Genomic DNA, 53,779 nt, shown 5'->3' with positions numbered 1-53,779 from the left:
CGCATCGGCGCAAGGCGGCGTGCGCCCATGATGGCTGCAGGGCTCCAGTGTCACGTACGCCGTTGCGCCACGCGCCTTGTCACCGGCCTGGCGCAGTGCGTGCACCTCGGCGTGCGGCTCACCGGCACGGGCATGCCAGCCTTCGCCGACGATCTCGCCATCACGCACGATGACGCAGCCGACTCGTGGATTGGGATGGGTGGAGTACAGGCCTTTGCGCGCCAGCCGCAGGGCGCGCGCCATGAAGAATTGGTCGCGTTCGCTCATCGGCTTTTCGACGGCTCGCGGGCCAGGCGTTCGATTTCCTCGCGGAACTCGTTGAGGTCCTGAAAGCGCCGGTAGACCGAGGCGAAGCGGATATAGGCCACCTCGTCAAGCTTGCTCAGTTCGGTCATCACCAACTCACCCAGCACCAGCGACTTCACCTCGCGCTCGCCAGTGGCGCGCAGTTGCTGCTTGATACGGGCGATGGCTTCCTCCAGGCGCTCGACGCTCACCGGGCGTTTTTCCAGCGCGCGCTGCATGCCGGCGCGCAGCTTTTCTTCGTCGAAAGGCTGGCGGCTGCCGTCCTGCTTGATCAGGCGCGGCATCACCAGCTCGGCAGTTTCGAAGGTGGTGAAACGCTCGCCACAGGCCACGCATTCACGGCGGCGGCGGACCTGGTCGCCCTCGGCGACCAGACGGGAATCGATGACCTTGGTGTCGTTGGCAGCGCAGAACGGACAATGCATGGTGAGGGCTGACGAATGGCGGCAAAGTCGCCATGGTAGCGCATAGCACGCCATTGAAAAATGTAAGGAGCCTTGAGTTCGCCTGCTTACGGCGGCAAGACAAATTAAGCTATGCCCATGCCCCGTCAAAAGCAGAACCTGCCATGAATCGATATCTGCCCCTTCTACCCATTGCCCTGAGCGGCCTGCTTGCGGCCTGCGCCGGCGAGCCCACGAGCACCGCGCCGCCACCCACTCCAGCACCTGCACAGGCAGAACCCATCGCTGCACCGATCCAGGGCCCAGGCCTGCGCGGCGAATTGCTTGGCGTCGCCGCAGGCGCCGATGTCGACCTCGCATTATTGGGCGTAGACATGCGCGGTCGCCCGCGTGCCTTGCTTGGCCAGGTTCATCTGCGTGGCGACGGCGAAGCGCTGCCGTTCCATCTGCCCCTGAACACGCAGCAGGCGCCTCAGGACCTGCGCCTGGAACTGCGCGGCCGCGTCAGTCAATCCGGACGCCTGGTACAGCGCTTGCCGGCACGCACCATCGCTGAACTGAACGACCAGGACCTTGGCCCGCTGCATCTGGTGCCGGCGCCATGAAACCACCCGCACCGCTGCAGCATGCGCTCAGCGAATTACTCGGCGATGCCCGCCTGGTGGCCGAAACACTGCCCGGTACCGATATCGCCCTGTGGCTGATCGATGCCAGCAACATGGAGCGCGCCTTCAACCCTGAGGAAACCAGGCGCATCCTTGAAGAGCCGCCCTACTGGTGCTTCTGCTGGGCCAGCGGCCTGGTGCTGGCACGCTGGCTGGCCGAGCGCCCAGAGTGGGTACGCGACAAGCGCGTGCTGGATTTCGGCGCTGGCTCCGGCGTCGCCGCCATCGCAGCCGCCAAGGCGGGTGCGGCAGAAGTGGTGGCCTGCGACCTCGACCCACTGGCGCTGGCCGCCAGCCGCGCCAACGCCGCACTCAACGGTGTGACGCTGAACTACTCGGACGATTTCTTCGCCGAAGCGGATCGCTACGACCTGATCCTGGTCGCCGACGTGCTCTACGATCGCGCCAACCTGCCGCTGCTCGACCACTTTCTCAGCCGCGGGCGTCAGGCCCTGGTGGCCGATTCACGGGTGAAGGACTTCCAGCATCCGCTGTACCGGCGCCTGGCACTGCTGGACGGCTGCACCTGGCCAGACCTGGCCGAGCCCGCCGAATTCCGCGAAGTCAGCCTGTATCACGCCGTGCGCCCCTTGTAACCGCGCGGCAGTGCCCGCATTAATAGATCATTGCCCTGTTTTTCGAGACCGACCATGAGCGACTCCCCCTACATCTTCGACATCTCCGGCGCCGCCAACTTCGAGCAACTGGTGATCGAGAACTCCTTCCACAAACCGGTGCTGGTGGACTTCTGGGCCGAGTGGTGCGCGCCGTGCAAGGCGCTGATGCCAATGCTGGCGAAGATCACCGAGGAATATGCCGGTGAGCTGCTGCTGGCCAAGGTCAACTGCGATATCGAGCAGGACATCGTCATGCGTTTCGGCATTCGCAGCCTGCCCACCGTGGTGTTGTTCAAGGACGGCCAGCCGGTGGATGGCTTCGCCGGCGCCCAGCCGGAAGCGGCGATCCGCGAGATGCTCAAACCTCACGTCGCCGAACCGGCGCCTACCGCCGCCGACCCGATGGAGGCCGCTCAGGCGCTGTTCGCCGAAGGCCGTTTTGCCGACACCGAAACACTGCTCAAGCAGGTGCTGACCGAAGACAACGAAAATGCTGCCGCGCTGATCCTCTACGCGCGCTGCCTGGCCGAGCGCGGCGAGTTGGGCGAAGCGGAAACCGTGCTCAACGCAGTCAAGGGTGACGAGCACAAGCAGGCACTGGCCGGTGCCAAGGCGCAATTGACCTTTCTGCGTCAGGCCGCCGACCTGCCAGACGCCGCCACGCTGAAAAGCCGCCTGGCGCAGAACGCAGAGGACGACGAGGCGCTGTATCAACTGGCCGTGCAGCAACTGGCGCGCCAGCAATACGAAGCGGCGCTGGACGGCCTGCTCAAGCTGTTCGTGCGTAACCGCAGCTACAGCGAAGGCCTGCCGCACAAGACCCTGCTGCAGGTGTTCGACCTGCTCGGCGGCGACCACCCTCTGGTCACCACCTACCGCCGCAAGCTGTATCAGGCGATCTACTGATCCCAGCGTTGGATCGCGCTCGCCGCAGGGCGCCCTACGACACCCTGGCAGCCTGAACAATTACTCCTGCCAGTGATAGATCGGCGCGTCCGCGCCGGTTTCCATGCGGATCTGCTCGCAATGACGCAGACGCACCAGCAGGCGCTTGCCAGCGGCCTCGCCACCTGCCAACGCGGCCAGCTGCGTCATAAGCTTCGGTCCTTCCACTTGCCCTGCATCGCGCACCAGCTGCAGCGCGGTCTGCCACAGCGCATCACCCGCGTCAGCTGCGGCAGTCGCTGCCGCTACGCTGGGTGTCGGCGTAACAGCCACATGCTGCGCCAGTTGCGCCCAGTCCTCGTTATCCAGCTCCAGCGTTAGGTCCACCGGCCAGTCGCCAATGCGCCCACGTATTCGCATCATGTTCAGCCTCCAGTCAGGAAGCTGCATGCTCCCACGCCCCCTAAGCGCTGGCCAGTCCGCCACAAAAGTTGTTATAACGTAACAATTAAATCTAACCTACGCTGGAGATACCCATGCGCCACCTGCTGCTCGTCCTGCCCTTCGCCCTGCTGCCCCTGGCCGCCGCCCAGGCCCATGAAAACGGTCATGATCACGACCACGAACATTCCCACGACAGCCTGGGTGCCCACGAACACGGCGTCGCCAGCCTCAACGCAGCACTGGACGGCAACCTGCTGGAGCTGCAACTCGAAAGCCCGGCAATGAACCTGGTGGGCGTCGAGCATGCCGCCAAGAGCGATGCCGACAAGGCCAAGGTCGCCGCCGCCAAGCGGGAACTGGAGCAGCCCATCAGCCTGTTCGCCCTGAACAGCGGCGATTGCAAGGCCACCCAGGTCGAACTGGAAAGCCCACTGTTCGGCGACGCTGACCACGATCACGATCACGATCACGATCACGATCATGATCATGAAGGCGAGCACAGCGACATCCAGGCGCACTATCGCTTCGAATGCGCCAAGGCCAACGAATTGAAACAGTTGGATCTCGCCGAACTGTTCAAACGCTTCCCCGCCACCGAGAAGATTCAGGTACAACTGATCGGCCCGAATGGTCAGCAGGGCGTGGAACTGACGCCGGCACAGCCACGCTTGAGCTTCTGACCTGCCACGTCTTATTGCCGGAGTGAGCGCCCCTCGCTCCGGCAATAAATGCCTTCTCCCGACACGCTGCAGACAATGACCGAACCTCTGATCGAACTCGCCAATCTCGGCTTCGCCTGGCCCGGCCAGGCGCAGCTGCTGGATATCCCCGCCTTCACCCTGGCACGCGGTGAAACCCTGTTTCTCAAAGGCCCCAGTGGCAGCGGCAAAACCACCTTGCTCGGCCTGCTCGGCGGCGTACAACGGGCGCAAAGCGGCCATATCCGCCTGCTCGGCCAGGACCTGGGCCAGCTCTCCGCCGGTGCCCGCGACCGTTTTCGCGTCGACCACACTGGCTACATCTTCCAGCAGTTCAACCTGCTGCCATTTCTTTCCGTGCGCGAGAACGTCGAGCTGCCCTGCCGCTTCTCGCGCCTGCGTGCCGAACGCGCACGACAGCGCCACGGCAGCATCGATGCCGCCGCAGCAGCGCTGCTCGACCATCTCGGCCTGCGCGCCGACCTGCTCGGCCGTCGTGCCGACGAACTATCTATCGGCCAGCAACAGCGGGTCGCCGCCGCGCGCGCACTGATCGGTCAGCCGGAACTGGTGATCGCCGACGAACCGACTTCGGCACTGGACTTCGACGCCCGCGAGGCCTTCCTGCAATTGCTCTTCGCCGAATGCCGCGCTGCCGGCGCCAGCCTGCTGTTCGTCAGCCACGATCAGAGCCTGGCTTCGCTGTTCGACCGCAACCTGTCGCTGGCCGAACTCAACCGCGCCACGCGCCCACAGGAGGCCTGAGATGCACCTGATCCGCATCGCCCTGGCCAGCCTGGCCAACCGCCGTTTCACCGCCTTGCTCACGGTATTCGCCATCGCCCTTTCGGTGTGCTTGCTGCTGGCCGTGGAGCGTGTACGTACCGAAGCTCGCGCCAGCTTCGCCAACACCATCAGCGGCACCGACCTGATCGTCGGCGCCCGCTCCGGCAGCGTGAACCTGCTGCTGTACTCGGTGTTCCGCATCGGCAACGCCACCAACAACATCCGCTGGGACAGTTTCGAGCACTTCGCCAACCACCGTCAGGTGAAGTGGGCCATCCCCATTTCTCTCGGCGACTCACACCGCGGCTATCGGGTGATGGGCACCAGCACCGCCTACTTCGAGCACTATCGTTACGCCCGCAGCCAGGCCCTGAAGTTGGCCCAGGGCCGCGAGTTTGCCGACGATCCGTTCGAGGTAGTACTCGGCGCGGAAGTGGCACAGGCGCTGGGCTACGGCCTCGGCGAGAACATCGTTCTGGCACACGGCGTCGCCACCATCAGCCTGGTCAAGCATGACGACAAGCCGTTCACCGTGGTCGGCATCCTCGAACGCACCGGCACACCGGTCGACCGCACGTTGCACATTTCCCTGGCCGGGATGGAGGCGCTGCACATCGACTGGCAGAACGGCATGCCGGCACGTGGCGCCGCGCAGATCAGCGCGGATCAAGCACGCGCCATGGACCTGCAGCCGAAGCAGATCACCGCGTTCATGCTCGGTCTCAACAGCAAGATCGCCACCTTCAGCCTGCAGCGCGAGATCAACGAGTTCCGTGGCGAGCCACTGCTGGCGATCCTGCCAGGTGTCGCTCTGCAGGAGCTGTGGAGCCTGATGGGTACGGCCGAAAAAGCACTGTTCGTGGTCTCGCTGTTCGTCGTGCTGACCGGCCTGATCGGCATGCTCACGGCGATCCTCACCAGTCTCAACGAGCGCCGCCGGGAAATGGCCATTCTGCGCTCGGTAGGCGCCCGCCCCTGGCATATCGCCAGTCTGCTGGTGCTGGAGGCCTTCGCCCTGGCACTGGCAGGCGTGGCCTTCGGTGTCGCGCTGCTATATCTGGGTATCGCCGGCAGCCAGGGCTTCGTCCAGGCCAATTACGGCCTGTATCTGGCACTCAATGCGCCGTCGAGTTACGAATGGAAACTACTTGGTGGCATTCTCGCCGCAGCCGTGGCGATGGGCAGCGTGCCGGCCTGGCGGGCCTATCGGCAGTCGTTGGCCGATGGGCTGTCGATCAGGCTCTGAGGGAAAGTTGAGAGCGCCTGTCGTACACTGCGCAGGCGCTCTTATTACGAGGTTCCTCATGTCCCGCCCCCTGCTCGCCACTCTGCTGCTGACCCTGGCACTGCCGCTGGCCGCCGCTGATGTGCGCGAACTCACCTGGTCCGAGCTGATTCCATCGGACGCTCCGCCGCAGGTCATCAACCCAGCGCCGATCCACGACCTCTCGCAATTGGCCGACGCCCTGGCCGAATCTGGCCCGGCCGCCATGCAGCAATCGCCGGCCGCACCAGTGGTCAAGGAGCTCAATGGTCAGCAGGTGAAGCTGCCCGGTTATATCGTGCCGCTGGATGTGACTGACGAAGGCCGGGTGGTGGAGTTTTTGCTGGTGCCCTACTTCGGCGCCTGCATTCACGTACCACCACCGCCCTCGAACCAGATCGTCCACGTCACCAGCGAGCTCGGCGTATTGCTCGACGCGTTGTACCAACCGTTCTGGGTGGAAGGCCCGCTGAAAACCGAACATGTCAGCAGCGAGCTGGCCGAAGTTGGTTATCAGATGGAAGCGGACAAGATCTACGCCTACGAATTGCCGGATAGCTGACCCTGCCGGGCATTCGTAGGTGTAGCTGTAGGAGCGGCTTCAGCCGCGAAAAGATTCGCGGATAAATCGGAACACCGCCCGCCGCGCCTACAACAAAAAAAAGCCAGACCCTGGAGTCTGGCTTTTTACTTGGTGCGCGCGGCGCACCCTACAGGCGGCGGTCACCCAAGTAGGGTGCGCCGCGCGCACCGAAAACGACTCAACTGCGACTGGCGACCCGGTTCTCCCGCTCGAAGCGCAGCTCGCTTTCCGCCCATTGCCGCCAGGAGCGCACCTTGGCCCGCTCGGCACCGCCACGTTCGGCGCGCGCCAGCGCATCCAGGCCGGCCTGCCAGCGCGCTTGTTCCAGCTCCAGCTGCGCGACATAAAGCCAATGCTTGCCATTGCCGCTACGTTCGGCCAACGGGCGCAGCACGCGTACCGCAGCAGCACGATCACGCGCCTGCCACCAGAACAGCCCCAGGCGCTCCTGACGCGCGGCGTTGTTGGCCAACAGACCACTGTCGAGCATCCCGGCCAGCAGCTTGGCACCCTGCCAGGGCTGGTCGGCAGCGCCAGCCAGCAGCACCAGGTTGTCCAGCTCGGACTCGCTGAAGCGCAGGCCCTTGCTATGCGCCGCACGCAGGGTCGCCAACGCCTTGTCATTACTACCGGCCATCTGCTGCAGGCCAGCCAGCTGACGCCAGCCTTTGGCATCGTTCGGCTGGCGCGACAGCAACTGGCGCTGCCAGCGCTCGGCCTGGGCATAACGTTTCAGGTCGGCATTGGCACCCACCAGAAACTGCAGCCAGATATCGGCGGCGTTGGGATTGGCCTGCACGTATCGCTCGGCCAGCGGCAACGCCTTGGCCGGCTGGTTCATGCCCTGATAGGCCTGCACCAGCATCTGCAGTACCTCCTCGGAGGCACTGCCCTGATTCGGCGCCAGCAACTCGACGACCTTGGCGTAGCGGCGCTCACCCAGGTTGAGCTTGGCCAGATTGAGGCGCTCGCCAGCCAGCATTTCATCGTCAAGCTTGCCGCTACGCACAGCCTTGTCCAGCCACTCGATGGCCTGACCATTGTTGCCGGCCGACCAGGCCACGTAAGCCTTGCTGCGCCAGACCAGAGCCTCCTCAAGACTGCCGCTCTTGGCCTGGACCTCATCCAGCGCGCGCCGCGCAGCGCTGTAATCGCCCTTTTGCTGCGCGCCTTGCGCCGCATTCAAAGCCTTGAACACGGCCGGGTCGATGGTCTGCTGTGCCATGGCGGGCAGGGCTGCGGCACTGAGCATCACGAGCAACAACCAACGGTACATGGTCAGCTCCTTTCCAGACGGAAGTAGAGAGTTTTTACCGCTTCGCGGTCCACCGCCAGGCCACCTTCGGTACGCGGCGCGAAGCGCCAGCGTGCCGCGGCGCGGCGTGCTTCGCGCTCGAAGACGTTACGCGGGTTGGCTTCCAGCACGCGGATGTTCTCCACATTGCCGGAGCGATTGATGGTGAAAGCCAGTTTGACGAAACCTTCGATGCCACGCTGCAGCGCATAACGCGGGTATTCCGGGCGCACGTCGTTGAGCGGCATGACTTCGCTCTCCATCCCGCCCATCTGCCCACCGGACTCGGCGGCCTGGCTCGGCGGTGTCGGCGCTGGAGCCCCCGGTGCAAGACCGGACAAGCTCGGCGCAGGCGCGCTGTTGACGGCGATACCACTGGCCAGGCTTGGCAGTTGAATGTCCAGCGCCGGCAGGTTGGCATTTGGCGTAGCCGTTTGCGGTGTCGGCGGCGTGGGTGGCTGCGGCGTTTGCGGCTGAGGTGGCTGCGGTGCCTGCTGACGGGTGCGGCTGGAGGTTTCGCTGGAGTTACCGTCCATGCGCACGAAGTTGGCCACGCTGACCGGGTCCTGACTTACCTTGGCGCTCGGCGGCGCGACCATGTAAAGCATCAGGGCGAATAGCCCCAGGGCCATCAGGCAGGCACCGAGAAAAGACAGCGGCAGACGCATCAATTGACTCCGCTGCCGGCGGCCAGGGCGACATCCTGCACGCCAGCCAGGCGCGCCTGATCCATCACCTGGACGACAAGGCCGGTACGCGCATCCTGGTCGGCCTGCACCACCACCGCGCCATCGGGCTGGTCGACGCGCATGCGCTCGACATGTGCACGCACGCTGCGGATATCCACTGGCTGCTTGTCCATCCAGATCTGCCCGTCGGCGGTGACGGCGATGAGGATATTGCCCTTGTCCTGCGGGCTGGCGGTTTCCGCCTGCGGACGCTGCACCTCGACGCCGGACTCACGAATGAAGGAGCTGGTGACGATGAAGAAGATCAGCATGATGAAGACCACGTCGAGCATCGGTGTGAGGTCGATGCCGGTATCTTCGTCCTGCTGGTGGTGACGACGCATTCTCATGTTGGGCGATCTCAGTCGTGACGCAGCTGGTCGGCCAGCCGCTCGATGGCCTGGCTGGCTTCGCGTTCGAGGCGCGCCAGGCTGAACAATCCAGGAATGGCCAGAACCATGCCGGCCATGGTCGGCAGGGTCGCCTGCCACACGCCTGCGGCCATGCCGCGTGGGTTACCGGCACCGTTGAGGGCGAGCACATCGAACACGGCGATCATGCCAAGTACGGTACCCAGCAGGCCCAGCAACGGATACAGCGCCACCAGGGTCTTGCCCAGGCGCAACGGCGCCGCCAGTTGCTGACGCGCCTGCGCCAGCCAGGCCAGGCGAACGGCGCGCTGCCAGTTGCCGTTGTCATCGGCGAGCACCTGCTGCCAGGCCTCGCGGCGCTCCTGCACCCAGCGTGGAAAAATCCTGCGCATGTACCAGAAACGCTCGAACACCAAGGTCCAGAACACCACGCAGAGCACCGCCAGCGCCCACATCACCACGCCGCCAGCGCTCATGAAGTCGAGCAGCGCATGAGCACTGTCGACTGCACGCAGCCAGAAGGCGAATAGATCAGTCACGGCGCGGCGCTCCCGACAGGTGCAGGGCGATCAGACCAGCGCTCTGCTGCTCCAGAATCTGGATCAGGCCCTTGCTACGGCTGGCCAGCAGGCTGTGCAGGAACAACAGTGGGATGGCCACCACCAGACCGAGCACGGTAGTCACCAGCGCCTGGGAGATGCCGTCGGCCATCAGCCGCGAGTCGCCGCCACCGCTCTGGGTGATGGCCTGGAAGGTCACGATCATGCCGGTCACGGTGCCCAGCAGGCCGAGCAGCGGTGCCACGGCTGCCAACAGCTTGAGCAGGCCCTGGCCTTTCTCCAGCGGCGGCGTTTCCTGCAGGATCGCTTCGTCGAGCTTCAGCTCCAACGTCTCCAGGTCGGCCAGTTGTGGCTTGGCGCCCAGTACGCCAATCACGCGGCCCAGCGGGTTGTCATTACGCGGCGCACTGAGGTCGTGCATCTGCGCCTTGACGCCGCTACCAACGCGAGCCAGGTAGACCATGCGCCACACAGCGAGAAGCAGACCGAAAGCACCCAGCACGACGATCACCCAACCGACCAGACCACCCTGTTGCAGACGGTCCCACAGAGTCGGCTGCTGCTGCAGCTGCGCCAACAGGCTGCCACGGCTCGGATCGATGGGCAGCGTGGCGAGCGCATCGGTGCTGCTCAGGTAGTCCTTGACCTGGCCCAGGCCGGACGGCTGACGCGGCGGCGCCACCAGTTGCCCGGCATCGGCGTCGTAACGCAGGAAGGCATCCTCGCCATACACAGCGAAGGCGCCAACACGCAGTACCTGCTGCTCCTGGCGCGAGCCATCGGTATTCACTACCGGCAATTGCAGACGCTCGATACGACCGCTGGCAGCCAGGTCTTCGAGCAGCAGCATCCAGTAGCCGTCGAGGTCTTCGGCGGACGGCAGCGAGCGGCTTTCAGCCAACGCCTTGAGGCGTTTCAGGCGCTCCGGGTACTGAGCGTTGAGCAGGCTGTCCTGCCATTGCCCGGCGACATCACCGGCACTTTGACGCACCACGCCAAACAGCTCACCAAGGTGTCCGACGCGCTGCGCCAGCAATTTTTCCTGCTCGGCCAGCTCGGCTTCCTGGCGGTCGAACTCGGCTTTCAGACGTTCGCTTTCGGCTTTCTGGGTATTCAGCGCGGAACGTGCGGCAGCCAGCAACTGCGCCTGCTCACTACGCTTGGCGAGAAACGCCTGCTCGCGTTCCTGCATGGCGCTGACTTCGGCAGCGCGCTCGCTACGGATGCGCTGCAGCAGTTGATCGGGGTTGAGGGTTTCGGCCACGGCGGCCAGTGCCGGCAACAGGCTGAGCGCCAATACGGCTACAACACGACGACTCATTGTGCGGCCTCCTCGGCCAGGGTCTTGATCGGCAGGGACAGCACGGCAGGCGCCTGTTGCTGACGGGCGATGGCGATAGCCTGGGTCAGCGGACGACGTGCGCTGCCATCGAGCACTTCCCAAGCCTTGGTCTGCGGGTTCCACCAGCCGCTCTCGTGGGCATCGAGGGTCTGGTAATAGAGCATGCTGCGGCCCAGGCGCAGGAACTCGACGCTACGCGAGCCGCCATCGGCCTGGTTCAGTTCGCCACGCCAGGCTTCCAGGGTGCGACCGTAGTCGCTCTCGATCTGGTAAGCCTCGAGGATGCGGCGATATTTGTCGGCCAGGCTGACATCGGCACGCGGCAGCAGATCCTGCAGCTGAGCCAGGCGGTCTTCACGTTCCTCGGGCAGGAACGGCAGGTCCGCGGCGATGAACTCACCCAGCACCTCGACCATCTTGACCATCTGCGGGCTTACCGCTTCCTGGGTGCGTTCGATGCCATCGAGCTGCTTCTGATAACTGGCCAGCTCCTGACGCTGGGCTTCGACCAGGTCACGAAGTTGACTGTTATAACCTTTCAAAGCCTCAGCCTGCTGCAAGGCATTTCGGTACTCATTGAGCATCTCACGGCTGGCGTCATCCAGCTGTTCAACGCGGCCCTGGGAGGCTTTCGCCTCGGCGGCCAGGCGCTGGCTTTCGTCGAGCGCAGCATCCAGCGGCGCGGCGAGCAGCGAGCCGCTGCTCAACATCAGTGCCACGACCAGGGAACGGTGGGGGAAGCGATTCATGCGCAGAGGGTCCTCGACAGACGGGCTTGCTTCAAAAAGAGAAACATTATCATCTACAGACGCATTCGAAGCAATGGACAAAACACCGCAGCAGAGCCCATCGATCTATTGAGCCAGGTCAAAAAGTGAATTGTTGCTTGGCTTAGCATTGATTTCAGCCAAGACACACAACCGACTCGAACTGGAGCTCGCTATGTACAAGTCACTGTTCACTGCCTCACTGCTGGCCCTGGCCATCGCCTCCCCCATTGCTCAAGCCCACCAGGCTGGCGACATCCTCATCCGTGCCGGCGCCATCACCGTCAACCCGGAGGCCGACTCCTCCAGCGTCAAGGTCGATCGCGGCGGCCTCGCCGGTGCCGACCTGGGCGGCAAAGCAACCATGAGCAGTGACACCCAGCTGGGTCTGAACTTCGCCTACATGCTCACCGACAATCTGGGCATCGAGTTGCTGGCGGCAACCCCGTTCGAGCATGACGTGAAGATCAAGGGCACCGTCCTCGATGCAGCCAATGGCAAGCTGGGCAGCCTCAAGCACCTGCCGCCGACCCTGAGCCTGGTGTACTACCCGCTGGACGCCAAGTCGGCCTTCCAGCCCTATGTCGGCGCCGGTATCAACTACACCTGGATTTTCGACGAACACGTCGGTAGCGCTGCCAGCGCCAACGGCTTCGACAATTTCCGTGCGAAGAATTCCTGGGGCCTGGCCTGGCAGGTGGGTGCCGACTACATGCTGACCGATAGCCTGATGCTCAACGCCCAGGTGCGCTACATCGACATCGACACCACCGCCTATGTCGACAACAACGCCCTCGGCGTGCGCGCCAAGGTTGATGTGGACGTAGACCCCTTCATCTACATGGTCGGCCTGGGTTACAAGTTCTGACAGCTCAAGCAGAAATGAAAAAGCCGGCGTATGCCGGCTTTTTCATGGGCTCGATTCACAAACCGAGCAGTTGGCGCAACCCTTCACGCAGCGGCGTCTGCTCTGGCAGGCGGTAATGGGCCTGCAAGCGCGCATTGTCGGCACGCGAGTGGCGGATATCGCCAGCACGGGCCGACAAATGCGTCACCTGCGGCAAGCCGCCACAAAGCGCGCCGATCTCCGCCAGCAATTGATTGAGGCTTACCGCCTGACTCCACCCCACGTTGACCGGATCACTCACCACCTGATCGTTGAGCAGCGCCTGCATCAACAGCACAACCAGATCACCGACATAGAAGAAATCTCGGGTCTGTTCGCCGTCGCCGAACACGCTGATCGGCAGCCCCTGCTGCGCACGCTGAGTGAAGATGCTGATCACCCCGGAGTACGGCGAGGACGGGTCCTGGCGCGGGCCGAAGATATTGAAGAAACGAAACACCGCCGGCTCCAGGCCATGCTGACGGCGGTAGAAGTCCAGATAGTGTTCGCCGGACAGCTTGTCGGACGCGTAAGGCGTCAGCGGCGCCTTGGCAGTGGCTTCGTCGATTGCCACGCCCTCGCCGTTGTTGCCGTAAATAGCCGCGCTGGAGGCATAGACCACACGTCGCACACCATGCTGACGCATGGCCTCGCAAACATTCAGGGTACCGATGAAGTTGCTCTGGTGCGTGGACACGGGGTCATCCACCGAGGCCTGCACCGACGCCACCGCTGCCAGATGCGCTACCCCTGCACAACCGGCGACCGCCTGCGCGACCACTTCGGCATCAGCGACATCGCCCTCAATGAAGCGCAAGCGCGGATTGTCCAGCGGCAGGTTGCTGCGCTTGCCCATGGACAGATTGTCCAGCACGCGCACTTCGTGGCCAGCGGCCAGCAAGGCGTCGACCAGGTTGGAACCGATAAAACCCGCACCACCCGTTACGAGAAATTCAGCCATGGCGATAGTAACGATCCAGTAAGCTCGGCAGACCAGAGCGCCAGGCGCGCGGTTTGATGCCGAAGGTGTGAAGAATCTTCTTGCAAGCCAGCACGGCGTGTTGCGGTTCATCGGCTGCATCCGGGCGAGCAGCGTGCGCCTGCGGCGCGACGTCCTCGACCAGATTGCTGCGATAGTGACGCGCCTCGCTCAGCACCGCCTGCCCCAGACTCAGCGATGTGCTGGTCTCGTGACCACCGTAATGATAGGTGCCCCACAGCGGCGACTCGCAGTCGAGTTGCTTGAGCACGGCCAGAATCACTCGTGCGGCATCGTCCACTGGCGTCGGATTGCCGCGCCGGTCATCGGCGAGATAAAGGGCATCGTCGCGCTCGGCACGTACTAGAAAGCGCCCCAGCAGCCCTTCACGACTGTCATCAAGCAGCCAGCCAAAGCGCAGCAGCACATGACGCGGACAGATCGCCCGCACGCTCTGCTCCAGACGCCACAGCGCCTGGCCGCGCAGTCCGAGCGGGATCGGCTCTTCCTTCTCGCTGTAAGCCGTGATTCGCGAACCATCGAAAACCCGATAGCTGGACGGCTGCAGCAAGACGATGGAGTGGTGCTGACACAGCTCGGCCAGACGCTCCACAGCGCGCTCCTGCGTTTGCAGGCGCGACTCGGCCACCGACTCGGCCTGGAACCAGTCGAAATAGTAAGCCAGGTTGATCAGTGCATCCGGGCGGGTGTCGTCGAGCAGCTCAGTCAGGCTGGCCGCATCCCAACCGTCTTCCGGCGGACGAGGCGCGAGGAAGCCGATGTCTTCCTCGGCGCCAAGACGGATCAGCGCTTGCCCCAGGGCACTACCGCCGCCCAGCAGCATCAGGCGCATTCGCATAGGCTAGAGCCCGATCAGATCAGAACGGGATATCGTCATCGAAGCTGTCGTAGTCAGGCGCTGGCTGGGCCTGCTGCGGAGCAGGACGCTCCTGACGCGGAGCCTGCTGCGGCTCACGCTGCGGGGCCGGACGCGATTGACGCGGAGCGCCACCTTCGTCACCGCTCGGACGACCGCCCAGCAGCTGCATGGTGCCCTGCATGTCGACGATGATCTCGGTGGTGTAACGCTTGATGCCGTCCTTTTCCCACTCGCGGGTCTGCAGCTTGCCTTCGATGTACACCTGCGAACCCTTGCGCAGGTACTCGCCGGCGATCTCGGCGACCTTGCCGAACAGGGCGACGCGGTGCCACTCGGTCTTTTCTACCTTCTGCCCGGTCTGCTTGTCGGTCCACTGCTCGCTGGTCGCCAGGCTCAGGTTGGTGACGGCGTTGCCGCTGGGCAGGTAGCGTGTTTCCGGGTCCTGGCCGCAGGTACCGACCAGAATGACTTTGTTAACCCCACGGGCCATAACGTTCTCCTAGACTCGGCACGCCGCTGGCGCCGATGTGATCAGGCTTTCCAGCGTCGTGCGATCCACTTGTTGGGTATCGACTTTGATATAGATGGCCGCTTCGTCGACCACCACCACGGCGTCCGCCACTCCCGGCGTCGCCTTGAGGCGTTCGACCAGTCCGACATCGGCCAGTGCCGCGGCATCGAGCGGCAGGCGCAAACTGGTCACGTACGGCGGTTCGCGCATAGTAACAGCAATAGCCAGCCAAATTGCACAGAGCGCTGCGCAGCCGATGAAGACACCGCCCAGACCAACGTGCTGATACAGCCAGCCGCCCAGAATGCCGCCCAGCGCCGCGCCGAGGAACTGGCTGGTGGAGTACACCCCCATCGCCGTGCCCTTGCCGCCCGCTGGAGCCACCTTGCTGACCAGCGACGGCAGCGAGGCCTCGAGCAGGTTGAAGGCGGTGAAGAACACCACGATGCCCAGTACCAGCGCACGCAAACTGCTGCCGAAGAAGGCGAAGTAAAGCTCGCAGACCAGCAATACGCTGACGGCCCCCAGCAGCACGCGCTTCATCTGGCGTTTTTTCTCACCGTAAATGATGAACGGCACCATGCCGAAGAAACCAATCAACAGCGCGGTGAGATACACCCACCAATGCTCTTCCTTGACCAACTCCCCCTGCTCCACCAGCGCCAGCGGCAGGGCGACGAAACTGGCCATGAGCACTGCATGCAAGGCCAGGATGGCGAAGTCCAGACGCAACAGGTCGACGTGTTTGAGCGTCGGCCACAGCGCCTGCGCCGCCACGCCGGACTCGCGATGCTGCAGCGGGCCGGCGTCTTTCGGCACGATGCCGGCGACGATCAGGATGCCGAGCAACGCCATCGCCGCCGTCGCCCAGAACAGCCCGGACAGGCCGAAGGCGCGAGTCAGCAGCGGACCAATGACCATGGCCACGGCGAACGACAGGCCAATGCTCATGCCGATCATGGCCATGGCCTTGGTGCGATGTTGCTCGCGAGTCAGGTCCGACAACAGTGCCATCACCGCTGCGGAAATCGCGCCAGCACCCTGCAGCACACGTCCGGCGATAACGCCCCAGATCGAATCGGCATTGGCCGCCAGCACGCTGCCAGCGGCGAAGATCAGCAACCCGACGTAGATCACCGGGCGTCGGCCAATACGATCACTGAGCATGCCGAAGGGAATTTGCAGCACAGCCTGGGTCAAACCATAGGCACCGATGGCCAGGCCGATCAGCGCGGGTGTACTGCCCGCCAGATCCATGCCGTAGGTGGCCAGCACCGGCAGCACCATGAACATGCCCAGCATACGAAACGCGAACACCATAGCCAGGCCGCCGGCCGCGCGGGTCTCGCTACTACTCATGCGCTCGCTGTGCGAATCGTGCATCGAATAAACCCTGAGGAAATCAGCCGGCGATTCTAGCAGCCGCCATCGTTTCGGCACAGGCGCACACTTTGCCGCAGGGCAGCAGCAAGCCCTATACTCGACCGTTTTCCGCCCGCCCAGCGAGGCCCGTTGCAAGCCGCCTGAATTTGAAGCGGCAGTGGCAACGCAGACAGCATTCAGAGGTTCCCTAAGTGGACAAAATCCTGATTCGTGGGGCCCGTACCCACAACCTGAAGAACATCGACCTGACCCTGCCGCGTGACAAGCTGATCGTGATCACCGGCCTGTCCGGTTCCGGCAAGTCTTCCCTGGCCTTCGACACGCTGTACGCCGAAGGCCAGCGCCGTTATGTCGAATCGCTGTCGGCTTACGCCCGGCAGTTCCTGTCGATGATGGAAAAGCCCGATGTCGACACCATCGAAGGCCTGTCGCCGGCGATTTCCATCGAGCAGAAGTCCACCTCGCACAACCCGCGCTCGACCGTCGGCACCATCACCGAAATCTACGACTACCTGCGCCTGCTGTATGCCCGCGCCGGTATTCCGCGCTGCCCGGACCATGACGTTCCGCTCGAAGCGCAGACCGTCAGCCAGATGGTCGACCAGGTGCTGGCCCTGCCGGAAGGCCGCAAGCTGATGCTGCTGGCACCGGTAATCCGCGAACGCAAGGGTGAGCATCTATCGGTATTCGAGGAGCTGCGCGCGCAGGGCTTCGTCCGTGCCCGCGTCAACGGCAAGCTGTTCGAACTGGACGAGCTGCCCAAGCTGGACAAGCAGAAGAAGCACTCCATCGACGTGGTGGTGGATCGCTTCAAGGTCCGTGAAGACCTGCAGCAGCGGCTGGCCGAGTCTTTCGAGACAGCGCTTGGCCTGGCGGACGGCATCGCCCTGATCGCCCCCATGGATGATGAGCCAGGCGAAGAAATCATCTTCTCCGCGCGCTTCGCCTGCCCGCACTGCGGCCACTCGATCAGCGAGCTGGAACCCAAGCTATTCTCCTTCAACAACCCGGCCGGTGCCTGCCCGACCTGCGACGGCCTGGGCGTGAAGCAGTTCTTCGACGTCAAGCGCCTGGTCAATGGCGAACTGACCCTGGCCGAAGGCGCCATACGCGGCTGGGACCGGCGCAACGTCTACTACTTCCAGATGCTCGGTTCGCTGGCCGCACACTATGGCTTCAGCCTCGAAGAGCCCTTCGACGAGTTGGCCGCCGAACACCAGAAGGTCATTCTGTTCGGCAGCGGCACGCAGAACGTCGACTTCAAGTACCTCAACGACCGCGGCGACATCGTCAAACGCTCGCACCCTTTCGAGGGCATCATCCCCAACCTCGAACGCCGCTACCGCGAGACCGAGTCGGCCAGCGTGCGCGAGGAGCTGGCCAAGTTCCTCAGCACCCAGCCCTGCCCCGACTGCCGCGGCACGCGCCTGCGCCGCGAAGCGCGGCATGTCTGGGTCGGCGAGAAGACTCTGCCGGCAGTGACCGGCCTGCCGGTTGGCGATGCCTGCGATTACGTCGCCAATCTGCGTCTGACCGGACGACGCGGCGAGATCGCCGAAAAGATCCTCAAGGAAATCCGCGAGCGCCTGCAGTTCCTGGTCAACGTCGGCCTCGATTATCTGACTCTGGATCGCAGCGCCGACACCCTTTCAGGCGGCGAAGCGCAGCGCATCCGCCTGGCCAGCCAGATCGGCGCTGGCCTGGTGGGCGTGATGTACATCCTCGATGAACCGTCCATCGGCCTGCACCAACGCGACAACGAGCGCCTGCTGGGCACCCTCAACCACCTGCGCAGCCTGGGCAATACGGTGATCGTGGTCGAACACGACGAAGACGCCATTCGCATGGCCGATTACGTGGTCGATATCGGCCCGGGCGCCGGCGTGCACGGCGGACGCATCGTCGCCGAAGGCACGCCCGACGAGGTGATGAATCACCCCGACTCGTTGACCGGCAAATACCTGTCCGGCCGCGAGAAGATCCGTTATCCAGCGCAGCGCACGCCGCGTGACAAGAAGAAACTGCTCAAGCTCAAGGGCGCACGGGGCAACAACCTGCGTAATGTCGATCTGGAAATTCCGGTGGGCCTGCTTACCTGCGTCACCGGCGTATCCGGCTCGGGCAAGTCGACGCTGATCAACAACACCCTGTTCCCGCTGACCGCTACGGCTTTGAACGGTGCAACCACTCTGGAAGCGGCGGCGCACGACTCCTTCGACGGCCTGCAACACCTGGACAAGGTGGTCGACATCGACCAGAGCCCGATCGGCCGTACGCCACGCTCCAACCCGGCCACCTACACCGGCCTGTTCACACCGATTCGCGAGCTGTTCGCCGGGGTGCCGGAATCACGCTCGCGCGGTTATGGCCCAGGCCGCTTCAGTTTCAACGTCAAGGGCGGGCGCTGCGAGGCGTGCCAGGGCGACGGCGTGATCAAGGTGGAGATGCACTTTCTGCCGGACATCTACGTGCCGTGCGACGTGTGCAAGGGCAAGCGCTACAACCGCGAAACCCTGGAAGTGAAGTACAAGGGCAAGAGCATCACCGAAGTGCTGGACATGACCATCGAGGAGGCCCGCACCTTCTTCGACGCCGTGCCGGCCATCGCCCGCAAGCTGCAGACGTTGATGGACGTCGGGCTGTCCTATATCAAGCTGGGCCAGAGCGCGACCACCCTGTCCGGCGGCGAGGCGCAGCGGGTCAAGCTGAGTCGCGAGCTGAGCAAGCGCGATACCGGCAAGACCCTGTACATCCTCGACGAGCCGACCACCGGCCTGCACTTCGCCGATATCCAGCAACTGCTGGACGTGCTGCACCGCCTGCGCGACCACGGCAATACCGTGGTGGTGATCGAGCACAACCTGGACGTGATCAAGACTGCCGACTGGCTGGTGGATCTCGGCCCGGAAGGCGGCTCCAAGGGCGGCATGATCATCGCCACCGGTACACCAGAGGATGTTGCAGCCAACCCGGCCTCGCATACCGGGCACTTCCTCAAACCCCTGCTGGAACGCGACCGCGCCTGAAACGAAAGAGCCCCGCACATGCGGGGCTCTTTTTGGGCAAGTCAGCTTACATCTGGCTTTGCAGGTACTTCTCCAGACCCAGCTTGTCGATCAGCTGCAACTGAATCTCCAGCCAGTAGGCGTGATCTTCCTCGGTGTCCTTGAGCTGCGCCAGGAGGATGTCGCGGCTTGGGTAATCCTGATGTTTCTCGCAGAGTTCGATGCCTTTGCTCAGGGCCGCGCGCACTTCGTACTCCAGATCAAGATCGAGCTTCAGTGCTTCTGGGACGGTCTGGCCGAACTTGAAGGCATTGGGCGCCATGTCCGGCACACCCTCGAGGAAGATGATGCGCTTTAGCAGGGCATCGGCGTGCTGGGTTTCCTCTTCCATCTCGTGGTTGATGCGCTCGTAGAGCTTGCTGAACCCCCAGTCCTCATACAGCCGAGAATGGATGAAATACTGGTCGCGCGCAGCCAGTTCGCCCTTGAGCAGATGCTTGAGATAGTCGATGACTTCGGTATGGCCTTTCATGCCGGCAATCCTTCTTGCATTCGTGAGCAGGCTGTAATGCTCCGCCTGACGCCCGGCTCGGTCAAGCAAAGCACAACGCCTCCACGAGGGAGGCGTTGCGGTTTACTGACGCACCGCTGGTGCGCCACTCAGGCTCAGGCCAGATCGAAACGATCCAGGTTCATCACCTTGGTCCAGGCGGCGACGAAGTCCTTGATCAGCTTCTCCTTGCCGTCAGCACTGGCATACACCTCGGCATAGGCGCGCAGCACCGAGTTGGAGCCGAACACCAGGTCGTTACGGGTGGCCGTGTATTTCACCTGGCCATCCTTGCGTGTACGCCCTTCGAAGACTTCGTTGCTGTCATCGGCGGCCTTCCATACGGTGCCCATATCCAGCAGGTTGACGAAGAAATCGTTGGACAGCACACCGACCTTGTCGGTGAACACGCCATGCTGACTGCCGTCGTGGTTGGCGCCCAGTACACGCAGGCCGCCGACCAATGCAGTCAGCTCCGGTGCGGTCAGTGTCAGCATCTGCGCCTTGTCGATCAACATTGCCTCGGTGGGCACGCCCAGATTGCCTTTGCTGAAGTTACGGAAACCATCGGCAGCAGACTCCAGCACATCGAAGGACTCGACATCGGTCTGATCCTGACGCGCATCAACACGGCCAGCCGCGAACGGCACGTCCACCGCCACACCAGCCGCCTTGGCTGCCAGCTCGACACCGACATTACCGGCCAGCACGATCACGTCAGCCAGAGAGGCCTTGCCGGATGCCTGCTGGATTGCTACCAGCTTCGGCAGCACCTGAATCGCCCGCTGGTTGGCGGCCCAATCCTTCTGCGGCGCCAGAGCCAGGCGAGCACCGTTGGCACCACCACGCTTGTCGCCACCGCGGAAGGTCGAGGCCGAAGCCCAAGCCACGGACACCAGATCACCGATCGAAATCCCCGAAGCAGCGATCTTCGCTTTCAGATCGGCGATATCGGCAGCGCTTGGGTTATGGGTGGCAGCCGGTAGCGGGTCTTGCCAGATCAAGTCCTCTTTCGGCACTTCCGGGCCAAGGTAGCGGGCTTTCGGCCCCATGTCACGGTGAGTCAGCTTGTACCAGGCACGCGCGAAGGCATCGGCGAAGGACTGCGGATCTTCATAGAAGCGCTTGGAAATCTTGCCGAACTCTGGATCGAAGCGCAGGGTGAGGTCGGTAGTGAGCATGGTCGGTTTGTGGAATTTTCCCGGCACATGCGCGTCTGGAATGATCTCCGGCGCATCCTTGGCCACCCACTGCTTGGCGCCAGCTGGCGATTTGGTCAGTTCCCATTCGAACTTGAACAGGTTCTCGAAGAAGTTGTTACTCCACAGCGCCGGTGTCTTCGTCCAGGTCACTTCCAGGCCACTGGACACCGTGTCCTTGCCCGAGCCACTGCCGAAGTTACTGGTCCAGCCCAGGCCCTGTGCTTCGATGGGCCCGCCTTCCGGCTCCGGCCCCTTGTGCGATTCAGGGGCTGCGCCGTGGCATTTGCCGAAGGTGTGACCGCCGGCGATCAACGCGACGATCTCTTCGTCGTCCATTGCCATGCGATAGAACGTGGCACGAATATCCTTGGCTGCAGCCATATAGTCGCCGCTAGCGTTGGGACCTTCCGGGTTCACGTAGATCAGGCCCATGTGAGTAGCGCCGAAAGGCGCAGTCAGCTCGCGATCGTCATTGACGCGCTTAGGGTCGACCCCCAGCCAGGCGACTTCGGCGCCCCAGTTGACGTCCTGATCCGGCTCCCACACATCTTCACGGCCACCGGCAAATCCGAAGGTGCGGAACCCCATGGACTCCAGCGCAACGTTACCGGCGAGGATGTACAGGTCAGCCCAGGAAATCGACTGGCCATACTTCTGCTTGATCGGCCACAGCAGGCGACGCGACTTGTCGATGTTGACGTTATCCGGCCAGGAGTTGAGCGGCGCAAAACGCTGCTGACCACGACCGCCACCGCCACGGCCGTCGGTAGTGCGGTAGGTACCGGCAGAGTGCCAGGCCATACGGATGAACTGCGGGCCGTAATGCCCGAAGTCAGCGGGCCACCAGTCCTGGCTGTCGGTCATGAGCTTGACCAGATCGGCCTTGAGGGCCTTGTAGTCGAGTTTCTTGAAAGCTTCGGCGTAGTTGAATTTCTCGCCCAGCGGATTGGATCGGTCCGAATGCTGATTCAGCAAGTCCACACGCAGCTGATTCGGCCACCAATCATTGTTGGCTGTGCCGCCACCGGCCACATGGTTGAACGGACACTTACCTTGGTTCGACATGGTTCTCTCCTTCTCCTCATCGGGTCGGTCCCAACGAGTGCGACCAACGATGGAACAAGACTAGACCGGCTTTACCAGGCAAACCAATGCATGAAGCGTAACGGCGCGATAGTTATTTTCTTTTGCGAAACGCAGTGCTTCGGCAACACCCCTGTTTGCGCAGCAGGCGCTCAAGAACGGGCCCGGAGCGCGATATTTCAGGCAACAAAAAACCGGGCGCTAGGCCCGGTTTCTTGTACAACCAGCAACTTACTCGGCAGCTTCTACCGAACCGCCGACCGGACGGTCGACCAGTTCAACGTAAGCCATCGGAGCATTGTCACCAGCGCGGAAACCGCACTTGAGGATGCGCAGGTAGCCGCCGTTACGGGTGGCGTAGCGCTTGCCCAGATCGTTGAACAGTTTGCCAACGATAGCTTTCGAACGAGTACGGTCGAAAGCCAGACGACGGTTGGCAACGCTGTCTTCCTTGGCCAGGGTGATCAGCGGCTCGGCAACGCGACGCAGTTCCTTGGCTTTCGGCAGGGTAGTTTTGATCAGCTCGTGCTCGAACAGCGAGACCGCCATGTTCTGGAACATGGCCTTGCGGTGAGCGCTGGTGCGGCTGAGGTGACGGCCACTTTTACGATGACGCATGGTTCAATTCCTTACCAAACTTGTTCGTTCGGTGATGATGACGATCAGGCAGTGGCCTTATCGTCTTTCTTCAGACTTGCCGGCGGCCAGTTGTCGAGGCGCATACCGAGGGACAGACCGCGAGAAGCCAGAACATCCTTGATTTCGGTCAGGGATTTCTTGCCCAGGTTCGGGGTTTTGAGCAGCTCTACTTCAGTGCGCTGAATCAGGTCACCGATGTAGTAGATGTTCTCTGCCTTGAGGCAGTTGGCCGAACGTACGGTCAGCTCCAGGTCATCGACGGGGCGCAGCAGGATCGGATCGATTTCGTCTTCCTGCTCGACCACCACAGGCTCACTGTCACCTTTGAGGTCGACGAACGCGGCCAACTGCTGCTGCAGAATGGTCGCGGCACGACGGATAGCCTCTTCAGGGTCCAGAGTACCGTTGGTTTCCAGATCGATAACCAGCTTGTCCAGGTTGGTGCGCTGCTCGACACGGGCGTTTTCCACCACGTAAGCAACTCGACGCACAGGGCTGAACGAAGCATCCAGCTGCAAGCGACCAATGCTGCGGCTTTCATCTTCGTCGCTCTGACGTGCGTCAGCCGGCTCATAGCCGCGACCACGAGCTACGGTGAGCTTCATGTTCAGCGCGCCATTGGAGGCCAGGTTGGCGATTACGTGGTCGCCATTGACGATTTCGACATCGTGATCCAGCTGAATATCGGCAGCGGTAACTACGCCCGGGCCCTTTTTAGCCAGAGTCAGGGTCACTTCGTCACGGCCGTGCAGCTTGATAGCCAGACCTTTCAGGTTGAGCAGGATCTCGATGACATCTTCCTGCACACCTTCGATCGCGGAGTACTCATGGAGTACGCCATCGATCTCGGCCTCGACTACTGCACAGCCAGGCATGGAGGACAACAGGATGCGACGCAGCGCGTTGCCCAGGGTATGGCCAAAGCCACGCTCGAGAGGCTCGAGGGTGATCTTGGCGCGGGTCGAACTGACCTCCTGCACATCAATGTGACGGGGGGTCAGGAACTCATTTACCGAAATCTGCATGGATGCACCTATTTTCTAGCCCTTACTTGGAGTAGAGCTCGACAATCAGGCTCTCGTTGATGTCAGCGGACAGATCGCCACGAGCCGGTACGTTCTTGAACACACCAGACTTCTTCTCGGCGTCTACTTCTACCCACTCAACACGGCCACGTTGGGCGCAGAGCTCGAGAGCCTGAACGATGCGCAGCTGATTGCGCGATTTCTCGCGAACAGCAACGACGTCGCCAGCCTTAACTTGGTAGGACGGTACGTTTACGGTCTGACCGTTGACGCTGATCGCTTTGTGCGAAACCAGCTGACGGGACTCGGCACGAGTAGCGCCAAAACCCATACGGTAAACCACGTTGTCCAGACGGCACTCCAGCAGTTGCAGCAGATTCTCGCCGGTGGCGCCTTTCTGGCTGGCAGCTTGCTTGTAGTAACCGCTGAATTGACGCTCCAGTACGCCGTAGATACGACGAACTTTTTGCTTCTCACGCAGCTGGGTGCCGTAGTCGGACTGACGGCCACGGCGCTGGCCGTGGATACCCGGAGCTGCTTCGATGTTGCACTTAGATTCAAGCGCGCGAACACCACTCTTCAGGAAGAGATCGGTGCCTTCACGACGAGACAGTTTGCATTTGGGACCAATGTAACGAGCCATTTCTCACTGTCTCCTGATTACACGCGACGCTTCTTCGGCGGACGGCACCCGTTGTGCGGGATTGGCGTCACGTCGGTGATGCTGGCGATTTTGTAGCCGCAGGCGTTCAGAGCACGCACGGCGGATTCGCGACCCGGACCTGGACCTTTGACGTTGACGTCGAGGTTCTTCAGACCGTATTCCAGTGCAGCCTGACCAGCACGCTCAGCGGCGATCTGGGCAGCGAATGGAGTGGACTTACGCGAGCCGCGGAAACCCGAGCCACCGGAGGTAGCCCAGGACAGGGCGTTACCCTGACGGTCGGTAATGGTCACGATAGTGTTGTTGAAAGACGCATGGATGTGGGCGATGCCATCAACCACTGTCTTTTTGACTTTTTTACGAGTACGAGCAGCAGGTTTTGCCATGACTAAATTCCTGTCGATTCGCGAATGCGATTACTTGCGGATCGGCTTACGCGGGCCCTTACGGGTGCGAGCGTTGGTCTTGGTACGCTGACCGCGAACCGGCAGACCTTTACGATGACGCAGGCCGCGGTAGCAACCCAGATCCATCAAGCGCTTGATCTTCATATTCACTTCACGACGCAGGTCGCCTTCGGTATTAACCTTGGCTACTTCGCCACGCAGCTGTTCGATCTGCTCGTCAGTCAGATCCTTGATTTTCGCAGCCGGATTTACACCGGTAGCGGCACAGATTTTCTGTGCAGTGGTGCGACCAACACCAAAGATGTAGGTCAGCGAGATAACAGTGTGCTTGTTATCCGGAATGTTAACGCCTGCAATACGGGCCATTCAGTGGAACTCCAATTGACAGCTACCTACGCCCCGGAAGCCAAGAAATAGGGCGCGAGATATTAACGCTGTAATAACAAATAATCAACCCGGCAGCGCACTAGCTGCCGGGCTTATCACGCGTGGTTCACACTCAGCCTTGGCGCTGCTTGTGACGCGGCTCTGCGCTGCAGATCACCCGCACGACACCTTCGCGACGGATAATTTTGCAGTTACGGCACAGCTTTTTCACCGATGCACGAACTTTCATTACCAACTCCTCGAACCTTACGGGTGGATCAGCGGAGCATGCCGCTGCCATAGCCCTTCAGGTTGGCTTTCTTCATCAGGGAATCGTACTGGTGAGACACGAGGTGCGATTGCACTTGGGACATGAAGTCCATCACAACCACGACCACGATCAGCAACGAGGTCCCGCCAAGGTAGAACGGAACGTTGGCTGCAACCACCAGGAACTGGGGCAGCAGGCACACGGCCGTCATGTACAGAGCACCGAACATGGTCAAGCGAGTCAGAACGCCATCGATATAGCGCGCAGACTGCTCGCCCGGACGGATGCCCGGAATAAAGGCACCGGACTTCTTCAGGTTTTCCGCTACGTCTTTCGGGTTGAACATCAGCGCTGTGTAGAAGAAGCAGAAGAAAATGATCCCTGCACTAAACAGCAAAATGTTCAACGGCTGACCAGGAGCGATAGCCTGCGAAATGTCCTGCAGCCAGCCCAAACCCTCGGACTGACCAAACCAGGCACCCAGCGAGGCCGGGAACAGCAGAAGGCTGCTAGCGAAGATGGCCGGGATTACGCCCGCCATGTTCACCTTCAACGGCAAGTGGCTGGTCTGCGCAGCAAAGACCTTACGGCCCTGCTGACGCTTGGCGTAGTGCACCGCAATGCGACGCTGACCACGCTCAATGAACACCACGAAACCGATGATCGCTACTGCCAACAGGCCGATGGCGATCAGAGCGAAGATGTTGATATCGCCCTGGCGAGCAGACTCGAAAGACTGCCCGATTGCCGACGGCAGACCGGCTACGATGCCCGCAAAAATCAGCATCGAGATACCGTTACCGACACCGCGCTCAGTGATCTGCTCGCCCAGCCACATCATGAACATCGCGCCCGCCACGAAAGTGGTGACCGCCACGAAGTGGAAGCCGAAATCGCCCGAGAACGCAACGCCTTGGCTAGCCAGACCAGCGGACATACCGATGGCCTGAACGAACGCCAGGACGAGTGTGCCGTAGCGGGTGTACTGGCTGATCTTGCGACGGCCAGCTTCACCTTCCTTCTTCAACTGCTCCAGCTGCGGGCTGACGGCGGTCATCAGCTGCATGATGATCGATGCCGAGATATACGGCATGATCCCCAATGCAAAGATGCTCATCCGCTCCAGCGCGCCGCCGGAAAACATGTTGAACAAGCTAAGAATGGTCCCCTCATTCTGTCGAAACAGATCGGCCAGACGGTCAGGGTTTATACCGGGAACTGGGATATGCGCGCCGATTCGATAGACGATGATCGCCATGAACAGAAAACGCAGACGAGCCCAGAGTTCGGACAACCCGCCACCAGCCAGAGCAGAGAGAGCACCTTGCTTAGCCATTTATTCCTCGAACTTACCGCCAGCTGCTTCGATAGCCGCACGCGCACCTTTGGTGGCAGCGATACCTTTCAGGGTGACCGCACGGGTAACCTCACCGGACAGCATGACTTTCACACGCCGTACGTGTTGGCCAACCAGATTGGCATCCTTCAGAGCCTGCAGAGTCACAACACCCTCTACCTTGTTCAGCTCGGAGGTACGCACTTCGGCGCGATCCATAGCCTTCAGGGAGACGAAGCCGAACTTCGGCAGACGGCGGTGCAGCGGCTGCTGACCACCCTCGAAGCCCGGAGCGATGGAGCCACCGGAGCGAGAGGTCTGACCTTTGTGGCCACGGCCACCAGTCTTACCCAGACCGCTACCGATGCCACGGCCCGGACGGTGCTTCTCGCGACGGGCACCCGGCGCGGAACGCAGATCGTTCAGTTGCATGATTAACCCTCCACCTTCAGCAGGTAGTAAGCCTTGTTGATCATGCCGCGGTTTTCCGGAGTATCCAGAACCTCTACGGTGTGACCGATGCGACGCAGGCCCAGGCCCTTGACGCAAGCTTTGTGATTGGCCAGACGGCCATTGGTGCTCTTGATCAGAGTCACTTTGACGGTATTAGCCATGGTTAGAGAATCTCCTCGACGCTCTTGCCACGCTTGGCTGCAACGGATGCTGGAGACTGCATGGTCTTCAGACCCTTGAAGGTGGCATGAACCACGTTCACCGGGTTGGTCGAGCCGTAGCACTTGGCCAGAACGTTCTGCACACCAGCTACTTCCAGAACGGCACGCATGGCGCCGCCGGCGATGATACCGGTACCTTCGGACGCCGGCTGCATGTACACCTTGGAGGCGCCATGAGCGGACTTGACCGGGTACTGCAGAGTGGTGCCGTTCAGATCAACTTGGATCATGTTACGACGAGCAGCTTCCATCGCTTTCTGGATAGCAGCTGGAACTTCGCGGGATTTGCCACGGCCGAAACCGACGCGACCCTTACCATCACCTACCACGGTCAGCGCGGTGAAAGTGAAGATACGGCCACCCTTTACGGTCTTGGCAACGCGGTTAACCTGAACCAGCTTCTCGATGTAGCCTTCGTCGCGCTTTTGGTCGTTATTTGCCATAACTTAGAACTCCAGCCCGCCTTCACGAGCAGCATCAGCCAGCGCCTTGACGCGGCCGTGGTACTTGAAGCCAGAACGGTCGAATGCCACCTGGGTCACACCAGCGGCTTTCGCACGCTCAGCAACCAGCGCACCAACTTTCTTGGCTGCGTCGACGTTGCCGGTGGCGCCATCACGCAGTGCTTTGTCCAAGGTAGAGGCGCTGGCCAGAACCTTGCTGCCGTCGGCCGAGATGACCTGGGCGTAGATGTGCTGCGAAGAGCGGTACACGCACAGACGCACGGCTTCGAGCTCGTGCATTTTCAGGCGTGCTTTGCGAGCGCGACGCAGACGAGTAACTTTTTTGTCGGTCATTTTTCAGCCCCTTACTTCTTCTTGGCTTCTTTACGACGGACAACTTCATCCGCGTAACGAACGCCTTTGCCCTTGTAGGGCTCAGGACGACGGAAGTCACGGATTTCCGCAGCCACCTGACCCACCAGTTGCTTGTCGATACCCTTGATCAGGATTTCGGTCTGGTTCGGGGTTTCAGCCACGACGCCTTCCGGCAGTTCGTAGTCGATCGGGTGGGAGAAGCCCAGTGCGAGGTTCAGCACCTGGCCTTTGGCTTGAGCTTTGTAGCCCACGCCGACCAGCTGCAGCTTACGCTCGAAGCCTTGGCTGACACCGATGACCATGTTGTTCACCAGGGCGCGAGTAGTACCGGCCATAGCGCGGTTCTGCTGGTCGCCATTACGAGCGGCGAAACGCAGTTCGCTACCTTCCTGGATCACTTCAACGGACGAGTGAACATTCAGTTCCAGAGCGCCCTTGGCACCCTTGACCGAGAGCTGCTGACCGGCGAGTTTGATCTCGACACCAGCTGGCAGCACTACGGGGTTCTTAGCAACGCGAGACATGCTTATCCCCCCTTAGAACACGGTGCAGAGCACTTCGCCGCCGACACCGGCAGCGCGCGCAGCGCGATCCGTCATCACACCTTTGTTGGTGGAGACGATGGAAACACCGAGACCGCCGCGAACCTTCGGCAGTTCATCGACGGATTTGTACTGACGAAGGCCAGGACGGCTCACGCGCTTGACTTCCTCGATGACCGGACGGCCTTCGAAGTACTTCAGCTCGATGGACAGTTGTGGCTTGGCTTCACCATTGACTTCATAACCCGCAATGTAACCTTCGTCTTTGAGAACTTTGGCTACGGCTACCTTCAGAGTGGAAGAAGGCATGCTTACGACGGACTTTTCAGCCATCTGGGCATTACGGATACGAGTTAGCATGTCCGCTAACGGGTCCTGCATACTCATGGGCTAGACGCTCCTGATACAAAAAGAACAGCCCGAGGGCTGTGGGATCATCCAAAAGCTCGGCATGGAAATGCCAGGCTCAGGAGAGCCGGACATTCTAGAGACCGATCAAAAATGAAGCAAGCCCCAAAAGGGGCTTGATTCATTATTCTGCTGGTAGTCTTGCGAGCTAGAGCCAGGCAAGGCGCAAGGAGGTGAGGATGCGGAGTTTACTGTAGTAAATGAGCAATCCGAACCTACTTGCAACGCGGCATGGCCGACGCGCAGCAGACCGCCATAAAGACAAAGCCGGCACTAGGCCGGCTTCGCTTTTTTACTACGCCTTACCAGCTGGCTTTCACCAGGCCTGGTACGTCACCGCGCATGGCGGCTTCGCGCAGCTTGTTACGCGACAGACCGAACTTGCGATAAACGCCGTGCGGACGGCCGGTGATGCGGCAACGGTTACGCAGGCGCGAGGCGCTGGCGTCACGTGGCTGCTTCTGCAGAGCGACCTGGGCTTCCCAACGCGCTTCCGGACTGGTGTTCGGATTAGCGATGGTAGCTTTCAGCTCGGCACGCTTCTTGGCGTACTTGGCAACCGTTTGCTGACGCTTCAGCTCGCGGTTCTTCATGCTTGTCTTGGCCATTGTCCAGGACTCCGATCAGTTGCGGAACGGGAAGTTGAAAGCACGCAGCAGAGCGCGGCCTTCATCATCGTTACGGGCAGTGGTAGTCAGGGTGATGTCCAGACCACGCAGCGCATCGATTTTGTCGTAATCGATTTCCGGGAAGATGATCTGCTCTTTCACGCCCATGCTGTAGTTGCCACGGCCATCGAAGGACTTGGCATTCAGGCCGCGGAAGTCACGCACGCGCGGCAGGGAGATGGACAGCAGACGATCCAGGAACTCGTACATACGCTCGCGACGCAGAGTGACCTTGACGCCAATCGGCCAACCTTCACGAACCTTGAAACCTGCGATCGACTTACGGGCATGAGTCACAACGACTTTCTGACCGGTGATCTTCTCGAGGTCGGCTACAGCGTTTTCGATGATCTTCTTGTCACCGATCGCTTCGCCCAGGCCCATGTTCAGGGTGATCTTGGTGATGCGCGGAACTTCCATCACGTTCGCCAGCTTCAGTTCTTCCTTCAGCTTGGGCGCGATTTCCTTCCGGTAAATCTCTTTCAGTCGTGCCATGGTATTTACCTACGGATTCTCAAGCGCCAACCGGCTTCTGGGTGGACTTGAAGACACGAATTTTCTTGCCGTCTTCGGTCTTGAAGCCAACGCGGTCAGCCTTGTTGGTTTCAGAGTTGAAGATGGCAACGTTGGAAGCGTGCAGAGGCGCTTCTTTCTCGACGATACCGCCTTGAACGCCCGACATCGGGTTCGGCTTGGTATGACGCTTCACCAGGTTGATGCCACCGACGACCAGACGGTCGTCAGCGAGAACCTTGAGCACCTTACCGCGCTTACCTTTGTCTTTACCGGCGATCACGATGATCTCGTCGTCACGACGAATCTTTTGCATGTCGGATCTCCTTAAAGCACTTCAGGGGCGAGCGAGACGATCTTCATGAACTTCTCGGAACGCAGTTCACGGGTCACTGGCCCGAAGATACGGGTACCAATCGGCTCTTGCTTGTTGTTCAGCAGAACAGCAGCGTTGCCGTCGAAGCGGATGATCGAACCGTCGGCACGACGAACGCCGTGACGGGTACGAACAACCACTGCGGTCATGACCTGACCTTTCTTCACTTTGCCGCGCGGAATTGCTTCCTTGACGGTGACCTTGATGATGTCGCCGATGCCGGCGTAGCGACGATGAGAGCCGCCCAGCACCTTGATGCACATAACGCGACGTGCACCGCTGTTGTCAGCAACATCGAGCATGGATTGAGTCTGAATCATAAAATTTCTCCGACCCCTAGCCCTTAGACTTCAACGGCGCGTTCGACGACTTCAACCAGAGCCCAGGACTTGGTCTTGGACTGCGGACGGGTTTCGCGAATGGAAACCTTGTCGCCGATCTTGCACTGGTTGGTTTCGTCGTGAGCGTGCAGTTTGGTCGAACGCTTGACGTATTTACCGTAGATCGGGTGCTTAACGCGGCGCTCGATCAGAACGGTGATGGTCTTGTCCATCTTGTCGCTGACAACACGGCCGGTCAGCGTACGGACTGTTTTTTCGGCTTCAGCCATGATCACTTACCTGCCTGCTGGTTGAGCACAGTTTTCACACGAGCGATGTCGCGCTTAACTTGCGAGAGCAGGTGAGACTGCCCCAACTGGCCAGTTGCTTTCTGCATACGCAGATTGAACTGGTCGCGCAGCAGACCGAGCAGTTGCTCGTTCAGTTGCTGTGCGGTTTTTTCACGAAGTTCGGTCGCTTTCATCACATCACCGTCCGCTTAACAAAGGTGGTGGCGAGCGGCAGCTTTGCAGCAGCCAGGGCGAAAGCCTCACGCGCCAGCTCTTCGGAAACGCCTTCGATCTCGTACAGGACTTTGCCTGGCTGGATCTGGGCTACCCAATATTCGACGCCACCCTTACCTTTACCCATCCGCACTTCGAGAGGCTTCTTGGTAACCGGCTTGTCCGGGAATACGCGAATCCAGATCTTGCCGCCACGTTTAACGTGACGAGTCAGAGCACGACGAGCGGACTCGATCTGACGGGCGGTGAGACGACCGCGGGCTACAGACTTCAGCGCGAACTCGCCGAAGCTGACCTTGCTACCGCGCTGAGCCAGACCACGGTTGTGGCCGGTCATCTGTTTGCGGAACTTCGTACGCTTTGGTTGCAACATGATGCGTACTCCTTATTTCTTAGCAGCTTTACGAGGAGCGGGCGCTTGCGGCTTCAGCTCTTCAGTGCGGCCACCAATGACCTCACCCTTGAAGATCCAAACCTTGACGCCGATCACACCGTAAGTGGTGTGCGCTTCGTAGGTGGCGTAATCGATATCTGCACGCAGGGTGTGCAGGGGCACACGACCTTCGCGATACCACTCGGTACGGGCGATTTCAGCGCCACCAAGACGACCACTCACCTGGATCTTGATGCCCTTGGCACCAATACGCATGGCGTTCTGTACGGCGCGCTTCATGGCGCGACGGAACATTACGCGGCGCTCCAGCTGCTGAGCTACGCTCTGTGCAACCAGCATACCGTCGAGCTCCGGCTTGCGGATCTCTTCGATGTTGATGTGCACCGGCACACCCATTTGCTTGGTCAGGTCCTGACGCAGCTTCTCAACATCTTCACCTTTCTTGCCGATCACTATGCCGGGACGAGCGGTGTGGATGGTGATGCGTGCGGTTTGAGCCGGGCGAGCGATGTCGATACGGCTAACGGACGCGCTTTTTAGTTTGTCTTGCAGGTATGCACGAACCTTCAGGTCGGCATTCAGGTAGTCGGCGTAAGTGCGACCATCTGCATACCAAACCGAAGTGTGATCCTTGACGATTCCCAGGCGGATGCCAACGGGATGTACTTTCTGACCCATCTGATCGACTCCGTTACTTGTCCGCAACCTTGACAGTGATATGGCAAGACCGCTTGACGATGCGATCAGCACGGCCTTTGGCACGCGGCATGATGCGCTTAAGCGAACGCCCTTCGTTGACGAAAACGGTGCTGACCTTCAGGTCATCAACGTCTGCGCCTTCGTTGTGCTCGGCGTTGGCAACGGCCGACTCCAGCACTTTCTTCATGATCTCGGCGGCTTTCTTGCTGCTGAAAGCCAGCAGGTTGAGCGCTTCGCCCACCTTCTTCCCGCGGATCTGGTCGGCGACCAGGCGAGCTTTCTGGGCGGAGATGCGAGCGCCCGACAACTTAGCGGCTACTTCCATTTCCAAACCCCTTAACGCTTGCCTTTCTTGTCGGCAACGTGACCACGATAGGTACGCGTGCCGGCAAATTCGCCCAGTTTGTGGCCGACCATGTCTTCGTTCACGAGGACCGGGACATGTTGACGACCGTTATGCACAGCGATGGTCAGACCGACCATCTGCGGCAGGATCATGGAGCGACGCGACCAGGTTTTGACTGGTTTGCGCTCGCCCTTTTCCACCGCCGCTTCGACCTTCTTCAGTAGGTGAAGATCGATAAAAGGACCTTTTTTCAGAGAACGTGGCACTGTCGTATCCCTCTATTTACTTGCGACGACGGACGATCATGTTGTCGGTGCGCTTGTTAGCACGGGTTTTCGCGCCCTTGGTCGGGAAGCCCCATGGCGACACCGGATGACGACCACCGGAGGTACGACCCTCACCACCACCGTGCGGGTGATCAACCGGGTTCATGGCAACACCACGAACGGTCGGACGAACACCGCGCCAGCGCTTGGCACCGGCCTTACCCAGCGAACGCAGGCTGTGCTCGGAGTTCGAGACTTCGCCCAGGGTCGCACGGCACTCGGACAGGACTTTGCGCATTTCGCCGGAGCGCAGACGCAGAGTCACATAGGCACCTTCACGAGCGATCAGCTGAGCGGAAGCACCAGCGGAACGAGCGATCTGCGCGCCTTTACCCGGCTTCAGCTCGATACCGTGAACGGTCGAACCTACCGGAATGTTGCGCAGCTGCAGGCTGTTGCCCGGCTTGATCGGAGCCATGATGCCGGCTACCAGCTGATCGCCAGCTACCACGCCCTTCGGCGCGATGATGTAGCGACGTTCGCCGTCAGCGTATTTCAGCAGAGCGATGTGAGCAGTACGGTTCGGATCGTATTCCACGCGCTCGACGGTGGCAGGGATGCCATCCTTGTCGTTGCGACGGAAGTCGACCAGACGGTAATGCTGCTTATGACCACCACCGATATGACGGGTGGTAATACGGCCATTGTTGTTACGACCACCGGACTTCGACTTTTTCTCGAGCAGCGGAGCGTACGGAGCGCCTTTGTGCAGCTCCTGATTGACCACCTTGACCACAAAACGGCGGCCAGCGGAAGTCGGTTTGCATTTAACGATTGCCATGATGCACCCCTTCCTTACTCAGCACTGCTGGTGAAATCGAGTTCTTGGCCCGGCTGAAGGGAGATAACTGCCTTCTTCCAGTCGTTACGCTTGCCCAGACCGCGAGCGGTGCGCTTGCTCTTACCCAGAACGTTCTGAGTAGTAACGCGCTCAACCTTCACGCCGAACAGGCCTTCGACAGCCTTCTTGATTTCCAGCTTGGTCGCATCGGTAGCGACTTTGAAAACGAACTGACCTTGTTTGTCAGCCAGAACCGTGGCCTTCTCGGAGATGTGCGGGCCAAGCAGCACTTTGAATACGCGTTCCTGGTTCATCCCAGCAGCTCCTCGAATTTCTTCACGGCCGAAACGGTGACCAGCACCTTCTCGTACGCGATCAGGCTGACCGGATCGGAACCCTGAACGTCACGTACATCAACGTGCGGCAGGTTACGGGCAGCCAGGTACAGGTTCTCATCGACAGCGTCGGATACGATCAGCACGTCGGTCAGGCCCAGGCCATTGAGTTTGGCCAGCAGGGTCTTGGTCTTCGGCGCATCAACGGCGAAGTCTTCGACCACGACCAGACGGTCGGTACGAACCAGCTCAGCAAGGATGGAGCGCAGAGCTGCGCGGTACATCTTCTTGTTCAGCTTTTGATCATGGTTGCGGGTGGACGCTGCGAAGGTCACACCACCGCCACGCCAGATCGGACCACGAGTGGTACCAGCACGAGCACGACCAGTGCCCTTCTGACGCCATGGGCGCTTACCGCCACCGGAAACGTCGGAACGGGACTTCTGACCTTTGGTGCCCTGACGGCCGCCAGCCATGTAGGCGACGACAGCTTGGTGAACCAGAGTCTCGTTGAACTCGCCACCGAAGGTCGCTTCGGACACTTCGATCGCCTGAGCGCCATTTACATTCAATTGCATCTCAGATTCTCCCCTTACGCCTTGGCAGCCGGACGAACGATAACGTCGCCGCCAGTAGCGCCAGGAACGGCACCCTTGACCAGCAACAGATTACGCTCGGCGTCTACGCGCACGACTTCCAGGGACTGCACGGTAACGCGCTCAGCACCCATGTGGCCGGACATCTTCTTGCCCTTGAATACGCGACCCGGGGTCTGGCACTGGCCAATGGAACCCGGAACACGGTGGGACACGGAGTTGCCGTGAGTGTTGTCCTGGCCGCGGAAGTTCCAACGCTTGATGGTACCGGCGAAGCCTTTACCTTTGGACTGACCGGTCACATCGACCAGTTGACCAGCTTGGAAAATTTCAGCGTTGATCAGATCGCCAGCCTGGTAGTCGCCTTCTTCAAGACGGAACTCCAGAACGGTACGACCTGCCGCGACGTTCGCCTTGGCGAAGTGGCCAGCTTGAGCTGCTGTGACACGCGAAGCACGACGCTCGCCAACAGTGACTTGCACTGCGCGATAGCCATCGGATTCTTCGGTTTTAAACTGGGTGACGCGATTCGGCTCGATCTCAATGACCGTAACCGGAATGGAGACACCTTCTTCGGTGAAAATACGGGTCATACCCGCTTTACGACCGACTACACCAATAGTCATGTTGTAAACCTCATGAGTGTACGGGGCTTTCACCCGCTATGGCCGCCCATTTCAGAGCGTTACACGACTAAAACCGCCAGGTTTTAGCCGAGGCTGATCTGCACTTCCACGCCTGCCGCAAGGTCGAGCTTCATCAGCGCGTCAACGGTTTTATCCGTCGGCTGGACGATGTCCAAAACACGCTTATGAGTGCGGATTTCGTACTGATCGCGCGCGTCTTTGTTGACGTGCGGGGAGACCAGAACGGTATACCGCTCCTTACGAGTAGGCAGAGGAATCGGACCACGCACCTGAGCACCAGTACGTTTCGCGGTTTCCACGATTTCCTGGGTAGATTGATCGATCAGGCGATGGTCAAAAGCCTTCAACCGAATACGGATTTGTTGGTTTTGCATTTTGACCTCAGATTCCAAGCTGCTAATCCCCACAGACGGACTACGCCCGTTCAAGGGAGGCGCAATTGTACGGATGCCCCCTGGGGGTGTCAACTTTTAACCAATCCAAAAGAAAAGGGCCCCGAAGGGCCCTTTTCCATACCGCGGATCGTTGATTACTCGACGATCTTGGCAACCACGCCAGCACCAACGGTACGACCACCTTCGCGAATTGCGAAGCGCAGGCCGTCTTCCATGGCGATCGGCTTGATCAGAGTGACAACCATTTTGATGTTGTCGCCCGGCATTACCATCTCAACGCCTTCCGGCAGTTCACAAGAACCGGTCACGTCAGTGGTACGGAAGTAGAACTGAGGACGGTAGCCTTTGAAGAACGGGGTGTGACGACCACCTTCTTCTTTGGACAGAACGTACACTTCAGCTTCGAACTTGGTGTGCGGCTTGATGGTGCCCGGCTTGGCCAGAACCTGACCACGCTCGACTTCATCACGCTTGGTGCCGCGCAGCAGCACGCCGCAGTTCTCACCAGCACGACCTTCGTCCAGCAGCTTGCGGAACATCTCAACGCCGGTGCAGGTAGTCTTGGTGGTCGGACGCAGACCAACGATTTCGATTTCTTCCTGGATCTTGACGATACCGCGCTCTACACGACCGGTAACTACAGTACCGCGGCCGGAGATCGAGAATACGTCTTCGATTGGCATCAGGAACGGACGATCGATGGCACGAACCGGCTCAGGAATGTAGCTGTCCAGAGTTTCGACCAGCTTCTTGACGGCAGTGGTGCCCATCTCGTTGGTGTCTTCGCCGTTCAGCGCCATCAGCGCGGAACCGATGATGATCGGAGTGTCGTCGCCCGGGAAATCGTAGGTGCTCAGCAGGTCACGAACTTCCATCTCGACCAGTTCCAGCAGCTCAGCGTCGTCAACCATGTCAGCCTTGTTCAGGAAGACAACGATGTACGGCACGCCAACCTGACGGGACAGCAGGATGTGCTCACGAGTTTGCGGCATCGGACCATCGGCAGCCGAGCAGACCAGGATCGCGCCGTCCATCTGGGCAGCACCAGTGATCATGTTCTTCACGTAGTCGGCGTGACCCGGGCAGTCAACGTGCGCGTAGTGACGAATGTTGGAGTCGTACTCTACGTGCGCAGTGTTGATGGTAATACCACGAGCCTTCTCTTCCGGAGCGCTATCGATCTTGTCGAAGTCGACCTTGGCCGAACCGAAAACTTCGGAGCAGACGCGGGTCAGAGCAGCGGTCAGAGTGGTTTTACCGTGGTCAACGTGACCGATGGTGCCAACGTTGACGTGCGGTTTGTTACGTTCGAATTTTTCCTTAGCCACGACAGTAAACCTCTTACTTAAAGGGCGGGATTAGCCTTGTTTTTTAACCAGTGCTTCGACGATGTTCGCCGGAGCCTCTGCGTACTTGGAGAATTCCATGGAGTAGCTGGCGCGACCCTGGGACATGGAACGAACGTCGGTAGCGTAACCAAACATCTCGCCCAGCGGAACTTCGGCACGGATAACCTTACCGGACACCGAATCTTCCATACCCTGGATCAGACCACGACGACGGTTCAGGTCACCCATCACGTCACCCATGTAGTCCTCAGGAGTTACCACTTCCACCTTCATGATCGGCTCAAGCACCTTACCGCCACCCTTCTGGGCCAGTTGCTTGGTCGCCATGGAGGCAGCGATCTTGAACGCCATCTCGTTGGAGTCGACGTCGTGGTAGGAACCATCGAACACGGTAGCCTTCAGGCCGATCAGCGGATAACCGGCAACAACGCCGTTCTTCATCTGCTCTTCGATACCCTTCTGGATCGCCGGGATGTATTCCTTCGGAACCACACCACCCACGACTTCGTTGGTGAACACCAGACCTTCGGTGATGTTGCCCTTGTCGTCCACGTCCGGAGTCGAGAAACGAATCCAGCAGTGACCGAACTGACCGCGACCACCGGACTGACGAACGAACTTACCTTCGATCTCAACAGCGTCCTTGGTGATGGTTTCACGGTAGGAAACCTGCGGCTTACCGATGTTGGCCTCAACGTTGAACTCGCGCTTCATGCGGTCAACGAGGATGTCCAGGTGCAGCTCACCCATACCGGAGATGATGGTCTGACCGGTTTCTTCGTCAGTCTTGACGCGGAACGACGGGTCTTCCTGAGCCAGCTTGCCCAGAGCGATACCCATCTTCTCCTGGTCAGCCTTGGTTTTCGGCTCTACAGCTACCGAAATGACCGGCTCCGGGAAGTCCATACGCTCGAGGATGATCTGCTTGTCCGGATCGCACAGGGTTTCACCAGTGGTGACGTCCTTCATGCCGATCAGAGCAGCGATGTCGCCAGCGCGTACTTCTTTGATCTCTTCACGCTGGTTGGCGTGCATCTGCACCATACGACCAACGCGCTCTTTCTTGCCTTTCACGGAGTTGATGACCGATTGGCCAGACTCCAGAACGCCCGAGTAGACACGAACGAAGGTCAGCGTACCAACGAACGGGTCGGTAGCGATCTTGAACGCCAGAGCCGAGAACGGCTCGTTGTCGTCTGCATGACGCTCGTCGTAATCAGCTTCGGCGATCTCTTCTTTCGGCTTGTCGGCCAGATCCGGGTGAATACCCTTGATCGCAGGGATCTCGGTCGGAGCAGGCAGGAAGTCGATAACGGCGTCGAGAACCAGGGGAACACCCTTGTTCTTGAACGAGGAGCCGCAGACAGCCGGGACGATCTCGCTCGCCAGAGTACGGGCGCGCAGACCAGCCTTGATCTCTTCGACGGACAGGTCACCTTCTTCAAGGTACTTGTTCATCAGCTCTTCGTTGGCTTCAGCAGCAGCCTCAACCATGTTCGAGCGCCACTCGTTGGCCAGGTCTACCAGCTCAGCAGGAATCTCTTCCTCGCGATAGGTAGTGCCCTTGTCGTCTTCGTTCCAGTAGATAGCCTTCATCTTGATCAGGTCGACCTGACCTTCGAAGTTATCTTCGGCGCCGATGGCGATCTGAATCGGTACCGGAGTGTGACCCAGACGGTTCTTGATCTGACCGACGACACGCAGGAAGTTAGCACCAGCACGGTCCATCTTGTTCACGTAGACAACACGCGGAACACCGTACTTGTTGGCCTGACGCCATACGGTTTCGGACTGCGGCTCAACGCCCGAAGTACCACAGAACACAACGACCGCACCGTCGAGTACGCGCAGCGAGCGCTCTACTTCAATGGTGAAGTCAACGTGACCGGGGGTATCGATGACGTTTACGCGGTAGTTGTCGTACTGACCAACCGAACCTTTCCAGAAGGTGGTGATGGCAGCAGAAGTAATGGTAATACCACGCTCCTGCTCCTGAACCATCCAGTCGGTGGTCGCGGCGCCATCATGCACCTCGCCCATCTTGTGGCTCAGGCCTGTGTAGAACAGGATCCGCTCGGTAGTGGTGGTCTTGCCCGCGTCAACGTGGGCACAGATACCAATATTACGGTAGCGGTTAATTGCTGTATTACGAGCCATAAAGCCCTCGCAAGGTTAGTGGAGCCGGGATTAGAAGCGGTAGTGCGAGAAAGCCTTGTTGGCTTCAGCCATGCGGTGCACGTCTTCACGCTTCTTGACAGCAGCGCCTTTGCCTTCAGCAGCATCCAGCAGCTCACCAGCCAGACGCAGAGCCATGGACTTCTCGCCGCGCTTGCGGGCGTAGTCTACGAGCCAGCGCATTGCCAGAGCGTTACGACGCGACGGACGAACTTCGACCGGAACCTGGTAGGTAGCACCGCCTACACGGCGGGACTTGACTTCGACCAGCGGAGCGATGGCGTCGAGAGCTTTCTCGAAGATCTCCAGGGGATCGCTGTTCTTGCGTGCTTTGACTGTGTCCAGAGCACCGTAAACGATGCGCTCGGCCACGGCCTTCTTGCCGCTTTCCATCACGTGGTTCATGAACTTGGCGAGAATCTGCGATCCGTACTTCGGATCGTCGAGAATCTCACGTTTTGCTGCTACACGACGTCTTGGCATGATAAGCCCTCAAACGGTCTTCAGGTTAGCCCGGGACTTTCGGCAAAAGCCGCGCCCGACCTTACTCTTATCGACTCAACTAAATATAAAGATTCAAGCGGCCTTATTTCGGACGCTTGGTACCGTACTTGGAACGACCTTGCTTACGGTCTTTGACGCCGGAGGTATCCAGCGAACCACGCACGGTGTGGTAGCGCACACCCGGAAGGTCTTTTACACGACCGCCACGGATCAGCACGACGCTGTGCTCTTGCAGGTTGTGGCCTTCACCACCGATGTACGAGGAAACCTCGAAACCGTTGGTCAGACGCACGCGGCATACTTTACGCAGTGCCGAGTTAGGTTTTTTCGGCGTAGTGGTGTACACGCGAGTGCACACGCCACGACGTTGCGGGCAGTTCTGCAGCGCAGGTACGTCGGATTTCTCGACGATACGCTTACGCGGCTGACGTACCAGCTGGTTGATAGTTGCCATCTACTAGCTCCACTGTTGTCTTTCGACGCTCACAAATAAAGATGGCAGAGCACAACGCCCTGCCAAATTTAGGGGTGCATGAGTCTAAAGAGACTCACGCCCCCAGTCAAGGCAAAGCCCCGCTAGCGAACTAGCGAGGCTTCGACTCAATTTCCGCTGGAGTTCAGCGCTTCGGTCAGTGCGGCTTCCACCTCACTGGCGCTGACACGTACCGGCTTGTCGGCATCACGCTTGCGCTTGCGCTCGCTGTGATAGGCCAGACCGGTACCAGCCGGGATCAGGCGACCCACGACCACGTTCTCTTTCAGACCACGCAGGTAGTCGCGCTTGCCAGTAACCGCTGCCTCGGTGAGGACGCGAGTGGTTTCCTGGAAGGACGCAGCCGAGATGAACGACTCGGTGGACAGCGACGCCTTGGTGATACCCAGCAGTACGCGGGTGTACTTGGCGACGAACTTGTCCTCTTCAGCCAGACGCTCGTTCTCGCCCAGAACCTGGGTGAGCTCCATTTGATCGCCCTTGATGAAGGACGAATCGCCGGACTCGCTGACTTCAACCTTACGCAGCATCTGACGCAGGATGGTCTCGATGTGCTTGTCGTTGATCTTCACGCCCTGCAGACGGTAAACGTCCTGGATCTCGTTGACGATGTACTTGGCCAGCGCGCTCACACCCAGCAGACGCAGGATGTCGTGCGGATCGCTCGGGCCGTCGGAGATAACTTCGCCGCGGTTCACTTGTTCGCCTTCGAAGACGTTCAGGTGACGCCACTTCGGAATCAGCTCCTCGTACGGATCGCTACCATCGGTCGGGGTGATGACCAGGCGGCGCTTGCCCTTGGTCTCTTTACCGAACGAAATGGTGCCGCTGATTTCCGCCAGGATCGAAGCCTCCTTCGGACGACGGGCTTCGAACAGGTCGGCAACGCGCGGCAGACCACCGGTGATGTCGCGAGTTTTCGAGGTCTCTTGCGGGATACGGGCGATAACGTCACCGACCGCGATCTGCGCACCGTCAGCCACGCCGACCAGGGCGTTGGCTGGCAGGAAGTACTGAGCGGGAACGTCGGTACCCGGCAGCAGCAGTTCCTTGCCGTTGGCGTCGACCATCTTGATGGCCGGACGAATGTCCTTGCCAGCAGCCGGACGATCCTTCGGATCGAGAACCTCGATGTTGGTCAGACCGGTCAGTTCGTCGGTCTGACGCTTGATGGTGATGCCCTCCTCCATGCCGACGAAGGTCACGGTACCCTTCATTTCGGTCACGATCGGGTGGGTGTGCGGATCCCACTTGGCGACGATGGCGCCAGCGTCGACCTTGTCACCTTCCTTCACCGAAATCACGGCACCGTACGGCAGCTTGTAGCGCTCACGCTCACGACCGAACTCGTCAGCCACAGCCAGCTCGCCGGAGCGGGATACCGCTACCAGATTGCCGTCCACGCGCTCGACGTGCTTGAGGTTGTGCAGACGGATCGCACCACCGTTCTTCACCTGGACGCTGTCGGCAGCCGAAGTACGGCTTGCAGCACCACCAATGTGGAACGTACGCATGGTCAGCTGGGTACCCGGCTCACCGATGGACTGGGCAGCGATAACGCCGACAGCTTCACCGATGTTGACCTGGTGACCACGAGCCAGATCGCGGCCGTAGCACTTGGCGCAGATGCCGAAGCGGGTTTCGCAGGTGATCGGCGAACGCACTACCACTTCGTCGACGCTGTTCAGCTCGATGAACTCGACCCACTGCTCGTCGATCAGGGTGCCGGCCGGAACGATGACGTCCTCGGTGCCAGGCTTGAACACGTCCTTGGCGATCACTCGACCCAGTACGCGCTCACCCAGCGGCTCGACCACGTCGCCGCCTTCGATGTGCGGCGTCATCAGCAGACCGTGCTCGGTACCGCAATCGATCTCGGTAACCACCAGGTCCTGGGCCACGTCGACCAGACGACGCGTCAGGTAACCGGAGTTCGCGGTCTTCAGTGCGGTATCCGCCAGACCTTTACGAGCACCGTGGGTGGAGATGAAGTACTGCAGAACCGACAGACCTTCGCGGAAGTTCGCGGTGATAGGCGTCTCGATGATGGAGCCGTCCGGCTTGGCCATCAGACCACGCATACCGGCCAGCTGACGGATCTGGGCGGCGCTACCACGAGCACCGGAGTCCGCCATCATGTACATGGAGTTGAAGGACTCCTGCTCGACGGTCTTGCCTTCGCGATCGACAACCGGCTCTTTCGAGAGGTTGGCCATCATCGCCTTGGAGACTTCATCGTTGGCCTTCGACCACAGGTCGATCACCTTGTTGTACTTCTCGCCCTGGGTTACCAGGCCGGAGGCGTACTGCGATTCGATTTCCTTCACTTCCTCGGTGGCGGCGTCGATGATGCGCGCCTTCTCGTCCGGGATGACGAAGTCGTTCACGCCGATCGACACACCGGAGATGGTCGAGTAAGCGAAACCGGTGTACATCAGCTGGTCGGCGAAGATGACGGTATCCTTCAGACCAACGGTGCGGTAGCACTGGTTGATCAGCTTGGAGATCGCCTTCTTCTTCATCGACTGGTTGACCACGTCGTAGGACAGGCCGGCCGGTACGATCTGGAACAGCAGCGCACGGCCGACGGTGGTGTCGACGATACGGGTGTTCTTGGTGATCGAACCATCTTTCTCTTTGATGGTTTCGTTGATACGCACTTTCACGCGGGCGTGCAGGGACGCTTCGCCGGCGCGGAACACGCGGTCGACTTCCTGCAGGTCGGCGAATACGCGACCTTCGCCTTTGGCGTTCACGGCTTCACGGGTCATGTAGTACAGACCCAGTACCACGTCCTGCGACGGCACGATGATCGGCTCACCGTTGGCGGGCGAGAGGATGTTGTTGGTCGACATCATCAGCGCGCGCGCTTCGAGCTGGGCTTCCAGGGTCAACGGCACGTGAACGGCCATCTGGTCACCGTCGAAGTCGGCGTTGTACGCGGCGCAGACCAGCGGGTGCAGCTGGATCGCCTTACCTTCGATCAGTACTGGCTCGAACGCCTGGATACCCAGACGGTGCAGGGTCGGCGCACGGTTGAGCAGGACGGGGTGTTCGCGAATCACTTCAGCGAGAACGTCCCAAACCTCCGGCAGCTCGCGCTCGACCATCTTCTTGGCGGCCTTGATGGTGGTCGCCAGACCACGCATTTCCAGCTTGCCGAAAATGAACGGCTTGAACAGCTCGAGAGCCATCTTCTTCGGCAGACCGCACTGGTGCAGGCGCAGGGTCGGGCCCACGGTAATAACGGAACGACCGGAGTAGTCCACGCGCTTACCGAGCAGGTTCTGACGGAAGCGACCTTGCTTACCTTTGATCATGTCGGCCAGCGACTTCAGCGGACGCTTGTTCGAGCCAGTGATGGCGCGACCGCGACGGCCGTTGTCGAGCAGGGCGTCGACCGCTTCCTGCAGCATGCGCTTTTCGTTGCGCACGATGATGTCCGGCGCGGACAGATCGAGCAGGCGCTTCAGACGGTTGTTACGGTTGATCACGCGGCGGTACAGATCGTTCAGGTCGGAAGTGGCGAAACGGCCACCATCCAGCGGAACGAGCGGGCGCAGATCCGGCGGCAGAACCGGCAGAACGGTCAGCACCATCCACTCCGGCAGGTTGCCGGAGTCCTTGAAGGCTTCCATCAGCTTCAGGCGCTTGGACAGCTTCTTGATCTTGGTCTCGGAGTTGGTCTGCGGAATTTCTTCGCGCAGGCGGCCGATCTCGTGATCCAGGTCGATGGCGTGCAGCAGCTCGCGCACGGCCTCGGCGCCCATGCGCGCGTCGAAGTCGTCACCGAACTCTTCGAGGGCTTCGAAGTACTGCTCGTCGTTCAGCAGTTGACCCTTCTCGAGGGTGGTCATGCCCGGGTCGATCACGACGTAGCTCTCGAAATAGAGCACGCGCTCGATGTCACGCAGGGTCATGTCCATCAGCAGGCCGATACGGGACGGCAGCGACTTGAGGAACCAGATGTGGGCAACCGGCGAGGCCAGTTCGATGTGCGCCATGCGCTCACGACGAACCTTGGCCAGTGCTACTTCAACGCCGCACTTCTCGCAGATCACACCGCGGTGCTTGAGGCGCTTGTACTTACCGCACAGGCACTCGTAGTCCTTTACCGGGCCAAAGATCTTGGCGCAGAACAGGCCATCGCGCTCTGGCTTGAAGGTACGGTAGTTGATGGTTTCCGGCTTTTTAACTTCACCGAACGACCACGAACGGATCATCTCAGGCGAGGCCAATCCGATACGGATGGCGTCGAACTCTTCGATCTGACCCTGGTTTTTCAGCAAATTCAGTAGGTCTTTCAAGGCCTTTCCTCCTGGCGGAGCGGGCAGCGAGCTGGGTTAGCCCCGCTGCCGATTCACGTCGTGTTATTCGGTTTCCAGATCGATATCGATGCCGAGCGAACGGATCTCTTTGATCAGTACGTTGAAGGACTCGGGCATGCCCGGCTCCATACGGTGATCGCCATCCACGATGTTCTTGTACATCTTGGTACGGCCGTTCACGTCGTCCGACTTCACGGTCAGCATTTCCTGCAGGGTGTAGGCGGCGCCATAGGCTTCCAGTGCCCAGACCTCCATCTCCCCGAAACGCTGACCACCGAACTGCGCCTTACCACCCAGCGGCTGCTGGGTAACCAGGCTGTAGGAACCAGTGGAACGGGCGTGCATCTTGTCGTCCACCAGGTGGTTCAGTTTGAGCATGTACATGTAGCCGACGGTGGTCGGACGCTCGAACTGGTTACCGGTACGACCGTCGAACAGGCGCATCTGGCCGCTCTCCGGCAGATCAGCCAGCTTCAGCATGGCCTTGATCTCGGTTTCCTTGGCGCCGTCGAACACGGCAGTTGCCATCGGTACACCGCCTTTGAGGTTCTTCGCCAGCTCGAGGATCTCGGTATCGGAGAACTCGTCGAGGTTTTCCTGACGACCACCGATCTCGTTGTAGATCTCAGCGAGGAACTTGCGCAGTTCGGCGATCTTGCGCTGCTCTTCGAGCATGCGATTGATCTTCTCGCCCAGGCCCTTGGCCGCAAGGCCCAAGTGGGTTTCGAGAATCTGACCGACGTTCATACGCGACGGAACGCCCAGCGGGTTCAGCACGATGTCGACCGGAGTACCGTTGGCGTCGTGCGGCATGTCTTCGACCGGCATGATCACCGAGACAACACCCTTGTTACCGTGACGACCGGCCATCTTGTCACCCGGCTGGATGCGACGGCGGATGGCCAGGTAGACCTTGACGATCTTCAGTACGCCCGGAGCCAGGTCATCGCCCTGCTGCAGCTTGCGCTTCTTGTCTTCGAACTTGTCGTCGAGCATCTGACGGCGGTCGGAGATGTAGGCCTGAGCCTTCTCCAGCTGCTCGTTCAGAGCGTCTTCAGCCATGCGCAGTTTGAACCACTGGCCACGCTCGAGACCATCGAGGAACTCGTCGGTGATCGCAGTGCCTTTCTTCAGACCAGCGCCGCCTTCGGCAGTCGCGCCAACCAGAGCGGAACGCAGGCGCTCGAAGGTTGCGCCTTCGACGATGCGGAACTCTTCGTTGAGGTCTTTGCGGATCTCGTCCAGCTGCATCTTCTCGATGGACAGGGCACGCGAGTCGCGCTCCACGCCGTCACGGGTGAAGACCTGCACGTCGATGACGGTACCCTTGGTGCCAGTCGGCACACGCAGGGAGGTGTCCTTAACGTCGGACGCCTTCTCACCGAAGATCGCACGCAGCAGCTTCTCTTCCGGAGTCAGCTGGGTCTCACCTTTCGGGGTGACCTTACCAACCAGGATGTCGCCCGGGCCAACTTCGGCACCGACGTAGACGATACCGGCTTCGTCCAGCTTGTTCAGCGCCGCTTCGCCAACGTTCGGGATGTCAGAGGAGATTTCCTCTGGGCCGAGCTTGGTGTCACGCGCCACGCAGGTCAGTTCCTGGATGTGGATCGTGGTGAAGCGATCTTCCTGAACCACGCGCTCGGACAGGCAGATGGAGTCTTCGAAGTTGAAGCCGTTCCACGGCATGAACGCAACGCGCATGTTCTGACCCAGCGCCAGTTCACCCATGTCGGTGGACGGACCGTCAGCCATGATGTCGCTACGCGCAACCTTGTCACCTTTGCTCACCAACGGACGCTGGTTGATGCAGGTGTTCTGGTTGGAGCGGGTGTACTTGGTCAGGTTGTAGATGTCGACACCGGCTTCGCCAGTTTCAACTTCGTCATCGTTGACACGAACCACGATACGGCTGGCGTCGACCGAGTCGATTACACCGCCGCGACGGGCCACGACGCAGACGCCGGAGTCACGTGCGACGTTGCGCTCCATGCCGGTACCTACCAACGGCTTGTCGGCGCGCAGAGTCGGTACAGCCTGACGCTGCATGTTCGAACCCATGAGTGCACGGTTGGCGTCGTCGTGCTCGAGGAACGGAATCAGCGAGGCAGCAACGGAAACAACCTGCTTCGGCGAAACGTCCATCAGGGTGACGTCTTCCGGCGCCTTGACGGTGAACTCGTTCAGGTGACGAACAGCTACCAGCTCGTCGATCAGCTGACCCTTGTCGTTCAGGGTCGCGGATGCCTGAGCGATCACGTGATCGGCTTCTTCGATGGCGGACAGGAACACGATCTCGTCGGTGACCTGACCTTCCTTGACCACGCGGTACGGGCTTTCCAGGAAGCCGTACTGGTTGGTGCGAGCGTAGGCAGCCAGCGAGTTGATCAGACCGATGTTCGGACCTTCAGGGGTTTCGATCGGACATACGCGACCATAGTGGGTCGGGTGTACGTCGCGGACTTCGAAGCCAGCGCGCTCACGAGTCAGACCACCTGGGCCGAGTGCAGAAACACGGCGCTTGTGGGTGATCTCGGAGAGCGGGTTGTTCTGGTCCATGAACTGCGAGAGCTGGCTGGAACCGAAGAACTCTTTCACCGCCGCCGCAACCGGCTTGGCGTTGATCAGGTCTTGCGGCATCAGGCCTTCGCTTTCAGCCATCGACAGACGCTCTTTGACCGCACGCTCTACGCGCACAAGGCCAACGCGGAACTGGTTCTCGGCCATCTCGCCGACGCAACGTACGCGGCGGTTACCCAGGTGGTCGATGTCGTCGACAATGCCCTTGCCGTTACGGATATCGACCAGGGTCTTCAGTACGGCAACGATGTCTTCCTTGCTCAGCACGCCCGAACCCTCGATCTCGGTGCGACCGATACGACGGTTGAACTTCATGCGGCCCACGGCGGACAGGTCGTAACGCTCGGCGCTGAAGAACAGGTTGTTGAACAGGGTCTCGGCAGCATCCTTGGTGGGCGGCTCGCCAGGACGCATCATGCGGTAGATCTCGACCAGCGCCTCCAACTGATTGGTGGTGCTGTCGATCTTCAGCGTGTCGCTGATGAACGGGCCACAATCGATGTCGTTGGTGTACAGGGTCTCGAAGCGAACCACCTGCGCCTTGGCCATCTTGACCAGCAGGTCGGTGGTCAGCTCGGTGTTGCACTCGGCGATGATTTCGCCGGTAGCCGGGTGCACGATCGCCTTGGCAGTGGTACGGCCAATCACGTAGTCGAGCGGAACTTCCAGCTCTTTGATGCCAGCCTTGTCCAGCTGGTTGATGTGGCGAGCCGTGATACGACGACCCTGCTCCACGATCACCTTGCCGCTGCCGTCCTTGATGTCGAGAACGGCGACTTCGCCGCGCAGACGCTGCGGAACCAGCTCCAGGTTCAGGCTCTCGCCCTTCACGTGGTAGACGTTGGTGTCATAGAAGGCATCCAGCACTTCTTCAGTGCTGTAGCCCAGTGCACGCAGCAGGACGGAAGCCGGCAGTTTGCGGCGACGGTCGATACGTACGAATACCGCGTCCTTCGGGTCGAACTCGAAGTCCAACCACGAACCGCGGTAAGGAATGATGCGAGCGGAGTACAGCAGCTTGCCCGAGCTGTGGGTCTTGCCACGGTCGTGGTCGAAGAACACGCCCGGCGAACGGTGCAGCTGGGACACGATGACGCGCTCGGTACCGTTGATGACGAAGGTACCGTTCTCGGTCATGAGCGGAATCTCGCCCATGTAGACTTCTTGCTCTTTGATGTCCTTGATCGCTTTGTTCGACGATTCTTTGTCGAAAATGATCAGGCGCACTTTCACGCGCAGCGGCACGGCGAAGGTCACGCCACGCAGCACGCACTCCTTGACGTCGAACGCCGGCTCGCCCAAGCGATAGCCGACGTACTCCAGGGCGGCGTTGCCGGAGTAGCTGATGATCGGGAATACCGATTTGAAGGCCGCATGCAGGCCGATGTCGCGGAACTGTTCCTTGCTCACCCCTTGCTGCAGGAATTCGCGGTACGAATCCAGCTGGATGGCCAGGAGGTAAGGCACATCCATGACATCCGGCAACTTGCTAAAGTCCTTGCGGATACGTTTTTTCTCAGTGTATGAGTAAGCCATCAGCGTTCCCCAGCTTGGTCACCTGCTTGTTTGGCCAGCGCCGGCGGCGATGACCAGAAAATCGTGCAAACCCTTGGTTTGCAACCGCCTCTCGGGCGGGATCTTTTCGGCTCCAGGCCGGCTGCTGAACAGCCAACCTAGAACGGAAAAAGGCCGGTGGCAAAAGCCACCAGCCATCAGCCTTATGCGAATCGCTCGGGCTGTAGACGCAAGGTACGAACTTACTTGAGCTCGACCTTGGCGCCAGCTTCTTCCAGCTTCTTCTTGGCGTCTTCAGCAGCTTCTTTGCTCAGACCTTCAGCGACGACCTGAGGAGCGGTGTCAACCTTCTCCTTGGCTTCTTTCAGGCCCAGACCGGTCAGCTCGCGAACGGCCTTGATCACGTTGACTTTCTTGTCGCCAGCTTCGGCCAGAACAACGTTGAACTCGGTTTGCTCTTCAACAGCGGCAGCGGCAGCAGCCGGGCCAGCGGCAACAGCAGCAGCAGCGGTAACGCCGAAGGTTTCTTCCATCGCTTTGATCAGCTCAACGATTTCCATAACGGATTTCTGGCCGATAGCTTCGATGATTTGCTCGTTAGTCAGAGACATGACTATCAATTCCTGTATTGGGGTGACGGCCTACGCGACCATCAAATTAAACGTTTGATTTCGAAAGCGCTCACGCTGCCTTAGGCAGCGGCAGCTTCTTTCTGGTCGCGAATGGCTGCCAGAGTGCGAGCGAGTTTGCTGGTGGCGCCTTGAATAACGCTCATCAGCTGGGCGATGCCCTCGTCGCGGGTCGGCAGACTTGCCAGTACGTCGATCTGGTTTGCTGCGAGGTACTTGCCCTCGAACGCAGCTGCCTTGATCTCGAACTTGTCCTGACCCTTGGCAAAATCCTTGAACAGACGAGCAGCAGCGCCCGGGTGTTCGTTGGAGAATGCGATCAGGGTCGGGCCTTTGAACACGTCGTTGAGCACGTCGAACTGAGTGCCTTCAACGGCGCGCTTGAGCAGGGTGTTACGCACGACTTTCACGTACACACCAGCTTCGCGGGCCTCTTTACGGAGTCCGGTCATTGCGCCGACGGTCACGCCACGGGCATCAGCCACGACAGCGGACAGACCGGCTTTGGCAGCCTCGTTGACTTCAGCGACGATGGCCTTCTTGTCTTCGAGTTTAATTGCCACGGGTTTACTCCTGGTTTTTACCGTATCGCCAAACCGAAGTTCAGCGGCGTTTTGGTGTCTGATTCGGTAACGAATCGGGAGCACCATCTGCGTAGGTCATCAGGCGAACCTGACATTTAAAACGCGAGTTACCTACGGTCTTGGATAGCCCCCGCCAGGCAGGGACCCCAATTTTTCAAAGCCGGTAGCGCGCACGCTACCGGCCCAACCACTTACGCGTCGAGCGAAGCCTGATCGATGATCAGCCCCGGACCCATGGTGGTGCTCAGGGTCACACGCTTGACGTAGATGCCTTTCGAGGTCGACGGCTTCAGACGCTTCAGGTCGGACAGCAGGGCTTCCACGTTCTGTTTCAGCGCAGCGGCTTCGAAGCCGATCTTGCCAACAGAAGTGTGGATGATGCCGTTCTTGTCGGTACGGAAACGCACCTGACCAGCCTTGGCGTTCTTGACAGCGGTAGCGACGTCCGGGGTAACGGTGCCGACTTTCGGGTTCGGCATCAGGCCGCGCGGGCCCAGTACCTGGCCCAGCTGGCCAACAACACGCATGGCGTCCGGAGAAGCAATGACCACGTCGTAGTTCAGGTCGCCGGCTTTCATTTCGGCAGCCAGATCGTCCATACCGACTTTGTCAGCACCGGCAGCCAAGGCAGCTTCAGCGCCCGGACCCTGGGTGAAAACGGCAACGCGTACAGTCTTGCCAGTGCCGTTCGGCAGAACGGTGGCGCCACGTACAACCTGGTCGGATTTACGCGGATCAACGCCCAGATTCACAGCGACGTCGAAGGATTCGACGAATTTGGCAGCAGGCAGCGAAGCCAGCAGAGTTGCCGCTTCTTCGAAGCTGTAGGCTTTGCCTGCTTCGACTTTCTCGGCGATGGCCTTTTGGCGCTTGGTCAACTTAGCCATTACACACCCTCCACGTTCAGGCCCATGCTACGAGCGGAGCCGGCGATGGTGCGCACGGCCGCATCCAGGTCAGCGGCAGTCAGATCAGCCTGTTTGGTCTTGGCGATCTCTTCCAGCTGAGCACGGGTAACGGTGCCTACTTTAACGGTGTTCGGGCGAGCGGAGCCGCTGGTCAGGCCTGCAGCCTTCTTCAGCAGTACCGATGCCGGGGTGCTCTTGGTTTCAAAGGTGAAGCTGCGGTCGCTGTAAACAGTGATGATCACAGGAGTCGGCAGACCAGGTTCCATGCCCTGAGTCTTGGCGTTGAACGCCTTGCAGAACTCCATGATGTTTACGCCGTGCTGACCCAGAGCGGGGCCGACGGGTGGCGACGGGTTTGCCTGACCGGCTTTAACCTGCAGCTTGATATAAGCCTGAATCTTCTTAGCCATTAGCTACTCCAATTTCGGGTTCGAACGCCTGACGGCTCCCCGAGGTTACTTACGCATTTATCCCAGTGACGACAAAACCCCGCAGCCTAAGGCTGCGGGGTGAGGGATGCCTATGTCAGTTATGCCTTCTCGACCTGACTGAACTCCAGCTCGACCGGGGTGGAGCGACCGAAGATAGTCACAGCAACCTGGATGCGGCTCTTTTCGTAATTCACTTCTTCGACCACGCCACCGAAGTCGGCAAACGGGCCATCGACAACTCGTACCATTTCGCCCGGCTCGAACAGAGTCTTGGGCTTAGGCTTGTCGCCACTGTCGGCAACACGACGCAGAATGGCTTCAGCTTCTTTTTCGGTGATCGGTGCCGGCTTGTCGGCAGTACCACCAATGAAGCCCATGACGCGCGGCGTATCCTTGATCAAGTGCCAAGTCGCCTCGTTCATTTCCATCTGCACCAGAACATAGCCAGGGAAGAACTTGCGCTCACTCTTGCGCTTCTGACCGTTGCGCATCTCGACCACTTCTTCAGTGGGCACGAGAATCTCGCCGAAGTCATCTTCCATACCAGCCAGTTTCACGCGCTCGATGAGCGAGCGCATGACATGCTTCTCGTAACCCGAGTAAGCATGCACGACGTACCAACGCTTAGCCACGAGACACCCTTAACCAACAATCAGGGAAACAAGCCAACCGAGCAGGGAATCAAGACCCCACAACAGCAGCGCCATCACCAGAACCACGGCAACCACGATCAGGGTGGTCTGCGTGGTTTCCTGGCGGGTCGGCCATACAACCTTACGAATCTCGACGCGCGCTTCTTTCAGCAGCACCGCGAACGCTTGACCACGAGCAGTCTGAAACGCCACAAAAGCAGCAACAGCAGCCAACGCAACCAAGCCAAGAACACGATACAGAACCGGCTCAGCAGAGAAGTACTGATTACCGACAACACCCACAGCAACCAGGGCAGCGACAACCAGCCACTTGACCAGATCAAAGCGAGAGTCTTTGGCTTCAGCCTTAACATTCATTCGAGAGGATCCTGTGAAAGACACGCCAGATTCGTTAGAAAATGGCAGGTCAGGAGGGAATCGAACCCCCAACCTGCGGTTTTGGAGACCGCCGCTCTGCCAATTGAGCTACTGACCTAAAGCAAAATCAGGCCGACCATTATGCCGGCCTGAGAGGAACAGATCAACCGATTACTCGACGATCTTGGCAACCACGCCAGCACCAACGGTACGGCCACCTTCGCGAATTGCGAAGCGCAGACCGTCTTCCATGGCGATCGGCTTGATCAGGGTGACAACCATTTTGATGTTGTCGCCCGGCATTACCATCTCAACGCCTTCCGGCAGTTCGCACGAACCGGTCACGTCAGTGGTACGGAAGTAGAACTGAGGACGGTAGCCTTTGAAGAACGGGGTGTGACGACCACCTTCTTCCTTGGACAGAACGTACACTTCAGCTTCGAACTTGGTGTGCGGTTTGATGGTACCCGGCTTGGCCAGAACCTGACCACGCTCGACTTCATCACGCTTGGTGCCGCGCAGCAGCACGCCGCAGTTCTCACCAGCACGACCTTCGTCCAGCAGCTTGCGGAACATCTCAACGCCAGTGCAGGTGGTTTTGGTGGTCGGACGCAGACCAACGATTTCGATTTCTTCCTGGATCTTGACGATACCGCGCTCTACACGACCGGTAACTACAGTACCGCGGCCGGAGATCGAGAATACGTCTTCGATCGGCATCAGGAACGGACGATCGATGGCACGAACCGGCTCAGGAATGTAACTGTCCAGAGTCTCAACCAGCTTCTTGACGGCAGTGGTGCCCATCTCGTTGGCGTCTTCGCCGTTCAGCGCCATCAGCGCGGAACCGATGATGATCGGAGTGTCGTCACCCGGGAAATCGTAGGTGCTCAGCAGGTCGCGAACTTCCATCTCGACCAGTTCCAGCAGCTCAGCGTCGTCAACCATGTCAGCCTTGTTCAGGAAGACAACGATGTACGGTACGCCAACCTGACGAGACAGCAGGATGT

Annotated in this window: 65 protein-coding genes and 1 tRNA gene (1 of these 66 cut by a window edge); 9 read left to right on the top strand and 57 right to left on the bottom strand. The window is 60.2% G+C overall.

Features of this window, described 5'->3' with window-relative positions:
* Positions 1-267: the start of a bifunctional diaminohydroxyphosphoribosylaminopyrimidine deaminase/5-amino-6-(5-phosphoribosylamino)uracil reductase RibD gene (ribD, locus tag CDO35_RS19530; RefSeq protein ID WP_099526291.1), read on the bottom strand. It extends 849 nt beyond the left edge of the window; 267 of the gene's 1,116 nt are visible here — the first part of the coding sequence; its start codon is at positions 265-267; its stop codon lies beyond the left edge, outside the window.
* Positions 264-731, bottom strand: coding sequence for a transcriptional regulator NrdR (nrdR, locus tag CDO35_RS19525; RefSeq protein WP_003243991.1), 468 nt, complete (start codon positions 729-731; stop codon positions 264-266). Before nrdR ends, ribD begins: the two co-directional genes overlap by 4 nt.
* Positions 732-874: 143 nt before the next feature.
* Between nrdR and CDO35_RS19520 the strand changes: the two genes are divergently transcribed.
* From CDO35_RS19520 to trxA, 3 genes are read left to right on the top strand one after another with little or no spacing between them, the layout of a single operon-like run.
* Entirely contained in the window at positions 875-1,315 is a 441-nt protein-coding gene (locus CDO35_RS19520) for a hypothetical protein (RefSeq protein ID WP_099526290.1), read from the top strand.
* On the top strand, positions 1,312-1,971 hold the full coding sequence (locus CDO35_RS19515) for a class I SAM-dependent methyltransferase (protein WP_099526289.1): 660 nt from the start codon (positions 1,312-1,314) through the stop codon (positions 1,969-1,971). The genes CDO35_RS19520 and CDO35_RS19515 overlap by 4 nt, the downstream gene beginning before the upstream one ends.
* A 54-nt stretch (positions 1,972-2,025) precedes the next feature.
* Complete coding sequence (trxA, locus tag CDO35_RS19510; protein WP_099526288.1) at positions 2,026-2,898, top strand: thioredoxin; 873 nt, start codon at positions 2,026-2,028, stop codon at positions 2,896-2,898.
* Between the two features lie 60 nt (positions 2,899-2,958).
* Here the strand turns inward: trxA and CDO35_RS19505 are convergent, their stop codons facing one another.
* On the bottom strand, positions 2,959-3,300 hold the full coding sequence (locus tag CDO35_RS19505) for a hypothetical protein (RefSeq protein WP_099526287.1): 342 nt from the start codon (positions 3,298-3,300) through the stop codon (positions 2,959-2,961).
* Between the two features lie 113 nt (positions 3,301-3,413).
* On the opposite strand from CDO35_RS19505, the gene CDO35_RS19500 reads away from it, so the two are divergent.
* The 4 genes from CDO35_RS19500 to CDO35_RS19485 all read left to right on the top strand — a co-directional run bounded on the left by CDO35_RS19500 (position 3,414) and on the right by CDO35_RS19485 (position 6,631).
* Positions 3,414-4,001, top strand: a complete 588-nt coding sequence (locus CDO35_RS19500) for a DUF2796 domain-containing protein (RefSeq protein ID WP_099526286.1) — start codon at positions 3,414-3,416, stop codon at positions 3,999-4,001.
* A gap of 75 nt (positions 4,002-4,076) precedes the next feature.
* Complete coding sequence (locus CDO35_RS19495; protein WP_099526285.1) at positions 4,077-4,784, top strand: ABC transporter ATP-binding protein; 708 nt, start codon at positions 4,077-4,079, stop codon at positions 4,782-4,784.
* Between the two features lies 1 nt (position 4,785).
* Positions 4,786-6,051: an ABC transporter permease gene (locus CDO35_RS19490; RefSeq protein ID WP_099526284.1), complete on the top strand. Its 1,266-nt coding sequence runs from the start codon at positions 4,786-4,788 to the stop codon at positions 6,049-6,051.
* 58 nt (positions 6,052-6,109) lie between these two features.
* Positions 6,110-6,631, top strand: coding sequence for a DUF3299 domain-containing protein (locus CDO35_RS19485; protein WP_099526283.1), 522 nt, complete (start codon positions 6,110-6,112; stop codon positions 6,629-6,631).
* A gap of 199 nt (positions 6,632-6,830) precedes the next feature.
* Here CDO35_RS19485 and CDO35_RS19480 read toward each other — a convergent pair whose 3' ends face one another.
* The 6 genes from CDO35_RS19480 to CDO35_RS19455 are packed head-to-tail and all read right to left on the bottom strand — an operon-like array spanning position 6,831 to position 11,696.
* A complete protein-coding gene (locus tag CDO35_RS19480) occupies positions 6,831-7,928 on the bottom strand; it encodes a tetratricopeptide repeat protein (RefSeq protein WP_099526282.1) in 1,098 nt (365 codons plus the stop codon).
* Between the two features lie 2 nt (positions 7,929-7,930).
* Complete coding sequence (locus CDO35_RS19475; protein ID WP_099526281.1) at positions 7,931-8,614, bottom strand: TonB family protein; 684 nt, start codon at positions 8,612-8,614, stop codon at positions 7,931-7,933.
* Positions 8,614-9,024, bottom strand: a complete 411-nt coding sequence (locus tag CDO35_RS19470; RefSeq protein ID WP_003463247.1) for an ExbD/TolR family protein — start codon at positions 9,022-9,024, stop codon at positions 8,614-8,616. The genes CDO35_RS19475 and CDO35_RS19470 overlap by 1 nt, the downstream gene beginning before the upstream one ends.
* Positions 9,025-9,035: 11 nt before the next feature.
* Positions 9,036-9,584, bottom strand: coding sequence for a MotA/TolQ/ExbB proton channel family protein (locus tag CDO35_RS19465; RefSeq protein ID WP_013717326.1), 549 nt, complete (start codon positions 9,582-9,584; stop codon positions 9,036-9,038).
* Positions 9,577-10,926: a MotA/TolQ/ExbB proton channel family protein gene (locus CDO35_RS19460; protein WP_099526280.1), complete on the bottom strand. Its 1,350-nt coding sequence runs from the start codon at positions 10,924-10,926 to the stop codon at positions 9,577-9,579. Before CDO35_RS19460 ends, CDO35_RS19465 begins: the two co-directional genes overlap by 8 nt.
* On the bottom strand, positions 10,923-11,696 hold the full coding sequence (locus CDO35_RS19455) for a DUF3450 domain-containing protein (RefSeq protein ID WP_099526279.1): 774 nt from the start codon (positions 11,694-11,696) through the stop codon (positions 10,923-10,925). The genes CDO35_RS19460 and CDO35_RS19455 overlap by 4 nt, the downstream gene beginning before the upstream one ends.
* A gap of 193 nt (positions 11,697-11,889) precedes the next feature.
* On the opposite strand from CDO35_RS19455, the gene CDO35_RS19450 reads away from it, so the two are divergent.
* Positions 11,890-12,582, top strand: coding sequence for an OmpW/AlkL family protein (locus CDO35_RS19450; protein WP_099526278.1), 693 nt, complete (start codon positions 11,890-11,892; stop codon positions 12,580-12,582).
* A 55-nt stretch (positions 12,583-12,637) separates the two neighbouring features.
* Here the strand turns inward: CDO35_RS19450 and CDO35_RS19445 are convergent, their stop codons facing one another.
* From CDO35_RS19445 to CDO35_RS19430, 4 genes are read right to left on the bottom strand one after another with little or no spacing between them, the layout of a single operon-like run.
* Positions 12,638-13,561, bottom strand: a complete 924-nt coding sequence (locus tag CDO35_RS19445) for an NAD-dependent epimerase/dehydratase family protein (RefSeq protein ID WP_099526277.1) — start codon at positions 13,559-13,561, stop codon at positions 12,638-12,640.
* Complete coding sequence (locus CDO35_RS19440) at positions 13,554-14,438, bottom strand: sugar nucleotide-binding protein (protein WP_099526276.1); 885 nt, start codon at positions 14,436-14,438, stop codon at positions 13,554-13,556. Before CDO35_RS19440 ends, CDO35_RS19445 begins: the two co-directional genes overlap by 8 nt.
* Before the next feature lie 19 nt (positions 14,439-14,457).
* Positions 14,458-14,949 (bottom strand): single-stranded DNA-binding protein, encoded by a 492-nt coding sequence (locus CDO35_RS19435; RefSeq protein WP_003463262.1) that lies wholly within the window; start codon positions 14,947-14,949, stop codon positions 14,458-14,460.
* A 9-nt stretch (positions 14,950-14,958) separates the two neighbouring features.
* Complete coding sequence (locus tag CDO35_RS19430) at positions 14,959-16,353, bottom strand: MFS transporter (protein WP_099526275.1); 1,395 nt, start codon at positions 16,351-16,353, stop codon at positions 14,959-14,961.
* A gap of 191 nt (positions 16,354-16,544) precedes the next feature.
* Between CDO35_RS19430 and uvrA the strand changes: the two genes are divergently transcribed.
* Positions 16,545-19,379 (top strand): excinuclease ABC subunit UvrA, encoded by a 2,835-nt coding sequence (gene uvrA, locus CDO35_RS19425; RefSeq protein WP_099526274.1) that lies wholly within the window; start codon positions 16,545-16,547, stop codon positions 19,377-19,379.
* 46 nt (positions 19,380-19,425) lie between these two features.
* Here uvrA and bfr read toward each other — a convergent pair whose 3' ends face one another.
* From bfr to CDO35_RS19205, 44 genes are all read right to left on the bottom strand, one after another.
* Positions 19,426-19,890, bottom strand: a complete 465-nt coding sequence (gene bfr, locus CDO35_RS19420; protein ID WP_099526273.1) for a bacterioferritin — start codon at positions 19,888-19,890, stop codon at positions 19,426-19,428.
* A 134-nt stretch (positions 19,891-20,024) separates the two neighbouring features.
* On the bottom strand, positions 20,025-22,175 hold the full coding sequence (katG, locus tag CDO35_RS19415) for a catalase/peroxidase HPI (protein WP_099526272.1): 2,151 nt from the start codon (positions 22,173-22,175) through the stop codon (positions 20,025-20,027).
* 249 nt (positions 22,176-22,424) lie between these two features.
* A complete protein-coding gene (gene rplQ, locus CDO35_RS19410) occupies positions 22,425-22,811 on the bottom strand; it encodes a 50S ribosomal protein L17 (RefSeq protein WP_003243945.1) in 387 nt (128 codons plus the stop codon).
* Positions 22,812-22,855: 44 nt separating this feature from the next.
* Positions 22,856-23,857 carry a DNA-directed RNA polymerase subunit alpha gene (locus tag CDO35_RS19405; RefSeq protein WP_099526271.1) on the bottom strand — a complete coding sequence of 334 codons (1,002 nt, stop codon included), beginning with the start codon at positions 23,855-23,857 and terminating at the stop codon, positions 22,856-22,858.
* A gap of 22 nt (positions 23,858-23,879) precedes the next feature.
* Positions 23,880-24,500: a 30S ribosomal protein S4 gene (gene rpsD / locus CDO35_RS19400; protein ID WP_099526270.1), complete on the bottom strand. Its 621-nt coding sequence runs from the start codon at positions 24,498-24,500 to the stop codon at positions 23,880-23,882.
* 17 nt (positions 24,501-24,517) lie between these two features.
* Complete coding sequence (gene rpsK, locus CDO35_RS19395; RefSeq protein WP_003243933.1) at positions 24,518-24,907, bottom strand: 30S ribosomal protein S11; 390 nt, start codon at positions 24,905-24,907, stop codon at positions 24,518-24,520.
* A gap of 30 nt (positions 24,908-24,937) precedes the next feature.
* Entirely contained in the window at positions 24,938-25,294 is a 357-nt protein-coding gene (rpsM, locus tag CDO35_RS19390) for a 30S ribosomal protein S13 (RefSeq protein WP_003463275.1), read from the bottom strand.
* Positions 25,295-25,427: 133 nt separating this feature from the next.
* Positions 25,428-25,544, bottom strand: coding sequence for a 50S ribosomal protein L36 (gene rpmJ, locus CDO35_RS19385; RefSeq protein ID WP_002555468.1), 117 nt, complete (start codon positions 25,542-25,544; stop codon positions 25,428-25,430).
* Between the two features lie 28 nt (positions 25,545-25,572).
* Entirely contained in the window at positions 25,573-26,901 is a 1,329-nt protein-coding gene (gene secY / locus CDO35_RS19380) for a preprotein translocase subunit SecY (protein ID WP_099526269.1), read from the bottom strand.
* Entirely contained in the window at positions 26,902-27,333 is a 432-nt protein-coding gene (rplO, locus tag CDO35_RS19375; RefSeq protein WP_099526268.1) for a 50S ribosomal protein L15, read from the bottom strand.
* A 2-nt stretch (positions 27,334-27,335) separates the two neighbouring features.
* The gene (gene rpmD / locus CDO35_RS19370) at positions 27,336-27,515 is read right to left on the bottom strand and encodes a 50S ribosomal protein L30 (RefSeq protein ID WP_003243922.1); all 180 of its coding nucleotides are present in this window, start codon (positions 27,513-27,515) and stop codon (positions 27,336-27,338) included.
* A 2-nt stretch (positions 27,516-27,517) separates the two neighbouring features.
* Complete coding sequence (gene rpsE / locus CDO35_RS19365; protein ID WP_099526267.1) at positions 27,518-28,018, bottom strand: 30S ribosomal protein S5; 501 nt, start codon at positions 28,016-28,018, stop codon at positions 27,518-27,520.
* Positions 28,019-28,021: 3 nt separating this feature from the next.
* Complete coding sequence (gene rplR, locus CDO35_RS19360) at positions 28,022-28,372, bottom strand: 50S ribosomal protein L18 (protein WP_017675612.1); 351 nt, start codon at positions 28,370-28,372, stop codon at positions 28,022-28,024.
* An 11-nt stretch (positions 28,373-28,383) separates the two neighbouring features.
* Positions 28,384-28,917: a 50S ribosomal protein L6 gene (gene rplF, locus CDO35_RS19355; protein ID WP_017675613.1), complete on the bottom strand. Its 534-nt coding sequence runs from the start codon at positions 28,915-28,917 to the stop codon at positions 28,384-28,386.
* A 12-nt stretch (positions 28,918-28,929) separates the two neighbouring features.
* Positions 28,930-29,322, bottom strand: coding sequence for a 30S ribosomal protein S8 (gene rpsH, locus CDO35_RS19350; RefSeq protein ID WP_099526266.1), 393 nt, complete (start codon positions 29,320-29,322; stop codon positions 28,930-28,932).
* A 323-nt stretch (positions 29,323-29,645) separates the two neighbouring features.
* Positions 29,646-29,951 (bottom strand): 30S ribosomal protein S14, encoded by a 306-nt coding sequence (rpsN, locus tag CDO35_RS19345; protein WP_003463288.1) that lies wholly within the window; start codon positions 29,949-29,951, stop codon positions 29,646-29,648.
* 15 nt (positions 29,952-29,966) lie between these two features.
* Positions 29,967-30,506: a 50S ribosomal protein L5 gene (gene rplE / locus CDO35_RS19340; protein ID WP_017675614.1), complete on the bottom strand. Its 540-nt coding sequence runs from the start codon at positions 30,504-30,506 to the stop codon at positions 29,967-29,969.
* 19 nt (positions 30,507-30,525) lie between these two features.
* Positions 30,526-30,840 carry a 50S ribosomal protein L24 gene (gene rplX / locus CDO35_RS19335; RefSeq protein ID WP_017675615.1) on the bottom strand — a complete coding sequence of 105 codons (315 nt, stop codon included), beginning with the start codon at positions 30,838-30,840 and terminating at the stop codon, positions 30,526-30,528.
* A gap of 11 nt (positions 30,841-30,851) precedes the next feature.
* Positions 30,852-31,220: a 50S ribosomal protein L14 gene (gene rplN, locus CDO35_RS19330; RefSeq protein ID WP_003243907.1), complete on the bottom strand. Its 369-nt coding sequence runs from the start codon at positions 31,218-31,220 to the stop codon at positions 30,852-30,854.
* 23 nt (positions 31,221-31,243) lie between these two features.
* Complete coding sequence (gene rpsQ / locus CDO35_RS19325; protein WP_099526265.1) at positions 31,244-31,510, bottom strand: 30S ribosomal protein S17; 267 nt, start codon at positions 31,508-31,510, stop codon at positions 31,244-31,246.
* A 2-nt stretch (positions 31,511-31,512) separates the two neighbouring features.
* A complete protein-coding gene (gene rpmC, locus CDO35_RS19320) occupies positions 31,513-31,704 on the bottom strand; it encodes a 50S ribosomal protein L29 (protein WP_003463299.1) in 192 nt (63 codons plus the stop codon).
* Positions 31,704-32,117, bottom strand: coding sequence for a 50S ribosomal protein L16 (gene rplP / locus CDO35_RS19315; protein WP_003243901.1), 414 nt, complete (start codon positions 32,115-32,117; stop codon positions 31,704-31,706). Before rplP ends, rpmC begins: the two co-directional genes overlap by 1 nt.
* A gap of 12 nt (positions 32,118-32,129) precedes the next feature.
* Positions 32,130-32,816 (bottom strand): 30S ribosomal protein S3, encoded by a 687-nt coding sequence (rpsC, locus tag CDO35_RS19310; RefSeq protein ID WP_017675617.1) that lies wholly within the window; start codon positions 32,814-32,816, stop codon positions 32,130-32,132.
* 13 nt (positions 32,817-32,829) lie between these two features.
* Complete coding sequence (gene rplV, locus CDO35_RS19305) at positions 32,830-33,162, bottom strand: 50S ribosomal protein L22 (protein ID WP_003103908.1); 333 nt, start codon at positions 33,160-33,162, stop codon at positions 32,830-32,832.
* Between the two features lie 11 nt (positions 33,163-33,173).
* Positions 33,174-33,449, bottom strand: coding sequence for a 30S ribosomal protein S19 (rpsS, locus tag CDO35_RS19300; RefSeq protein ID WP_003463302.1), 276 nt, complete (start codon positions 33,447-33,449; stop codon positions 33,174-33,176).
* 16 nt (positions 33,450-33,465) lie between these two features.
* Positions 33,466-34,290 (bottom strand): 50S ribosomal protein L2, encoded by an 825-nt coding sequence (gene rplB, locus CDO35_RS19295; protein ID WP_061240714.1) that lies wholly within the window; start codon positions 34,288-34,290, stop codon positions 33,466-33,468.
* A 14-nt stretch (positions 34,291-34,304) separates the two neighbouring features.
* Positions 34,305-34,604, bottom strand: a complete 300-nt coding sequence (rplW, locus tag CDO35_RS19290) for a 50S ribosomal protein L23 (protein WP_003463306.1) — start codon at positions 34,602-34,604, stop codon at positions 34,305-34,307.
* Positions 34,601-35,203, bottom strand: coding sequence for a 50S ribosomal protein L4 (gene rplD / locus CDO35_RS19285; RefSeq protein WP_036999711.1), 603 nt, complete (start codon positions 35,201-35,203; stop codon positions 34,601-34,603). The genes rplW and rplD overlap by 4 nt, the downstream gene beginning before the upstream one ends.
* A 14-nt stretch (positions 35,204-35,217) precedes the next feature.
* Positions 35,218-35,847 carry a 50S ribosomal protein L3 gene (gene rplC / locus CDO35_RS19280; RefSeq protein ID WP_017675621.1) on the bottom strand — a complete coding sequence of 210 codons (630 nt, stop codon included), beginning with the start codon at positions 35,845-35,847 and terminating at the stop codon, positions 35,218-35,220.
* An 83-nt stretch (positions 35,848-35,930) separates the two neighbouring features.
* Positions 35,931-36,242 carry a 30S ribosomal protein S10 gene (rpsJ, locus tag CDO35_RS19275; protein WP_003463313.1) on the bottom strand — a complete coding sequence of 104 codons (312 nt, stop codon included), beginning with the start codon at positions 36,240-36,242 and terminating at the stop codon, positions 35,931-35,933.
* 155 nt (positions 36,243-36,397) lie between these two features.
* The gene (gene tuf, locus CDO35_RS19270; RefSeq protein ID WP_099526264.1) at positions 36,398-37,591 is read right to left on the bottom strand and encodes an elongation factor Tu; all 1,194 of its coding nucleotides are present in this window, start codon (positions 37,589-37,591) and stop codon (positions 36,398-36,400) included.
* Between the two features lie 30 nt (positions 37,592-37,621).
* Positions 37,622-39,769, bottom strand: coding sequence for an elongation factor G (gene fusA, locus CDO35_RS19265; protein WP_099526263.1), 2,148 nt, complete (start codon positions 39,767-39,769; stop codon positions 37,622-37,624).
* Positions 39,770-39,799: 30 nt separating this feature from the next.
* Positions 39,800-40,270: a 30S ribosomal protein S7 gene (gene rpsG, locus CDO35_RS19260; protein ID WP_003246741.1), complete on the bottom strand. Its 471-nt coding sequence runs from the start codon at positions 40,268-40,270 to the stop codon at positions 39,800-39,802.
* 103 nt (positions 40,271-40,373) lie between these two features.
* Positions 40,374-40,745, bottom strand: a complete 372-nt coding sequence (rpsL, locus tag CDO35_RS19255) for a 30S ribosomal protein S12 (RefSeq protein ID WP_003463319.1) — start codon at positions 40,743-40,745, stop codon at positions 40,374-40,376.
* Positions 40,746-40,891: 146 nt separating this feature from the next.
* On the bottom strand, positions 40,892-45,091 hold the full coding sequence (rpoC, locus tag CDO35_RS19250) for a DNA-directed RNA polymerase subunit beta' (RefSeq protein WP_017675624.1): 4,200 nt from the start codon (positions 45,089-45,091) through the stop codon (positions 40,892-40,894).
* Positions 45,092-45,154: 63 nt separating this feature from the next.
* Positions 45,155-49,228: a DNA-directed RNA polymerase subunit beta gene (gene rpoB / locus CDO35_RS19245; RefSeq protein WP_099526262.1), complete on the bottom strand. Its 4,074-nt coding sequence runs from the start codon at positions 49,226-49,228 to the stop codon at positions 45,155-45,157.
* A 221-nt stretch (positions 49,229-49,449) separates the two neighbouring features.
* Complete coding sequence (gene rplL / locus CDO35_RS19240) at positions 49,450-49,818, bottom strand: 50S ribosomal protein L7/L12 (RefSeq protein WP_099526261.1); 369 nt, start codon at positions 49,816-49,818, stop codon at positions 49,450-49,452.
* An 80-nt stretch (positions 49,819-49,898) separates the two neighbouring features.
* A complete protein-coding gene (gene rplJ / locus CDO35_RS19235; protein WP_037001815.1) occupies positions 49,899-50,399 on the bottom strand; it encodes a 50S ribosomal protein L10 in 501 nt (166 codons plus the stop codon).
* Positions 50,400-50,611: 212 nt separating this feature from the next.
* Entirely contained in the window at positions 50,612-51,307 is a 696-nt protein-coding gene (rplA, locus tag CDO35_RS19230) for a 50S ribosomal protein L1 (protein WP_099526260.1), read from the bottom strand.
* Positions 51,307-51,738: a 50S ribosomal protein L11 gene (gene rplK / locus CDO35_RS19225; protein WP_004373444.1), complete on the bottom strand. Its 432-nt coding sequence runs from the start codon at positions 51,736-51,738 to the stop codon at positions 51,307-51,309. The genes rplA and rplK overlap by 1 nt, the downstream gene beginning before the upstream one ends.
* A gap of 119 nt (positions 51,739-51,857) precedes the next feature.
* Positions 51,858-52,391, bottom strand: a complete 534-nt coding sequence (gene nusG, locus CDO35_RS19220; RefSeq protein ID WP_004373446.1) for a transcription termination/antitermination protein NusG — start codon at positions 52,389-52,391, stop codon at positions 51,858-51,860.
* A gap of 9 nt (positions 52,392-52,400) precedes the next feature.
* The gene (secE, locus tag CDO35_RS19215) at positions 52,401-52,769 is read right to left on the bottom strand and encodes a preprotein translocase subunit SecE (RefSeq protein ID WP_099526259.1); all 369 of its coding nucleotides are present in this window, start codon (positions 52,767-52,769) and stop codon (positions 52,401-52,403) included.
* Positions 52,770-52,811: 42 nt separating this feature from the next.
* Positions 52,812-52,887 (bottom strand) — tRNA-Trp (locus CDO35_RS19210).
* 53 nt (positions 52,888-52,940) lie between these two features.
* Positions 52,941-53,779, bottom strand: an 839-nt coding sequence (locus CDO35_RS19205; RefSeq protein WP_099526258.1) for an elongation factor Tu, incomplete at its 5' end; no start/stop codon positions are given.

Origin of the sequence: Pseudomonas sediminis (assembly GCF_002741105.1) — a bacterium.
In the GTDB taxonomy this organism is placed as follows: Bacteria; Pseudomonadota; Gammaproteobacteria; order Pseudomonadales; family Pseudomonadaceae; genus Aquipseudomonas; species Aquipseudomonas sediminis.
The sequence above is the reverse complement of the archived record's forward strand: the minus strand, read 5'-3'. Positions and strand labels throughout refer to the sequence as shown.

What these genes read in the sequence shown, in the direction of transcription:
- rplV (WP_003103908.1), bottom strand. Translation starts at nt 33,162, where the DNA reads ATGGAAGTAGCCGCTAAGTTGTCGGGCGCTCGCATCTCCGCCCAGAAA.
- CDO35_RS19480 (WP_099526282.1), bottom strand. Translation starts at nt 7,928, where the DNA reads ATGTACCGTTGGTTGTTGCTCGTGATGCTCAGTGCCGCAGCCCTGCCC.
- CDO35_RS19440 (WP_099526276.1), bottom strand. Translation starts at nt 14,438, where the DNA reads ATGCGAATGCGCCTGATGCTGCTGGGCGGCGGTAGTGCCCTGGGGCAA.
- secE (WP_099526259.1), bottom strand. Translation starts at nt 52,769, where the DNA reads ATGAATGTTAAGGCTGAAGCCAAAGACTCTCGCTTTGATCTGGTCAAG.
- rpsL (WP_003463319.1), bottom strand. Translation starts at nt 40,745, where the DNA reads ATGGCAACTATCAACCAGCTGGTACGTCAGCCGCGTAAGCGTATCGTC.
- rplC (WP_017675621.1), bottom strand. Translation starts at nt 35,847, where the DNA reads ATGACTATTGGTGTAGTCGGTCGTAAAGCGGGTATGACCCGTATTTTC.
- rplE (WP_017675614.1), bottom strand. Translation starts at nt 30,506, where the DNA reads ATGGCACGACTGAAAGAGATTTACCGGAAGGAAATCGCGCCCAAGCTG.
- rpmJ (WP_002555468.1), bottom strand. Translation starts at nt 25,544, where the DNA reads ATGAAAGTTCGTGCATCGGTGAAAAAGCTGTGCCGTAACTGCAAAATT.
- rplB (WP_061240714.1), bottom strand. Translation starts at nt 34,290, where the DNA reads ATGGCAATCGTTAAATGCAAACCGACTTCCGCTGGCCGCCGTTTTGTG.
- CDO35_RS19450 (WP_099526278.1), top strand. Translation starts at nt 11,890, where the DNA reads ATGTACAAGTCACTGTTCACTGCCTCACTGCTGGCCCTGGCCATCGCC.
- rpsE (WP_099526267.1), bottom strand. Translation starts at nt 28,018, where the DNA reads ATGGCAAATAACGACCAAAAGCGCGACGAAGGCTACATCGAGAAGCTG.
- rpsM (WP_003463275.1), bottom strand. Translation starts at nt 25,294, where the DNA reads ATGGCCCGTATTGCAGGCGTTAACATTCCGGATAACAAGCACACTGTT.
- rpmD (WP_003243922.1), bottom strand. Translation starts at nt 27,515, where the DNA reads ATGGCTAATACCGTCAAAGTGACTCTGATCAAGAGCACCAATGGCCGT.
- CDO35_RS19470 (WP_003463247.1), bottom strand. Translation starts at nt 9,024, where the DNA reads ATGAGAATGCGTCGTCACCACCAGCAGGACGAAGATACCGGCATCGAC.
- rplW (WP_003463306.1), bottom strand. Translation starts at nt 34,604, where the DNA reads ATGAACCAGGAACGCGTATTCAAAGTGCTGCTTGGCCCGCACATCTCC.
- CDO35_RS19475 (WP_099526281.1), bottom strand. Translation starts at nt 8,614, where the DNA reads ATGCGTCTGCCGCTGTCTTTTCTCGGTGCCTGCCTGATGGCCCTGGGG.
- CDO35_RS19455 (WP_099526279.1), bottom strand. Translation starts at nt 11,696, where the DNA reads ATGAATCGCTTCCCCCACCGTTCCCTGGTCGTGGCACTGATGTTGAGC.
- katG (WP_099526272.1), bottom strand. Translation starts at nt 22,175, where the DNA reads ATGTCGAACCAAGGTAAGTGTCCGTTCAACCATGTGGCCGGTGGCGGC.
- rplQ (WP_003243945.1), bottom strand. Translation starts at nt 22,811, where the DNA reads ATGCGTCATCGTAAAAGTGGCCGTCACCTCAGCCGCACCAGCGCTCAC.
- rplP (WP_003243901.1), bottom strand. Translation starts at nt 32,117, where the DNA reads ATGTTGCAACCAAAGCGTACGAAGTTCCGCAAACAGATGACCGGCCAC.
- CDO35_RS19405 (WP_099526271.1), bottom strand. Translation starts at nt 23,857, where the DNA reads ATGCAGATTTCGGTAAATGAGTTCCTGACCCCCCGTCACATTGATGTG.
- rplX (WP_017675615.1), bottom strand. Translation starts at nt 30,840, where the DNA reads ATGCAAAAGATTCGTCGTGACGACGAGATCATCGTGATCGCCGGTAAA.
- fusA (WP_099526263.1), bottom strand. Translation starts at nt 39,769, where the DNA reads ATGGCTCGTAATACAGCAATTAACCGCTACCGTAATATTGGTATCTGT.
- rplD (WP_036999711.1), bottom strand. Translation starts at nt 35,203, where the DNA reads ATGCAATTGAATGTAAATGGCGCTCAGGCGATCGAAGTGTCCGAAGCG.
- CDO35_RS19485 (WP_099526283.1), top strand. Translation starts at nt 6,110, where the DNA reads ATGTCCCGCCCCCTGCTCGCCACTCTGCTGCTGACCCTGGCACTGCCG.
- rpsQ (WP_099526265.1), bottom strand. Translation starts at nt 31,510, where the DNA reads ATGGCTGAAGCCGAAAAAACAGTCCGTACGCTGACCGGCCGTGTTGTC.
- rpsJ (WP_003463313.1), bottom strand. Translation starts at nt 36,242, where the DNA reads ATGCAAAACCAACAAATCCGTATTCGGTTGAAGGCTTTTGACCATCGC.
- rpsC (WP_017675617.1), bottom strand. Translation starts at nt 32,816, where the DNA reads ATGGGTCAGAAAGTACATCCCGTTGGCATCCGCCTGGGAATCGTCAAG.
- rplR (WP_017675612.1), bottom strand. Translation starts at nt 28,372, where the DNA reads ATGACCGACAAAAAAGTTACTCGTCTGCGTCGCGCTCGCAAAGCACGC.
- CDO35_RS19430 (WP_099526275.1), bottom strand. Translation starts at nt 16,353, where the DNA reads ATGCACGATTCGCACAGCGAGCGCATGAGTAGTAGCGAGACCCGCGCG.
- rpsK (WP_003243933.1), bottom strand. Translation starts at nt 24,907, where the DNA reads ATGGCAAAACCTGCTGCTCGTACTCGTAAAAAAGTCAAAAAGACAGTG.
- CDO35_RS19490 (WP_099526284.1), top strand. Translation starts at nt 4,786, where the DNA reads ATGCACCTGATCCGCATCGCCCTGGCCAGCCTGGCCAACCGCCGTTTC.
- CDO35_RS19445 (WP_099526277.1), bottom strand. Translation starts at nt 13,561, where the DNA reads ATGGCTGAATTTCTCGTAACGGGTGGTGCGGGTTTTATCGGTTCCAAC.
- rplF (WP_017675613.1), bottom strand. Translation starts at nt 28,917, where the DNA reads ATGTCTCGCGTTGCTAAGAACCCCGTAGTGCTGCCAGCTGGTGTCGAG.
- trxA (WP_099526288.1), top strand. Translation starts at nt 2,026, where the DNA reads ATGAGCGACTCCCCCTACATCTTCGACATCTCCGGCGCCGCCAACTTC.
- CDO35_RS19435 (WP_003463262.1), bottom strand. Translation starts at nt 14,949, where the DNA reads ATGGCCCGTGGGGTTAACAAAGTCATTCTGGTCGGTACCTGCGGCCAG.
- CDO35_RS19520 (WP_099526290.1), top strand. Translation starts at nt 875, where the DNA reads ATGAATCGATATCTGCCCCTTCTACCCATTGCCCTGAGCGGCCTGCTT.
- CDO35_RS19500 (WP_099526286.1), top strand. Translation starts at nt 3,414, where the DNA reads ATGCGCCACCTGCTGCTCGTCCTGCCCTTCGCCCTGCTGCCCCTGGCC.
- rpoB (WP_099526262.1), bottom strand. Translation starts at nt 49,228, where the DNA reads ATGGCTTACTCATACACTGAGAAAAAACGTATCCGCAAGGACTTTAGC.
- CDO35_RS19515 (WP_099526289.1), top strand. Translation starts at nt 1,312, where the DNA reads ATGAAACCACCCGCACCGCTGCAGCATGCGCTCAGCGAATTACTCGGC.
- rplK (WP_004373444.1), bottom strand. Translation starts at nt 51,738, where the DNA reads ATGGCTAAGAAGATTCAGGCTTATATCAAGCTGCAGGTTAAAGCCGGT.
- rpsG (WP_003246741.1), bottom strand. Translation starts at nt 40,270, where the DNA reads ATGCCAAGACGTCGTGTAGCAGCAAAACGTGAGATTCTCGACGATCCG.
- CDO35_RS19505 (WP_099526287.1), bottom strand. Translation starts at nt 3,300, where the DNA reads ATGATGCGAATACGTGGGCGCATTGGCGACTGGCCGGTGGACCTAACG.
- rplL (WP_099526261.1), bottom strand. Translation starts at nt 49,818, where the DNA reads ATGTCTCTGACTAACGAGCAAATCATCGAAGCTATCGGCCAGAAATCC.
- CDO35_RS19460 (WP_099526280.1), bottom strand. Translation starts at nt 10,926, where the DNA reads ATGAGTCGTCGTGTTGTAGCCGTATTGGCGCTCAGCCTGTTGCCGGCA.
- rpmC (WP_003463299.1), bottom strand. Translation starts at nt 31,704, where the DNA reads ATGAAAGCGACCGAACTTCGTGAAAAAACCGCACAGCAACTGAACGAG.
- rplA (WP_099526260.1), bottom strand. Translation starts at nt 51,307, where the DNA reads ATGGCTAAGTTGACCAAGCGCCAAAAGGCCATCGCCGAGAAAGTCGAA.
- rpsN (WP_003463288.1), bottom strand. Translation starts at nt 29,951, where the DNA reads ATGGCCAAGACAAGCATGAAGAACCGCGAGCTGAAGCGTCAGCAAACG.
- secY (WP_099526269.1), bottom strand. Translation starts at nt 26,901, where the DNA reads ATGGCTAAGCAAGGTGCTCTCTCTGCTCTGGCTGGTGGCGGGTTGTCC.
- CDO35_RS19495 (WP_099526285.1), top strand. Translation starts at nt 4,077, where the DNA reads ATGACCGAACCTCTGATCGAACTCGCCAATCTCGGCTTCGCCTGGCCC.
- nrdR (WP_003243991.1), bottom strand. Translation starts at nt 731, where the DNA reads ATGCATTGTCCGTTCTGCGCTGCCAACGACACCAAGGTCATCGATTCC.
- rpsD (WP_099526270.1), bottom strand. Translation starts at nt 24,500, where the DNA reads ATGGCTCGTTACATTGGTCCCAAATGCAAACTGTCTCGTCGTGAAGGC.
- rplN (WP_003243907.1), bottom strand. Translation starts at nt 31,220, where the DNA reads ATGATTCAGACTCAATCCATGCTCGATGTTGCTGACAACAGCGGTGCA.
- rplO (WP_099526268.1), bottom strand. Translation starts at nt 27,333, where the DNA reads ATGCAACTGAACGATCTGCGTTCCGCGCCGGGTGCCCGTCGCGAGAAG.
- rpsH (WP_099526266.1), bottom strand. Translation starts at nt 29,322, where the DNA reads ATGAGTATGCAGGACCCGTTAGCGGACATGCTAACTCGTATCCGTAAT.
- bfr (WP_099526273.1), bottom strand. Translation starts at nt 19,890, where the DNA reads ATGAAAGGCCATACCGAAGTCATCGACTATCTCAAGCATCTGCTCAAG.